Below are 57,671 nucleotides of genomic sequence, written 5' to 3'. Positions count from 1 at the left end.
ACGCACTGGACCTGCGGCGGTTCGACCGTCCCAAGCGCGACGACGCGCGGTTCACCGTGGGCCTGATAGGCATCGGCCAGATCGCCAAGGACCCGCGCTGGGCGCTGGAGGTGCTCAGGCTCCTTCGGGCCCGGGACGAGCGCTACCGCCTGCTGATGGTCGGCGACGGAATCGATCCGGCACCCAGCGCGGCGGCCGCCGCCTATTACGAGGCCCTGAAGAAGGATCTCGCCGAGCTGGAGCCCACGGGTGCCGTGCGCAGACTCGGGCCGACCGACGACGTACCCGGCGTGCTCACCGGAGTGGGCGTGATCCTCAGCAGCTCCGTCCGTGAGGGCTGTCACGTCGGCCTGATGGAGGGAGCGGCGGCCGGTGCCGTGCCGGTCGTCCGGGACTGGCCGTTCGTGGCCGGCCGTCCGCACGGCACGCGGACCCTCTTCCCCGAGGACTGGATCGTCACCACCCCGCAGCAGGCCGCCGAGCGCATCCTCGCCGTCACCGCGTCCGAGGAGATCCAGGCCGAGGCCGGGCGCGAGGCGTCCCGGTACGCCCTCTCGACCTGGGACTGGGAGACCGTGCGGAGCGACTACGACCGCCTGCTGCTGGGCACGGACCGCGACGTAAGCTCGCCGGTCGAGGCCCCACTCCGAAAGGCAGACGCGCAGTGAACTACAGAGTCCAGCCCACCGCCCAGGTCGACGAGACCGCCGAGATCGGGGCAGGCAGCAGTGTCTGGGAACTCGCCCAGATCCGCGAGCAGGCCCGGCTCGGCGAGGGCTGCGTGGTCGGCCGCGGCGCGTACGTCGGTACGGGCGTGCGGATCGGCGACAACGTCAAGATCCAGAATTATGCGCTGGTGTACGAACCGGCCGAACTCGCCGACGGCGTCTTCATCGGCCCGGCTGTGGTACTCACCAACGACCACAACCCGCGTTCGGTCGACCCGGACGGCAAGCAGAAGCGCGGCGGTGACTGGGAGGCCGTCGGCGTGAAGATCGCCGAGGGCGCGTCACTGGGCGCGCGTTCCGTCGCGGTCGCCCCGGTCCGGATCGGCCGCTGGGCCATGGTGGCGGCCGGCGCCGTGGTGACCAAGGACGTGCCCGACTTCGCCCTGGTCGTCGGCGTTCCGGCCCGGCAGGCCGGCTGGGTCGGCCGCGCCGGTGTGAAGCTGGTCGAGCGCGAAGGTTCGGCGGGTATCTGGGAGTGCCCGCAGACGGGGGCGGTATACGAGGAGAAGGCCGGGGTTCTGACCGAGCGCGCCGCGTAGGCCCAGGACCGGTCCAAGGAAAGCGCCGCGGGTATCGGCCCCGTTCAAGGGCAGATACCGCGCGGCGCTTCCGTCCTGTGGCACGGCCCCGGCTTCGCAAGGTCGCCTGTTCACGCGGCTGGGGCCGACACCGGCCGCCTGCTCGAATGGGAACGACTTCCTCGCCCCGCTCCTCAAACACTCCGTGCACGACCCCGATGTGGAGCTGCGCCTGCTCACACCGCGTCCGCCCGGGTGCTCGGCCCACCGGCCAAAGGCATGGGCATGGGCATGAACAGAATGTTCCAGCAGGCGGTCGGCAGATCCCGCGAACACGGGCGTGAAGCCGAGGGGGCGCTCCGTCCGCAAGAAGTGAAGTGAAACGTAACGGATCAACTCCTTACCGTGCGGGAACGGGCGAGATTTCCCCGCCTTGTTCGGCACATGCAACCGGGCGCATAAGATGCCCGGGTTTACCGGCGCCCTACACGTGAGGCCAACATGTCCCAGACCGACGTCCAGGTCCCCGGCCAACTGGACGCACTCGGCGCGAGCGGAACGCAGTCCCCCAAGAAGGGGGCCGTACCTCGGCTCTACGCACTGGATGCCCTGCGTGTCCTGGCGGCGCTGTCCGTCCTGTTCTTCCACTTCACCGGCGTCGACGCGGCGACCAGGGCCAACTGGGGCGTGAACCCCAAGGAGCTGTTCCCCTGGCTCTTCCCGGTCACGTCGTACGGTTCGTACGGCGTCCAGCTCTTCTTCATCATCAGTGGCTTCGTCATCTGCCTCTCGGCCTGGAACCGCACACCCGGGCAGTTCGTACGCGCCCGCTTCCTGCGGCTTTTCCCCGCCTACTGGTTCTCGATCGTCGTCGCTTTCCTGGTCTGGCGCGTGCTGCCGGACGGCCGGCGCACCGCGCCCAGTATCAGTGAGTCGCTGACCAACCTCACGATGTTCCAGGTGCCGCTCTCCGCGCAGCACCTGGTGGGTGCCTACTGGACGCTCTGGGTCGAGCTCACCTTCTACCTGATCTTCCTGGTGGTGCTCTGGAAGGGCGTCGACTACCAGCGCCTCTCGGTCTTCTGCTGGGTGTGGCTGCTGGCGAGCGTCCTCGTCCAGCAGGACAAGGACGTGCCGCTGCTCGGGATCTTCGCCCAGCCACTGAACACCGCGCTGTTCGTGGCCGGCATCGCGATGTATCTGATGTACCGCTTCGGACCCGATCTGAAGCTGTGGGGACTGCTGGGCGCGAGCTGGCTGGTCATGCAGAGCGACCTGGTCGAACACGCCGACAACCTGCGCCACAACAAGGGCATGGACCGGGACCCGTACCTCGCACTGGCCCTGGTCACCGTCTTCTACCTGCTGGTGCTGGCCGTGGCACTGCGCAAGGTGAACTGGATCAACTGGAAGTGGCTGTCCACCGCGGGCGCCCTGGTCTACCCGCTCTACCTCCTCCACGAGGAGCTGGGCTGGGCCATGATCCGCAAGCTGTACGGGCACCTGGGCGCCTGGCCCACGCTGGGAGTCACCACGGCCGCGCTGATCGCGCTGGCCTGGCTGGTGCACCGGTTCGTGGAGCGGCCCTCGCAGAACTGGCTGCGCGCTGCCCTGGCCCGGGAATCCAGCAATCCGCCGGAGCTGACCCATAGTTGATCGCGCGCCCGGCGTCCCTGCGGGCTGGAGTTCTCGCAGACGACGAAGAAGGGGCCCCGCCGTGCGGCGGGGCCCCTTCGCGCTGCGAACAGCGGATGCGTACGGAGATCAGCCGCCGATGACGACGCGGCGGACGCCCTCCCAGCGGGCCGGGTCCGTCGTGCGGCGGCCGTCGACCAGGACGCGCACGTCCGGCAGGTCGGCGGCGGCCAGTTCGCGGTACTCGGCGTGGTCGGCCTGGAGGATCGCGGCGGTGACGCTCTGGCCCTCGTGCGGGACGAGACCGTGCGCGGTCAGCTCCTCGGCCGTGTACATCGGGTCCGATACGAACGGCACCGCACCGCGCGCCTTCAGCGCCTCGACCGTCCCGTAGACGCCGGAGAAGGCCGTCTCCTTGACGCCGCCGCGGTAGGCCGCGCCCAGGACGAGCACCTTCACACCGTCCAGGTCACCGTAGGCCGCTGCGAGGAGATCCACGGCGTACGACGGCATAGCGGCGTTGGCCTCGCGCGCCGAGCGCACGACGGTCGCCTCCGGGTCGTTCCACAGGTACATCCGCGGATAGATCGGAATGCAGTGGCCGCCGACAGCGATGCCGGGCTGGTGGATGTGGCTGTACGGCTGCGAGTTGCAGGCCTCGATGACCTTCTTGACGTCGATTCCGGTCTTGTCGGCGAAGCGGGCGAACTGGTTCGCCAGGCCGATGTTGACATCGCGGTACGTCGTCTCGGCGAGCTTGGCCATCTCGGAGGCCTCCGAAGTGCCCAGGTCCCATACGCCGTTGGGCCGCGGCAAGTCCTCGCGTGCGTCGAAGTCGAGCACCTGCTCGTAGAACTCCACGCCCCGCCGTGTGGACGCCTCGTCGATGCCGCCGACCAGCTTCGGGTAGCGGCGCAGGTCGGCGAAGACGCGGCCGGTGAGTACCCGCTCCGGGGAGAACACCAGGTGGAAGTCCTCGCCGGCCTTGAGGCCGGAGCCCTCTTCGAGCATCGGCGCCCAGCGGGTGCGGGTGGTGCCGACCGGTAGCGTGGTCTCGTAGCTGACCAGGGTGCCGGGCTTCAGTCCGGCGGCGATCGCCTTCGTCGCGGAGTCCATCCAGCCGAAGTCCGGGGTGCCTTCGGCGTCCACGAAGAGCGGCACGACGACCACGACGGCGTCGGACTCCGCGACCGCGGAAGTGGTGTCCGTCGTCGCGGTCAACAGGCCTGCCGCAACGGTCTCCTTGAGCTTGACGTCGAGGTCGTGCTCACCGGGGAACGGCTCGACCGCGGCGTTGACCAGCTCGACGACCTTCTCGTTGACGTCGGCGCCGATCACCCGGTGGCCCTTGGCAGCGAACTGCACGGCCAGGGGAAGGCCGATCTTGCCGAGGGCTACTACACAGATGTTCATGGGGTTACTTCCTCTTGGAGAACTTTGCGCCGGCCAGCCGGGATCGCAGCCGCGAGCCCAGTGATGCCTTGGGCGGGTTGAGCGGGCGGGTGCCGACCACCACGCGCCCCTTGCTGTTGGGACGTACCGCGGCCCGGTACGGCTCATCCCCGCTGCGCCACTGCCGCGCCAGCGGCATCGGACGGCCGTCGGCCCGCACCGGGATCTCGTACGTCGATCCGGCCACGTCTATGTAGACACGCACCCCGCGCTTGGAGCTGCGCGGCTCCAGCGGGATCCGGGCATAGAGCAGCGTGGCGTTGCCGTCGGCCGCGACCTCCCGGAAGAACTCACCGGGCGCCGGGGGCAGTTGCTTGTCATCGGGCAGCCGCTGGGCGCGCGCCTTGTCGGCGCTGCCGGGCATGGCGCCTTCGGCGAGGCGTACGACGGCGGAGCCGGTGTCGCCGACGACGCCGATCCGTATCGTGGCGGTGAAGGACAGTTCGTCGCCCTCCTGCGCCCAGCCGGACTCGATCAGCTCGGTCTTGTTCGCGAGCCGTCCCGGGACGCGTTCGCCCACCAGCTCGAAACAGCGGTCCGGAAGCTCCGTACCTGCGTCGCGGAAGCCCGGGTACCGCGCGAAGGCGCGGCCGTCCTCCAGGTGGAACGGCGGCGCGCCGTGCTCGGTCTCTTCGGTGATGGCACGGCAGAGTGTGTCCGTGGCGCCGCTCTGGGCCAGCCGCAGCCTGGCCCGCAGCTTGACGGGCAGCGAGTCGCTCAGCTCGTCCGTCAGGTAGCTGTCCGCCAGCCGCGCGATGCCCGCGCAGACCTCGCGCCGGGTCTCCTCGTCGAGCGCCGGGAAGTCGCCCTGGATGAGCTTGGACAGCTCCCAGGTGAAGTGGCGTGTGAGGAGGGCGTCCCGATTCGGACCGGCCTCGATCAGCCCGGCCGCGTGGTCCATGATCGCCGCGGTGCAGCGCAGCCGCGCCAGGTGATCGGCGCGGTAGGTGATGTTGCTGGCGTCGCCGCGCTTCACCGCGTAGTAGCAGGTGTAGTCGGCGACCACCGATATCTTGCGGGCGCGGTAGCAGGCCTCGATGGTGAACGGCTGGTCACTGCCGACCGGCAGATCCTCCGGGAAGCGCAGCTGGTACTTCTCCACCAGCTCGCGGCGGAAGAGCTTGGTGTTGGCCAGCGCGAACGGCAGCTCCCGCCCGTAGAGGCTGACGTCCGGGTCGTTGGCCTTGTAGAGCGACTGGCGCACGTACCGGCCGTTGGTACCGACCATCTTGCCGACCACGACGTCCGACTCGTTCCGGTCGGCGCAGGCGACCATCCGCTCCAGCGCTTCCTCGCCGAGGTAGTCGTCGGAGCCGATGAAGTAGACGTACCGGCCGGTGGCCAGCTCCAGCGCGCGGTTGCTCGGCGCTGCCGGGCCACCGGAGTTGGGCTGGTGGACCACCTTGACGACGTTCGGGTAGCGCTCGGCGAACCGGTCGAGTTCGGCGCCGCTGTCGTCCGTCGAACCGTCGTCGACCGCCACGACCTCAAGGCGGTCCGTACCGATGGACTGCCCGATGAGCGAATTGAGGCACTCGGTGAGGTAGGGCATGGTGTTGTAGACGGCGACGACGACGCTGACGTCGGGGGTGATCGTCACGCTGTGGTCCCTGGGGTGAGGTCGGGGTGCAGGTCGGTGTAGAGCTTGTCGAGTACCTCGGCCTGTGCCTCCCAGGTCCAGGTGTCGAGAAGACCCGGCTTGTCGTACGCGGCCTTGTAGCGGTCGGGGTCGGCGAGCACAGCCTTGACCGCGGCGACGAATCCGTCGATGTCCTCGGCCGGGAAGACCTCGCCCTGGCCGGTGGCCCGGGCAGCCTCGGACATCGTCTTCACGTCGCTGACGACCAGCGGCAGCCGGGCGTGCGAGTACTCGAAGAACTTCGTGATCAGTGCGATCTCGTGGTTCGGCCAGTGGTGGATCGGGATGCAGCCGACATCGGCGGCCGACAGGAAGCGGACCACCTGCCAGTGCGGCACGTACGGGACGGCGTGCAGCCGGTCGCCCGCGCCCAATTCCTCGGCGCGCTTCATCAGACCCTGAATGTACGCGGCGGCGGGGTTCGGCACCACGAAGGCGATGTGCACCCCGTCGAGATTCGGCAGCGCCTCCACCATGTCGCCGAGGCCACGCTGCGGTCCGGGCGAACCGCTGTAGACGATCAGCGGAACATCGGGGCCGATGCCGCACAGCTCGCGCAGGTCGGGCACCTCGGCGTCGTCCTCGGCCGTGGTCTCGACCGGCCGGTCGGGGGCGTTGAGGACGACGGTCGGCTGCGCCTTGAGCCCGTGCCGTTCGCGCAGCAGGTCGGCGAGGCCCTCGGAGACCGTGACGACGGCGTCGGCGTACGGGGCGAACTCGCTCTCGTGCGCGGTGTTGCCCGGAATCCAGTGGGCGTTGTCCTCCCAGGGGCGCACCCCGGGCAGGAACTCATGTGCGTCCCAGACCAGTTTGACGTCACGGCCGGCGGCCCTTGCGCGCACCGTGGCGCGAGCGCCAACGCCGAGCATCCGGAAGTCGTTGGCGTGGATCAGATCGGGCTTGAGGGCGTCGATCTCCTTGCCATAGGTCAACTCGTAGTCCCACAGTGCCGGTTCGAGGCGACGCCAGGCGCGCCTGCCCTTCGCCGCCTTCCAGGACGCGGTGAACGCCTGGTCCAGCGGGCCCTTGAGCCTGCGGCCCGCCTTCTGCGCCTCGGTGCTCTGGCGGGACCTGAAGGAGATCCAGCGCTGCATGACCTTGGAGGCGGGGCCCGCCGCGGCGAGCCTGACCTTCTCGGTCTTGCGGAAGAGAGGTGAACCCACGGCATGCGGGGCCACCTTGAGCGCCGCGCGCCGGGTGGCCACATCGGCGCGCCAGGCCTTGGCCCACTGGCGACGGTACGCGGCGAGCGGGCCCGGCGGATAGGCGAGGGGGCGGCGCAGCAGCGAGCGGTGACGCTCGGCGTGCCGCTTGGCCAGCGGCGTCTTCAGGGGCAGGAGCCGCACCTCCGCCTCGCCCAGCTTCCAGCTACGGCCCTGGCCAGACCGGACCAGACCGAGCAGAACCACGTCCCAGCCGGCCTCGGCGGCGGACTCGGCCGCCTTCTGCACCCGGGAGTCGCCCTCGACCTTGTTGTCGACCAACATGACGACGCGCCCCTTGGTGGTGCGGGTGGCATCGGCACTCTGCACTTCCATCAACAGCCTTTCTGGACAGGACAGGTCACTTGAGGCACATGCATCACTTGAGGAAGCCGCTCAGGACCTGGGCGGTCCAGCTTCCGTCGTGGTATGCGTGGGCGAACTTCACGGCCTCTCGGCCGATCTCGGCCGTCTTCTCGCGGTCCTCGACCAGGGACTCCAGCACCTCGCGGAGATCGCGGGGGGTGGCGCTGACGATGGGCAGGGCCCCACCGGTGGCGGCCTTCACCTCGTCACTGATGTAGCCCACGACGGGCTTGCCCGCTGCCATCGACTCGACGGCGAAGGTTCCGTAACTGCCGGTGGTGAACTGGTCCAGGACCAGGTCGCACTCCTTGACCAGCTCCCGCATCTCGGCCCAGGGAATGCCCTCGGCGAGCCGGAAGTCGATGAGGCCCTTGTCGTGCAGCTCGGTGAGGACCGGCATGATCCGGTCGGTGCCCTTGGTCCAGCGCTTGGACGGGGCGTGCATGACGATGGGCCGCTTGCGCTCCATGACGGGGCGGTCGGTGGCCCAGCCCGCGACGTCCACGACCAGCGGCGCCCAGGTGGCGGCCGGCAGATCGTCGAGCAGGTCGGGGGTGGTGACGTACACCGGCAGTCCGGCCTCGTCGGCTATGCGGCGGTTCCGCTCGGCCTTGTCCCGGAGCTTCTCCAGGACACCCTCGGGGGCGTCGTGGAAGAGCGAGAACTCGTGCCGCTCCATGTGTCGGGCCGGTTGCCGGATGTCACTGCCATGCGAAAGCAGCGCCACCTTGATCCTGGCCTGCTTGAGCGCCGGGAGGTCACCCAGGATCGAGTCGCCGTTGAGGTGGCCAAAGACCGGCATGAAGGCGTCGACGAGCACATGCGTGTAGCGGCCGACGACCCGCCGAACCTGCTGGAACTCGACGTCGAGCTCCCTGAGCCGGCTGGCGTCGACGTACACGTCGGCCGGGTAGTCGATGGACTCGGGCCGCCTGTTCATCACCACTTCCACCGACACGTCTTGGTCGAGACGGGTGATGGCCTGGGCGTACGCGGCTCCCTGGCCGGCGTAGTTGGCGGGCCCCACACCGAGCCTGACGCGGGTGCCTCCGAGCTTGCGCCAGTCCGGGTCACCGCCCACCTCACCGTCGGCCGCGGGGCGCACGCGCGCCGTGGCGGGCGTCTCCTGGACCGTCCACGACAGCTCGGGACGCGGCCCGGGCGGGGTCCTCTTGGACAGCTCGCGGTACAGCTTCAGCAGTCCGGCGCTCTGGTACTCCCAGGAGAGCTCCTCGCGCACGGCCTCCGTGATCTGTCCGGCGAGCTTCTCCCTGCCCTCAAGAGCGCGGTTCACGGCCCCCGCAAAAGTGGTCGGGTCGTCCCAGGTGAAGACCTCACCGAGGCCGTGCTGCTCGACGTACGCCTTGATCACCTTGACGTCACTGGTGACCAACGGCAGACCGGCCTGGAGGTACTCCGAGACCTTGGTCGGCAGCGAGACCTCACAGTTGGGGACCTTGCGGAAAGGCGTCAGCCCCAGGTCGGCAGAGGAGAGATAGTCGGCGACCTCGTGCTGCGGCACGTAGGGCACCAGGTGGATCCGGTCCCGTACCCCCAGCGTCTCCGCCTCCGCCAGGATCCCCTCGAGCAGCGGTGTCGTCCGGCCGACCACCAGCGCGAGATGCACACCGGGCAGCTCGGCGAGCCCCTGGACGACCACGTCCACACCGCGCTCGGGGCCGATCCAGCCCGAGTACACCAGCAGCGGGACCTCGGGCCCCACACCGGCCGACTCGCGCACCGATGCGCGAGACCTGCCGGAACCGATCACCTCGCGCACCGGTGAATTGCCCACCACCAGCGGCAGGTCGGCGAGCTTGTGGTCGTCTTTCAGCATCCCGGCCAGCTGCGGGGAGACCGTGACGACCGCGTCGGCGCGGCCGATGAACTCGGCCTCCATCGCGGGCAGCGCGTACGCCTGGCGCGGGTTGGGCCACTCCACGCCCTTGACATACTCATGGGCGTCGTACAGCCAGGCACAACGGTGGCCGGTCGGACGCAGTCGGGCGGCGCTGCGTGCAGCCGTGACGATCATCGTGGAGTCATTGGCGTGGATGACGTCGGGCTTGAGATCCTCGATCACCGGGCCGAAGGCGAGGTCGAGGTCGACCACCTGGGGCCAGTCGCGCTGCCAGTCGCCGACCGCCTGCGGGGGCTCGGACGTGCGACGCTGCTCCCACTTGAAGGCACGGACCCGCAACTTGTGCACAGCACGCCCGGCACGCAGCAGGGCCTTCAGCGAGGCCCGGCGCGGGGCGCCCGACCAGTTGCTCTCAGCGGACTTCTGCCGCACCCAGGCGCGGTAGGAGGCCTGGTACCGGTTCAGGGCGGCCTTGTCCTGGAGGTGGAACTGGGTCAGCGAACCGCGCAACGGGTGCGACCTGCGCGCGTTGACGGATCGCAGGTAATCGGTCTGGACCGGGACCCGGACCACGTCGATCGGACCCATCTTCGAGCGCTGGACCCGCTTGGTGTCACTTCGGCCGATCAGAGTGACGTCCCAGCCGTCCCTGGCCGCAGCGATAGCGGTCTTCTGGACTCGCGAGTCACCGGTGATGCCATTGGCGACGATTACCGCGAGCCGCGGTCGACGGGTGGGGGATTCCATGCGTGCTTCCTCCGGAGGAAGAGACAGAGTTCGGTGCCCGGCCCCACGCATTCGCGACGGGGCCGGGGACAAGCGGGATGTGGTCCTCGCCCAGCCACCGAGTCGGGGTCGAACCACTCGCTGTTACGCGCTGCTGTTGCTGTCGAGACGGACGGTGGTACCTGCGACGGCCGAATCGAGCACCGCGACCGCGACCTCGACCGTCCGCAATCCCTCCCGCAGCGTGCAGATGTCCTGTGAGACGCCGAGCACCGCGTCGCGGAAGAGCTCGTGCTCGACCAGCAGCGGCTCCCGCTTGGGTATGGCGTAGCGGATCATGTCGCCTTCGGACACGCCACGGAACGCCTGAAGCGCCTCCCACTCGGTGGCCACCGCGGCGTTCGAGTGGAAGGTCAGGTCGGCGGTGAGGGTGTCGGCGATGAAGGTACCTCGCTCGCCGGTGACGGAGGTGAAGCGTTCCTTGAGCGGGCTCAGCCAGTTGACGAGGTGGTTGGCCATGCTGCCGTCGCTGAGCAGACCGGCGACGGAGACCATGTCCTCGTGCGGCCGACCGCTCTTGTGGACGGTGTGGGCCGCGACCGAGACATAGCTCTGGCCCGTCACCCAGCCGGTCAGGTCGATGTCGTGCGTGGCGAGGTCCTTGACGACGCCCACGTCGGCTATGCGGTGCGGGAACGGGCCCTGCCGGCGGGTGACCACCTGGAAGAGCTCGCCCAGCTCGCCCGCCTCCAGGCGGGTGCGCAGGGAGCGCAGCGCCGGGTTGCAGCGCTCGATGTGACCGACGCCCGCGACCAGACCACGGGATTCGAAGGCCTCGACCAGACGGCGGGCCCCTTCGACCGTGTCGGCGACCGGCTTCTCGATCAGGGCGCAGACGCCGGCCTCGGCGAGCTGCAGGCCGACTTCCTCGTGGAGTGCGGTGGGGCAGGCCACCACCGCGTAGTCGATGCCGAGCCCGATCAGTTCCTCGACGGTGGACAGCACCGGAGCGCCCTGGGCCCATCCGTTCTTGTCGCCCATCGGGTCGACGACGCCGACCAGCGTCACGTTCTCCAGGCCGGCCAGCACGCGGGCGTGGTGGCGGCCCATCGAGCCGAGACCGATCAGCCCGGCCCTCAGTCCTGCGGTCACTGCATGTCTCCCAGCGAGTTCACAGCCACGACGATACGGTCCAGGTCGTCCGGCGAGAGCGAAGGATGCACGGGCAGCGAGACGACCTCGGCGGCGGCGCGCTCGGTCTCCGGAAGATCCCAGTTGCGGCCGGCCTTCTGGTCGGGCTCCCAGTACGGCTTCAGCCGGTGGATCGGGGTCGGGTAGTACACGGCGTTGCCGATACCCGCCTCGTTCAACCTGGCCATGGCGGCGTCCCGGTCACCTTGCACCCGGACGGTGTACTGGTGGTAAACATGGCGTGCGCCTTCGGCAACGGGCGGGACCGTCACATTGGCCGCGGTGATGTGCCGGTCGAGGTAGGCGGCGTTGGCGCGGCGCTGCTCGGTCCAGCCGAGGACCTTTCCGAGCTGTACGCGGCCGACGGCGGCCGAGACGTCCGTCATACGCATGTTGGCGCCGACGATCTCGTTGGCGTACCTCTGCTCCATGCCCTGATTGCGCAGCAGCCGGAGGGTCCGCGCAACCTCGGCGTCGGCCGTGGTGATCATGCCGCCTTCGAGCGCGTGCATGTTCTTGGTCGGGTAGAAGCTGAACGTGCCGCCGGATCCGAAAGCGCCGACGGGCGTGCCGTTCAGGGCCGCGGCGTGTGCCTGGCAGGCGTCCTCGACGACGGCGAGGCCGTGCTTCGTCGCGATTGCCATCAGCGCGTCCATCGCCGCCGGGTGTCCATAGAGATGAACGGGCATGATCGCGGCGGTGCGGGGGGTGAGGGCGGCCTCGACGGCGGCCGGGTCCAGACCGAAGCTCCCGGGCTCGATGTCGGCGAAGACGACGTCGGCCCCGGTCAGACGAACCGCGTTGGCCGAGGCCGCGAAGGAGAACGACGGGACGATGACCTCGTCGCCGGGGCCGATGCCCAGCGCCAGCAGCAGAAGGTGCAGCGCGGAGGTGCCGGAGTTGACGGCGACACAGTGACGTCCGTCGACCAGCTCCGAGAAGCCCTCCTCGAAGGCGGCCACCTCCGGACCCTGGACCACGCGACCGCTGCGCAGTACGCGCACCACCGCTTCGATCTCTTCCTCACCGATCACCGGCCGGGCAGCGGGGACAGGTCCCCGGGTGTCGCTCGACATGGGCATCCTCCTTGAACAGCGCAAGAGCTTGATCGGCGAGGGCTTTGAGGCGTGTGGATGTCCGGGGGGACCCCTACGCCCGGCACATAACCGATGGTGTACCAGTACATTACGGACAAAATCTGCCATTCCCTACGGAATTGGTTCACGCAGGGAATGAACGGCTGTTTCGCTCCGGCTGAGCCAAGGCACCGCCAGGAGCAGCCCTTTCCCGGGAAGACCTCCCCCGGCACGGCCGCGTCACATTATCAGGCTTTTCACAGCGAGTTTCGTCGAGGTTAAGGTCAAAGAAAAGGGCCACCCCGACGGCTACGACGAGGTGCGGCCCTCCCGTGGGAGGACCGCACCTCGTCGTTCACCCTCCGACCGCCGGTCAGCCTTCGGTGTCCGCCGAGACGGCCGCCGGCGACGACTGCTCCGCGGCGACCGTCTTCTTCGCCGCCTTCTTGGCCGTCGTCTTCTTCGCGGCGGTCTTCTTGGCAGTCGTCTTCTTGGCGACCGCCTTCTTGGTGACCGCCTTCTTGGCCGTCGCCTTCTTGGCGGCCTTGCGCGCCGTCTTCTTCGCCGGGGCCTCGATCTCCGCGGCTTCCGCGGACTCCGTGGCCTCGACCGCAACAACGACCGGCTCGGCGTCGGGCTTCGGCTCGACGGAGCCGGTCACCACGACGACCTCGGCGCCGTCCGCACCCGCGGGCGATCCCGCGGGGGCGGTGACCTTGCGGGTCACCCGGCGCCGGGCACGCGGCGGGGCGGCCTCCGGTGCGGCCGCCGGCTGCGGAACCTCGGCCACCGGGGCCTCTGCCACCACATCCGCGACGGACAGCGGCGCTTCGACCGGAGCAACCTGCTCGACCGGGGCCGGCGATCCCGCCGGAGCAGTCGCCTTACGGGTCGCCCGACGGCGCGTACGGCCCTGCGGTGCCTCGGTCACGGGGACCTCGACGGCCACCGGGACCTCGACAACCGGCTCCGGCTCGACGAGCGGCTGAGCCTCGGCGACCGGCTCCGGCTCCACGACCGGAGCGGGCGCGGGCACGGACTTCGGGGCACCGGCCGGTGCCGATGCCTTACGGGTCGCCCGCCGGCGGCCACGGCCACGCGAGGCAGCCGCCTCGGCCTCGGCCGGGCTGCTGTACAGCTCCTCGTCCGGTACGAACTCCGGCTCGGGGAGCGCAAGCGGGGCAGCGACCTCCGCAGTCACCTCGGCCTCGGTCTCCACCTCCGCCTCGACATGCTCGTGGTCGACGAGGATCTCGTGCTCGAGCTGCTCACCGGCACCGCCGCGGCCGCGCTTCTTGGCCCGCTTGCCGTTGCCGCCGCCACCGATCGAGCTCGGCTGCTCCATGTGCACGATCACGCCGCGCCCGTTGCAGTGGACGCAGGTCTCGGAGAACGACTCCAGCAGCCCCTGGCCCACCCGCTTACGGGTCATCTGGACCAGGCCCAGCGAGGTGACCTCGGCGACCTGGTGCTTCGTACGGTCGCGGCCCAGGCACTCCAGCAGGCGCCGCAGCACCAGGTCCCGATTGGACTCCAGGACCATGTCGATGAAGTCGATGACGACGATGCCACCGAGGTCGCGCAGCCGCAGCTGACGCACGATCTCCTCGGCCGCCTCCAGGTTGTTCCTGGTGACGGTCTCCTCGAGGTTGCCGCCCTGACCGGTGAACTTGCCGGTGTTGACGTCGACGACGACCATCGCCTCGGTCTTGTCGATCACCAGCGAACCGCCGCTGGGCAGCCAGACCTTCCGGTCCAGCGCCTTCATCAGCTGCTCGTCGATCCGGTACGTCGCGAAGATGTCGACCTCGGAGGTCCACTTCGACAGCCGGTCCGTCAGGTCGGGAGCGACATGCCCGACGTAACCGTGGATGGTCTGCCACGCGTCGTCACCACTGACGATGACCTTCGAGAAGTCCTCGTTGAAGATGTCGCGGACGACCCTGACGGTCATGTCCGGCTCACCGTAGAGCAGCGTCGGCGCGTTGGCGCTGCCGTTGCTCTTCGAATTCTTCTGGATGTCCTCCCACTGCTGCTGCAGCCGCTCGACATCACGGCGCAGCTCGTCCTCGCTCGCGCCCTCGGCCGCGGTACGGACGATGACACCCGCGTCCTCGGGGACGATCTTCTTGAGGATGGTCTTCAGCCGGGCACGCTCGGTGTCGGGCAGCTTGCGGCTGATGCCGGTCATGGAGCCCTCGGGCACGTAGACCAGGTAGCGGCCGGGCAGCGAGACCTGACTGGTCAGGCGGGCACCCTTGTGGCCGATCGGGTCCTTCGTCACCTGGACGAGGACGGACTGGCCGGACTTCAGCGCGGTCTCGATCCGGCGCGGCCCGTGGGCCATGCCGAGTGCCTCGAAGTTGACCTCACCGGCGTACAGGACGGCGTTGCGTCCCTTGCCGATGTCGACGAAGGCGGCCTCCATGGACGGCAGTACGTTCTGCACCTTGCCCAGGTAGACGTTGCCGACGTAGCTGGTGGCCTGCTCCTTGTTGACGTAGTGCTCGACGAGCACGTTGTCCTCGAGGACGCCGATCTGGGTGCGGTCGCCGTTCTGGCGGACGACCATCACGCGCTCGACTGCCTCTCGGCGGGCCAGGAACTCCGCCTCGGTGATGATCGGGACACGGCGGCGGCCCTGCTCGCGGCCCTCGCGGCGGCGCTGCTTCTTCGCCTCCATACGGGTCGAGCCCTTGATGGACTGGACCTCGTCGAAGCCGGTACCGGGCTCGCGCTCGGCCGCTTCCTTCCCACGCCGTTCCCGCGGCTCGCGGACCTTCACGACCGTACGCTCCGGGTCGTCCGTGCCGGACTCGGCCTCGGGCGACACGTCACCACTGCGACGGCGACGGCGACGACGGCGACGGCTGCTGCTGGAACCGGAGGCGGCCGCCTCGTGGTCCTCTTCCTCCTCCTCGTCGGCCTCGTGACCGCGCTCGTGCTCGTCCTCGGACGTTTCGGCGTGCTCGTCGGCGTGCTGCTCCGCGGCTTCGTCCGCCTCGCTGGGCTCACCGCGGCGACGGCGACGGCCACCGCGACGGCGACGGCGCGACGGCCGGTCCCCGTACTCGTCCGCCTCCTCGCCCTCGTGCTCGGCTTCGCCCTCGGCCTCCGCCTCGAACTCGTCCTCGGCGTGCTCCTCCACCGGGGCGGCGGGAGCGAGCGCCCGGTCGGCGACCGGCTCGGTCTCGACGGCCTCGCCGCGACGGCGACGACGGCGCCGGGAACCGGCCTGCGGTGCGGCCTCGGCGGCGGGAGCCACCTCTTCGGCCGACGGGGTCTCCTCAGCCGTCTCGATCTCTTCCTCGGCCTCGTCGTAGTGCGAGGCGGGACCGGCTGCCGCCGCGGCGGCAGCGGCGGTCTCCGGGGTCTGGAACATCGGCTCGGCGAAGACCGGCGCCTGGAAGACGGCCACGGCGGGACGCGTCGCCCGACGGCCCTTGCCTGCGGGCTCCTCGACCTTGCCGGTGAACTCCGGCCGACCTGCGGCGGCGGTGGCCCGGCGGCGCTGACGGCCACGCGGCGCGGCGGCCTCGGTCTCCTCCTCCGGCTCGGCGACGGGCTCCTCGGCGGCAGCGGTCTCGACCACGGCCTCCACCGGCGCGACAGGCTCGACGATCTCGGCGACCTGCGGGGCACCCGCGGGCGAGGCGGCCTTGCGGGACGCCCGACGGCGGCCGCGCGGAGCAGCCGGCTCGGCAATCTCTGCCGTTTCCGGGACCTGCACGGCCTCCGCGGCCGCCACGGGCTCGACGATCTCGGCGCTCGTGGTGTCGCCCGACACGGGCTGCGGGGCACCCGCCGGAGCGGACGCACGGCGGCGCGTACGGCCACGCGGGGCGGCGGCCTCGACGGGCTCGGCGACGGGCGCCTCGATGGGAGCGGCGGTCTCGACGACCGGCGCGGCCTCGACGACCTCAGCGGCTTCGGCAGCCTGCGGCGCACCTGCCGGAGCCGTGGCCTTGCGCGTCGCGCGGCGACGCGCACGTGGCGCCGGAGCGGCCTCAGTGAGCTCTGCAGCCTCGGCGGGCACAGCAGCCTCGGGGGCCTCCTCGGTCTTCGGCGCACCCGCGGGAGCGGTCGCCTTGCGCGTCGCCCGACGACGCGCACGCGGCGCCTCGGCGGTCTCGGCGGGAGCAACGGCTTCCGCGGGCTCCTTCACCTCGACGACCGCGACGGCCTCGACGACCTCGGCGGCCTGCGGGGCGCCTGCGGGGGCGGTCGCCTTGCGGACCGCGCGGCGGCGGGTACGCGCCGGCGGCGCGGCCTCCGCCTCGGCGGCAGCGGCAATGTCGGGCGCTTCGGCGTCAACGGCCGGTATGGCCGGCGCGACGTCCTCGGCGGCTTCCGCGCCCTTGGCGCCCGCCGACGGCGGGCCTGCCGGGCGGGACGCCGCACGGCGCCTGCGGCGCGGCGGCAGCTTGTCGCCGGGGGTGTTGTTCTCTTCGGCGTTCCCGGTCGTACCGGGTTCGATCGGTTCGAGCATGCGGGCAGTTCTCCCGTCACGCTCCCGGGCGCCGCGCCTGATTCCGGTCCGGCACGGTCCGCATGAGAAACGCGGTACCGCCGTCCGGGGCGCGGGCGCCGCACAGGAGCTGAATGTCTGGCTCGCCGGTTCCGTACGCGATGTACGTACGGCCTGGCGAAAGTCTTATGGGTCAGCGCGCGGCCCGGCCCAGGTGGCTCCCGAGCCCGAGGGCTGCGCTACAACGACCGCCTTACGCGGAACCTGCACCTTCCGGCGCCGTCGCGACGGCGGTCCCGGTGGCCGTGGGTTGCGCGGCCGGGGCTGCCTCGCGGTCGGGCGCGAGCGGGTCGGTCACCGTGCCGGACTCCTCGTCGAAGAGCCCCTGCGCCAGCCTGGTCACCGCTGCGGGGACCGGCGGCGCCAGGTCGGCCACAACGCGGAGACCGGACAGGACGTCGTCAGGTCGCACGGCAGGTGTCACGTGCCGAACAACCAGCCGCAGTATCGCACAGGGCTTGTCCCCGGGCCTATCAGCGCCGGGATCGACGGCCTCCAGGCCGGCGACGGCAGCGCGGGCGTCGAAGGTCCGCATGCCGTTCTTCGTACGGCGCTGGACCTCGACGGTCTCGGCGCCGAGGAATCCGGCGACGGCCTTCTCGGCGTCCTCGAAGGGGACCCCTTCGAGCCGCATCTCCCACACCGAGGCGGTCAGCCGGTCGGCGAGACCCGAGGTGCGGGCCTCCACCGCGTCGGTGATGTCGAGGCCGTCCGGGAGCGACGCGTCGAGCAGTGCGCGCAACGTGTCGGGGTCCCGCGGCTCGGTGAGGGCGATCTCCAGGAATTCGGCCTCGCTGCCCGTGCCGGTGGGTGCGGCATTGGCGTACGAAACCTTGGGGTGCGGGGTGAAGCCCGCCGAGTAGGCCATGGGCACCTCGGCACGGCGCAGCGCCCGCTCGAACGCGCGCTGGAAGTCGCGGTGGCTGGTGAACCGGAGGCGGCCGCGCTTGGTGTAGCGCAGTCGGATGCGCTGCACTGCCGGTGCGGGCGGCGGGCCTTCGGGCTGTCGCTTGCCCAGTGGTTCTTCTCCTCGGTGCGGAGCGGACGCGGTGGCACGCCGCTCTCGAAATACGGGTGGCCCGGGGGTGTCCGGTCCGGCTCACCCCTGCTTACGCAGGGAGATCTCGGGTTCGGGCGCCGCGCTGGGCACAGTCGTTGTACTACCCAGAGTACGCGCAAGGGGGCGCACCGGTTCCCGGGGCTCGGGGACCGGGCCCCCGCCGACCAGTGCGCGCCATGCGTCGCGGCGGGCCTGCCGCACGGTCTCGCGTGCGGTGCGCAGCACACTGCGGGCCGCACGTCCCGCCTCGACCGCGGCGCGCTTGGCGGGGGCCCAGACCGCGTCGCGCACGACATGGCCGACCGGGGTGCACACCGTGCGGTACACCCAGGCCACCGGGGCGCCGATGAGATGCCACGCCAGCCGGGCAAGGCCGCGGCCGACGGCCCGCGAGATGTGTCCGGCGATACGCCAGGCGACGCCGATCGCGGCGGCGATCTCGCGGCCGACCGGGGCGAGGACCCGCCGGTACAGCCAGGCGACGGGGGCGACGAGCAGCATCCCGACCAGCCGGCCGACGACCGCCCCCAGCCCCCGCGCGGCTGCGACGACACCGCTCGCCACCACGTCGGCCAGCCAGGCGATGCCGCGGCCGAGCGGGGTGAGCAGCGCCCGGTACGTCCAGGCCAGCGGGGCCACGACGAGGTGCTCCACCAGCCAGCTGACGGCGAGCGCGAGCGGCACCAGAACGTACCGCCACACCCCGACCACCGGCCACACGAAGACAGCGGTGAGCACCCAGCCGATGCCGGTGGCGAGGCCCCGTCCGGCGGGGGTGAGCAGCTTGCGGTACACCCACCGCAGCCCGAGCCCGAACGGGGTGAGCACCCACCTGTACAACCAGACCACCGGCGCCACGACCCCGTACCGGACCACGGGCACGACCACATACCGCCACAGCGCCACCCACGGCCACACGAAGACGGCCGCGCCCAGCCACCGCAGCCCCTGCCCGACCACGGCACCCAGCCACCGCAGCCCGTGCCCCAGCGGGGTGAGGACCGACTCGTACAGCCGGACCAGCGGGACGACCACGAGCACCCTGCCCAGCCAGGACAGGGCCCGTCCCAGGGGGCGCAGCAGGACCCGGTCGGCGGCGCGTGCGGTGGCGACGAGTACGTCCCAGACCATCCGTACGGGCAGGACGACGACCAGCACCACGACCCGTACCGGAATCCTGATGAGCGTGGTCAGGCAGCCGTCGCCGTTTTCGTAGTGCGCGGGTGCCTGATGCCTGCCGTACACGTGAGGCTGCTTCTCCTGGTCCATGGGAGACAGGACGCGAAAGGCCCGGCCCAGGGTTTCCCGGGCCGGGCCTTCGTCATCGAGCTGTCACCCGAACGGTGACGCGCCCTGTGTGACGCGATGTCCGGTGTTACTTGACGACCGTCAGCGGGAGCAGCTTCTTGCCCGTGGGGCCGATCTGGATGTCGAGACCGAGCTGCGGGCACACGCCACAGTCGAAGCACGGGGTCCAGCGGCAGTCCTCGACCTCGGTCTCGTCGAGCGCGTCCTGCCAGTCCTCCCAGAGCCAGTCCTTGTCCAGACCGGAGTCCAGGTGGTCCCAGGGCAGGACCTCCTCGTACGTCCGCTCGCGGGTGGTGTACCAGTCGACGTCCACGCCGAACTCGGGGAGCGTCTTCTCGGCGCACGCCATCCAGCGGTCGTACGAGAAGTGCTCGCGCCAGCCGTCGAAGCGGCCGCCGGACTCGTAGACGGCGCGGATGACGGAGCCGACACGGCGGTCGCCGCGCGAGAGCAGGCCCTCGACGATGCCGGGCTTGCCGTCGTGGTAGCGGAAGCCGATCGAGCGGCCGTACTTCTTGTCGCCGCGGATCTTGTCGCGCAGCTTCTCCAGCCGGGCGTCGGTCTCCTCGGCGCTCAGCTGCGGGGCCCACTGGAACGGGGTGTGCGGCTTGGGCACGAAGCCGCCGATGGAGACGGTGCAGCGGATGTCGTTCTGACCGGAGACCTCGCGGCCCTTGGCGATGACGTTGACCGCCATGTCGCCGATCTGGAGGACGTCCTCGTCGGTCTCGGTGGGCAGGCCGCACATGAAGTACAGCTTCACCTGGCGCCAGCCGTTGCCGTACGCGGTGGCGACCGTCCGGATGAGGTCCTCTTCCGAGACCATCTTGTTGATGACCTTGCGCATGCGCTCGGAGCCGCCCTCGGGGGCGAAGGTGAGACCGGAACGGCGTCCGTTGCGGGTCAGCTCGTTGGCCAGGTCGACGTTGAACGCGTCGACGCGGGTGGAGGGCAGCGAGAGACCGATCTTGTCCTCGGTGTACCGGTCCGCGAGCCCCTTGGCGATGTCGCCGATCTCACTGTGGTCCGCGGAGGAGAGCGAGAGCAGGCCGACCTCTTCGAAGCCGGTCGCCTTGAGACCCTTCTCGACCATGTCGCCGATGCCGGTGATGCTCCGCTCCCGCACGGGGCGCGTGATCATGCCGGCCTGGCAGAAACGGCAACCGCGGGTGCAGCCGCGGAAGATCTCGACGGACATCCGCTCGTGGACGGTCTCGGCGAGGGGGACAAGGGGCTGCTTCGGGTACGGCCACTCGTCGAGGTCCATGACGGTGTGCTTGGACACGCGCCACGGCACGCCCGACTTGTTCGGGACGACGCGACCGATGCGGCCGTCCGGGAGGTATTCGACGTCGTAGAACCGCGGTACGTAGACGCCACCGGTCCTCGCGAGGCGGAACAGCACCTCCTCGCGCCCGCCGGGCCGGCCCTCGGCCTTCCAGGCGCGGACGATCTCGGTGATCTCCAGGACCGCCTGCTCGCCGTCGCCGATGACCGCGCAGTCGACGAACTCCGCGATCGGCTCCGGATTGAACGCGGCGTGGCCGCCGGCCAGGACGATCGGGTCGTCGAGACCGCGGTCCTTGGCGTCCAGCGGGATGCCGGCGAGGTCGAGCGCGGTGAGCATGTTGGTGTAGCCGAGCTCGGTGGAGAAGCTCAGCCCGAAGACGTCGAACGCCTTCACCGGGCGGTGGCTGTCCACGGTGAACTGGGGCACCTTGTGCTCGCGCATCAGCTCTTCGAGGTCCGGCCACACGCTGTACGTGCGCTCGGCCATGACGCCCTGGCGCTCGTTGAGCACCTCGTACAGGATCATGACGCCCTGGTTGGGCAGCCCGACCTCGTACGCGTCCGGGTACATGAGCGCCCAGCGGACGTCGCATTCGTCCCACGGCTTGACGGTGGAGTTGAGCTCACCGCCGACGTACTGGATGGGCTTCTGCACATGCGGGAGCAGAGCTTCGAGCTGTGGGAAGACCGAATCGACAGACATCGCGAACTTTCGAGAGCCGACAGAGGGGACCATCCAGCGTACCCCGGCACTCAGCCTGTCAGCGCCGACCGCAATTTCGGCCGGGAGGCCCGCTCCCACACTCCGGGCAGTTCCCGTTCGCGGGCGGCCGCGGCCGCCTCCTCATGCCCGTACAGCAGACCCCAGGTGAAGGCGGACTCCCCTGCCGCGTGCGCCTGGGCGGCCAGGGCGCGCAGGGCTTCACGGGCGACGACGCTGTCCTGGTGGTCGCCGAGCACGGTCTGCACGGCCTTCATCCGCTTGGCGAACTTCTTGGCGGGCTTGCCCAGCGCGGGGGTGGCCGCCTCCCCCGCGTACCTGGCCCGCTTGGCGGCCTTGCGGGCCCCGTGCATCGCCACGTCCCGGCCCTGGCCCGCGGGAAGGTCCAGGGCGTGGTCGATCCGGGTGGCCAGACGCGCGTAGTCCTTCAGGACGGCGGGCGGCAGAGCGTCCTGCGGGCTGCGGTCCGCGGCGGGCAGGAGCGGCGGGTCGGCAAGCAACGCGTCGAGGGTGTCGAGGAGCGTCAGATACCGCTTCCCGTCGAGTACGCCGACGGTCCGGGGCCGGGTATCCGAACGGCGGGCGCCGGACCAGATGCGCAGGCGGCTGCTGACGGGCCCGAGGACGAGGGTGCGGGACAGTTCCGCGATCCGGGTGCCCAGCCGTTCGTCGAGGACCTCCTGGTCCCGGTCGATGCCGAGCTCGGCGGCCAGCCACTTCAGCTCGTCACCGACCGGATCGGTGACCGTCCGGTCCAGGATCTTCCCGTACGTCCTGAAGACGCTGCGCAGCCTGCGCGTGGCGACCCGCATCTGGTGCACGGAGTCCGGCAGGTCGCGGCGTACGGCGGGGTCGAGGGCGACGATCGCCGTGATCTGGTCTCGTGCATACGCCATGATGTGGTCGCCCGCGGTCCGGGGCCGCGACGTGCCGTTCCCCTTCGGGTGCTGCTCCCTCTTCGGGGCAGTCTCGTCGAGAGCCCTGGCCAGTTTGGACGGCGATGCGGACGGGCGTACGCCGCCCTTGCGCAGTCGGCGTTCGACAGCGTCGAGGAAGGCGGGGTCGCCGTCGTCTGCGAGTTCGACCTCGATCTCGGTCCAGGCGGCGGTGCCGCTACCGCCCGTGAGCCGCTCGGCCCGGACCTCGTCGACGCTGAGTTCGGCGAGCAGCGCGCCGTCGGCGTCGAGCAGGTGGTGGACGTCCCGGGCGGAGAGCAGCCGCACGACGGGGACGAGCTCCGTCTCGCGGACCCGGGAGCGCAGCAGCCCTGCGAGGCTGTTCGGGAGGGTGTCGGAGAGCGGGGCCCGGATCTCGTCGCGGATCCCGGAGGCGACCGGGAATTTGAGGTGCCAGCCGGCGTCGGCGCCGCCGGTGCGGCGGCGCAGGGTGAGTGCGTCGGCCGCGAGCCGGTGGTCCTCGGTGTCGTAGTAGACGGCGTCCAGCTCCGTGAGGCCGCGGTGGTCCACGGCCGCGACCCCGGTCACCCGGGTCAGATCGGGGAGCCTGGTGTCGACGGTGGCTTCGTACTTCCGCTCGATCTCACGCTTCGAGTCCGCCATGACCCGACCCTAGACGCGTTTGCGCCCGTCCGGCAGGGGGCCGGGCGGATCCTCGCCTGCTCAGGCCGACATCGGCCGCTGCACACGGATCGACTGAAGCAGTCCGATGGCCACCCAGACGGCGAACATCGACGACCCTCCGTACGACACGAACGGCAGCGGGAGTCCGGCGACCGGCATGATGCCGAGCGTCATCCCGATGTTCTCGAACGCCTGGAAGGCGAACCAGGCGATGATTCCGGCGGCCACGATCGTGCCGTAGAGCTCGGTGGTCTCGCGGGCGATCCGGCAGGCGCGCCACAGGACGACGCCGAGGAGGACGAGGATGAGTCCGGCGCCGAGGAAGCCGAGTTCCTCGCCCGCGACGGTGAAGACGAAGTCGGTCTGCTGCTCGGGAACGAACTGGCCGGTGGTCTGGGTGCCGTGGAAGAGGCCGGTACCGGTGAGTCCGCCGGAGCCGATGGCGATGCGGGCCTGGTTGGTGTTGTAGCCGACACCCGCCGGGTCGAGCGCCGGGTTGGCGAAGGCGGCGAAGCGAGCGATCTGGTAGTCGTCGAGCAGGCCGAGCTGCCAGACAGCGACGGCTCCGGCGACGCCCGCGCCGAGGAGGCCGAAGATCCAGCGGTTCGACGCCCCGGAGGCCAGGAGCACGCCGAGCACGATGACAGCCATGACCATCACGGAGCCGAGGTCCGGCATCCCCATGACGATCACCATCGGGAGGAGCGCGAGACCGAGTGCCTTGGCGACGGTCCGATGGTCGGGGTGCAGCTGGTCGCCCGCGTCGACACGGGCGGCGAGGATCATCGCCATGCCCAGAATGATGGTGATCTTGGTGAACTCGGAGGGCTGGAGCGAGAAGCCGCCGCCGATGATGATCCAGGCGTGGGCGCCGTTGACAGTGGCACCGAGCGGGGTGAGGACCGTGAGGACCAGGAGCACCGAGAGGCCGTAGAGGATCGGGACGGCGCCCCGCAGGGTGCGGTGGCCGAGCCAGATCGTGCCGACCATCAGGGCGAAGCCGATGCCGGTGTTGAGGGCGTGCCGCAGGAGGAAGTAGTACGGGTCGCCGTGGTTGAGCAGGACCCGGCCGCGGGTCGCCGAGTAGACGAGGACGGAGCCGATGAGGGAGAGCACGATCGCGGAGCCGAGCATCGGCCAGTCGAGCCGTCGTACGAGGGAGTCGCGGGCGGTGAGTCTGCCCCAGACGCCGCGGTCGGGGGCGTACCGGGAGATGGAGAAGCCGGCCATCAGTCGCGCCTCCCGAGCACCGCGGCGAGTGTCTGCTCCTCCGGGACCTTCTGCGAGTTCGGGTCGTACGGCTTGACCGTCGGGGCGTCGATCGTGCCGTCGTGCTGGATCCTGGGCAGGGACTTCTGCGGGGTGGGCAGCAGCGCCTTCTTGAGGTCCTGCTTGCCGGAGTCGTCGAGTCCGTAGAGCGCGTCGTAGATGTTGCGGACGGCGGGCCCGGAGGCGCCGGAGCCCGTACCACCCTGGGAGATCGTCATGACGATCGAGTAGTCCTTGGTGTACGTGGCGAACCAGGAGGTCGTCTGCTTGCCGTAGACCTCGGCCGTGCCCGTCTTGGCGTGCATCGGGATCTTGTCCTGCGGCCAGCCGCCGAATCGCCAGGCGGCGGTACCGCGGGTCGCGACGCCCGCCAGCGCCCCCTCCATCTGCTTCAGGGTCTTGGCGCTGGCCGGCAGCTTGCCGTGCGCACGGGGCTCGACCATGCGGACGTGCTTGCCGTCGGGGCTGACGATCGCCTTGCCGACGGTCGGGTCGTAGAGCGTGCCGCCGTTGCTGATCGCGGCGTAGATGGTTGCCATCTGGATCGGGGTGACGAGGGTGTCGCCCTGGCCGATCGAGTAGTTGATCGCGTCATAGGCGTGCAGCTTCATGCCCTCGAGGCAGTTCTCGTGGGCGAGCACGGTGACGAAGTCCTTCTTCTTGGGCCATTTCTTGGCCTGTTCGCACCAGACGCCCTTGTTGGCCTTCCAGAAGTCCTTCTTCCACTGGCGGTCGGGGACGCGGCCGGTGACCTCGTTGGGGAGGTCGATGCCGGTCTCCTTGCCGAGGCCGAACTGGTGGGCGGTCTTGAAAAACCAGTCCTTGGCGTTCTTCTTGGGCTTCAGCCCGCCGTCCTTCTGCCACTGCTGGTGGCCGAGGGCGTAGAAGACGGTGTCGCAGGAAACCTCGAGCGCCTGGCCCAGGGTGATCGCGCCGTGGCTCGCCGATTCGAAGTTCTTGTAGACATTGCCGTCGGCGGTGTACGAGCTGCCGCAGGTGTAGTGACCGTCGAACGGGTAGCCCGCATTGACGGAGGCGGCGGTCGAGACGACCTTGAAGATCGAGCCCGGTGCGGCCTGGCCCTGGATGGCCCGGTTGAGCAGCGGATAGTCGGACTTCTTGCTGGTCATCCGGGCGTAGTCCTTGCCCGAGATGCCGCCGACCCAGGCGTTGGGGTCGTAGTCGGGGTTGGACGCCATCGCGACGACTCGGCCGGTCTTGGCCTCCATGACGACGACGGCGCCGGAGTCGGCCTTGTAGTTCTGGTTGGTGTTCTTGTCGAAGGACTTGCGGGCCGTCTTCATGGCCTCGTTCAGCTCGTACTCCGCGACCGCCTGGACCCGGGCGTCGATGGAGGTGACGACGCTCGATCCGGGCTCGGCCTTGTCGTCCTTCGCCTGGCCGATGACCCGGCCGAGGTTGTCGACCTCGTAGCGGGTGACGCCGGCCTTGCCGCGCAGTTCCTTGTCGTACGTACGCTCCAGGCCGGAGCGGCCGACCTGGTCGGAGCGGAGGTACGGCGAGTCGGTGTCCTTGGCCTTGGTGATCTCTTCGTCGGTGACGGGCGAGAGGTAGCCGAGGACCTGGGCGGTGTTGGCCTTGCCGGGTGCGGCGTAGCGGCGTACGGCGGTGGGTTCGGCGGTGATGCCGGGGAAGTCCTCGGCGCGTTCGCGGATCTGCAGCGCCTGCTGGGTGGTGGCCTCGTCGGTGACCGGGATCGGCTGGTACGGCGAGCCGTTCCAGCAGGGCTGCGGCGTCTTCGCGTCGCAGAGCCGGATCTTGTCGAAGACGTCCTTCGGCTTCATGCCGAGCACATCGGCGAGCCGGGTCAGAACGCCCTTGCCGTCGTCGTCCATCTTCAGCAGCTCGGTGCGGCTGGCGGAGACGACGAGGCGGGTCTCGTTGTCGGCGAGGGGCACGCCGCGGGCGTCGAGGATGGAGCCGCGGACGGCGGGCTGGACGACCTGCTGGACGTGGTTGCTCTTCGCCTCGTCGGTGTATTCCTGGCCGTTGCGGATCTGGAGGTACCAGAGGCGGCCACCGAGTGTCAGCAGCAGGGAGAAGACGAGGACTTGGATGACGATGAGCCTGATCTGGACCCGCTGGGTCCGGCCCGTCTCCGGAATGTTGCTCACAGGGCGCCCCCGGTGGTCGGGCCGGGTGTCCGGGGGGTGCCCCCCGGGAGATACAGCCTCACAGTCGCTTGACTCCCTTGATCCGTCCGGCCCGTGCCGCCCGGTTGCGGGCGACCTTCACACGCAGTCCGCCGCGCTGGCTGCCGATCCTGAGTCCGGTGCCGGAGGAGAGCCAGCCCGAGGCCACGTCGCCGCCGGAGGATTCGGAGAGCGGGTCGTTCTCGGTGCGTCTGGCGAGCGCCATGATCAGTGGAACGGTGAACGGCGCGAGCAGCAGATCGTAGACGGTGGCGGTGAACAGCAGGCTGCCCAGGCCGACATGACGGGCTGCGGTGTCCCCGACGAGGGCGCCGACGCCCGCGTACAGCAGCGTGGATCCGATCGCGGCGGCCACGACCACGGCCATCGGGACGAACGCGGACGTGAGCCGGCCGTTCTCCGGCCGGGCGAGTCCGGCGAGGTAGCCGATGATGCACAGGACCATGGCATAGCGCCCGGCGGCGTGGTCGGCGGGCGGCGCCAGGTCGGTGAGGAGCCCCGCGCCGAAGCCGATCAGGGCGCCGGCCACATGCCCGTACACCAGGGAGAGGCCGACGACGACGAGGAGCAGCAAGTCGGGGACGGCGCCGGGGAGTTGGAGGCGCGCGAGTACGGAGATCTGGACGACCAGGGCGATCACGACCAGAGCGGTGGAGAGCAGAGTCCGGTTGAAGCGCATGGGGATCAGCTCTACCTCTGCTCGTTGACCGCGTTGCCGGTGGGGCCGGGACTCCCACTGGGGCTGCCGCTCGGGGTCCCGTTGACGTTCCCCACGACCTTGCCGTTGGTGTCGACGATGTCACCGTTGGGCGAGATGGTGACGGTGACCGTCGGGGTCGGGGTGGGTTTCGGTTTGGCGGGCTGTTTCGGCAGGACCATGTCGCGCGGGTCCTCGCGCGGTGCCTGGACGACTACGCCGACGATGTCGAGGCGGGTGAAGCCGACGTACGGGCGGACATAGACGGTACGGGTGAGGTCGCCGCCGGACGGGTCGACGCGGACCACCTCGCCGACCGGGACTCCGGGCACGAACGGCTTGTTCCTGCTGGAGCCGAAGGTGACCAGCCGGTCGCCCTTCTTCACCTTGGCCCTGCCGTTGAGGAACTGGACGGAGAGCGGGCGGTCGCCCTGGCCGGTGGCGAAGCCGAGTTCGTCGGTCTTCTCCATCCGGGTGCCGACGGTGAAGTCGGGATCGTTGGCGAGGAGCACCGTCGCGGTGTCCGGGCCGACGGTGGTGACGCGGCCGACGAGTCCGTCGCCGTTGATGACGGTCATGTCGCGCCCCAGGCCGTCGTTGGAGCCCGCGTCGATGGTGACGGTCCAGGAGAAGCCCTGGGCCGCTCCTATGGCGATGACCTCGGCGGCCTTGATGCCGTACTGCCCAACGGCGGACTTCTTCAGCAACTTGTCGAGTTCGCGGACCCGGCTGCGGTTGCGGTCGTCGCTGCCCAGCCTCGTCTTCAGCGCGGCGTTCTGCTGTTCCAGGGCGGCGATCCGGTTGTGCCGTTCACCGGAGTCGCGGATCGCCCCTATGGCGTTGCCCACCGGGTCGACGGCTGCCGCAACGCCGCTCTCGACCGGCCCGAAGGCCGTTGCGGCGGCCCGCCGGGCGCCGTCCACCGGTGACTCCTCGCCGCCGCGGATGTCCACCGTGATCAGTGCGAATGCGATGGCGATCAGCAGCACCAGGAGCAGCCGGCTCTCTCGTGTGTCCCTCACGTGCGGCGGCCGTGCCTTCCTCGTCGGAATGTTCGTGCCTGTATATCAACGATCCGCCGTACGGGGCGGCAGCGCCCGTACGGCGGACCGCTGTGTTGTCGTTCCCTGTGCTATCGGCGGGGCTGGGCGTCCAGCACCTGCTGGAGCGCCTCGAACTCCTCGACACACTTGCCGGATCCGAGCGCCACCGAGTCCAGCGGATCCTCGGCGATGTGGATCGGCATGCCGGTCTCGCGACGCAGCCGCTCGTCCAGTCCGCGCAGGAGCGCGCCGCCGCCGGTGAGGACGATGCCGCGGTCCATGACGTCACCGGAGAGTTCCGGCGGGCACTTGTCGAGCGTGGTCTTCACCGCGTCGACGATCGCGTTGACCGGTTCCTCGATGGCCTTGCGGACCTCCGCGGCGGAGACGACGACCGTCTTGGGCAGTCCGGAGACCAGGTCGCGACCGCGGATCTCGGTGTGCTCGTCCTTGTCCATGTCGTACGCCGAGCCGATCGTGATCTTGATCTGTTCAGCGGTGCGCTCACCGAGGAGGAGGGAGTACTCCTTCTTGATGTGCTGAATGATCGCGTTGTCCAGCTCGTCACCGGCGACCCGGATCGACTGGGCAGTGACGATTCCGCCGAGCGAGATCACGGCGACCTCGGTGGTGCCGCCGCCGATGTCGACGACCATGTTGCCGGTGGCCTCGTGGACCGGAAGCCCGGAGCCGATGGCCGCGGCCATGGGCTCCTCGATGATGTGCACCTGACGCGCGCCGGCCTGCGTCGACGCCTCGATGACGGCGCGTCGCTCCACCCCGGTGATGCCCGACGGCACGCAGACGACGACTCGCGGGCGGGCCAGGTAGCGGCGCTTGTGAATCTTCAGGATGAAGTAGCGGAGCATCCGCTCCGTGATCTCGAAGTCGGCGATCACGCCGTCCTTCAGGGGGCGTACGGCAACGATGTTGCCCGGTGTACGCCCGATCATCTTCTTGGCCTCGGAACCGACTGCCAGGATGCCCCCGGTATTGGTGTTGATGGCCACGACGGACGGCTCGTTCAGAACGATGCCGCGCCCCCTGACGTACACCAGCGTGTTGGCAGTCCCGAGGTCGATAGCCATGTCACGGCCGATGAACGACATTGAGTTCCCCTTGTTCCCCATGAGGATGCGTCGGGCCTTCCCAAGAAGCAGATATGGCTTGTTCTGGTAGGCGAGGTGAGCGCTGCGGGCGTGGAAGATTCCATCGTAGTGCCGTATGCACGGACACCGCGCGAGGGTCCTTCGCCATTGTGGGCGGAACGGGTGGCCGTTCCACTCATGGTGACGTTACGTCGGAGGGATGCGTTCCCGCGATCGGGGACCGTATGCCGAAGGGCGACCGAATTACTTCGGTCGCCCCGGCTCATGAGCGCTGTTTGGCTGATCCGAGGTCAGGAAAGTCCCGGAAAGAACAGCTTCAGCTCTCGCTCAGCGGACTCCTCGGAGTCCGAGGCGTGGATGAGGTTCTCACGGGTGATCGTGCCGAAGTCGCCACGGATCGAGCCGGGCGCGGCGGCGATCGGGTCGGTCGGGCCGGCCAGGGAGCGGACGCCCTCGATGACCCGCTCGCCCTCGGCGACCAGGACGACGACGGGGCCGGACTGCATGAACTCGACGAGCGGCTCGTAGAACGGGCGGCCGACGTGCTCGGCGTAGTGCTGCTCCAGGGTCGCACGGTCGAGCGTGCGCAGCTCCAGCGCGGTGACCTGCCAGCCGGCCTTGCGCTCGATCCGGCCGACGATCTCGCCGATCAGCCCACGCCTGACGGCGTCGGGCTTGAGAAGGACGAGGGTGCGCTGAGTCATGTGCGGCTCCTTGAGGCATACGGGTGCGGTGAGGCGAGGTTACAGGGGTACGGAGACGGGCCGACGGCCGGGTTTGCCCGCCGTGCCCGGCCTCGGGCTTCAGCCACCGGACGGGGCTTCGGTCGCCGCCTGAGCCGCCCAGCGGGCCTTCGCCTCGTCAATCTTGCGACCGTAGTGCACCGAGGCCCACCACAGTCCGCCGAAGACCAGCCCCAGGATGAACATCATCGGGACGACGAACCCGCTGGCGACCAGTGCGACCTGCAGCGCCCAGCCGAGCGCCGTGCCGCCGGGGCGGGTGATCATGCCGCAGAGCAGGACGGAGAGCAGCATGCCGATGCCGCAGACCGTCCAGACAGTGGTGTTCGACAGGTCGTCGGACTTCATCGCGACGAGTCCGGCGAAACCGATGACGAAGAGTTCGCCGATCAGCGTCGACGCGCAGAGCGTACGCACAGGGTCAGTGCCTTCCCAGAAGCAGCCGGGCCTCGCCGACCGTGATCACGGAGCCGGTCACCAGGACGCCGGCGCCCGCGTACTCGTCCTCCTCCTCGGCGAGGGTGATCGCCGCCTCCAGTGCGTCGTCGAGGCGCGGCTCGACCTGGACGCGGTCGCCGCCGAAGACCTCGACCGCGACGGCGGCCAGCTCGTCGGCGTCCATCGCGCGCCCGCTGGAGTTCTGGGTGACGACGACCTCGGCGAAGATCGGCTCGAAGGCTTCGAGGAGCCCCCGGACATCCTTGTCGTCGCTGGCGCCGACCACGCCGATCAGCCGCGAGAAGCCAAACGCCTCGGACAGCCCGTCGGCAGTGGCGAGGGCGCCCGCCGGGTTGTGGGCCGCGTCCAGGACGACGGTCGGGCTGCTCCGGACGACTTCGAGGCGGCCCGGCGAGCGGACCGAGGCGAAGGCCCGGCGGATCGTGTCGATGTCGAGCGAGCCGGGCCGCTCGGCACCGATACCGAAGAACGCCTCGACCGCGGCGAGCGCCACCGCCGCGTTGTGCGCCTGGTGGGCGCCGTACAGCGGGAGGAAGACCTCTGTGTACTCGGTGGCCGCACCCCCGAGGCCGCGCAGCGTCAGAAGCTGGCCGCCGACCGCGATCTCACGGGAGACGACGCCGAACTCCATGCCCTCGCGGGCGACCGTGGCGTCGACCTCGACGGCCTTCTTCAGCATGACCTGCGCAGCCTCGATCGGCTGCTGGGCCAGGATGACGGTGGCGTCCTGCTTGATGACCCCGGACTTCTCACCGGCGATCTCGGCGGGTGTGGAGCCGAGCCGGTCGGTGTGGTCCAGCGAGATGGGGGTGACGACGGCGACCGAGGAGTCGATCACGTTCGTCGCGTCCCAGCTGCCGCCCATGCCGACCTCGACGACCGCGACATCGACCGGAGCGTCGGCGAAGGCCGCGTACGCCATGCCGGTCAGCACCTCGAAGAAGGAGAGCCGGTAGGGCTGCCGGGCGTCGACCATCTCGACGTACGGCTTGATGTCGTTGTACGTCTCGATGAACCGCTCCGGGTCCATCGGCGAACCGTCCAGGCTGATCCGCTCCGTGATCGACTGGACGTGCGGCGAGGTGTAGCGGCCGGTGCGCAGGTCGAAGGCGCCGAGCAGGGCCTCGATCATGCGGGCGGTGCTGGTCTTGCCATTGGTGCCGGTGATGTGGATCGACGGGTACGCGCGCTGCGGCTCGCCGAGCACGTCCATCAGCGCGGCGATCCGCGACACGGACGGTTCGAGCTTCGTCTCGCCCCAGCGGCCGGCGAGCTCCTGCTCCACCGCGCGCAGCGCCTTGTCCACCTCCGGGTCGGCGGGTCGGGCGGGGACCTCGTCACCCGGGACCGGTCCCGAGGCCGTGCGCAGGGTGCGGCTGCCGGCCTCGATCACCGCCAGGTCGGGGTCGCGTTGGGTCGCTTCGTCGACGATCTCCGCGAAGGTGTCGTCGGACTCGGACGCGTCGTGCCGGTCTGAAGGGCGGGGCTCACTCACGGGTCCCAGTCTACGGATCGGGACGGACATCCGGCGCGGGGCCCGGCGACGGTCACGAATCGCCCGCCCGGGCGGCTGTCGGCACAACGCGCCCATGGGGCGCATGGTGGTCCAGGTGCCCCACGGTCCCGATCGAACGGTGCGCGCGCCGGGTGCCGGGGCGGACCGACTGCCTGACACCGACACCTGGCACGCCGTACAAGCTGTACGAGCCGCTGCCGCGGACCCGGCGGCGACGCGGGTGCCGGAACGGGTACGGCGAAGCCCCCGTGTCCCTGGTCGGTCAGGGGCACGGGGGCTTCGCGCTCAGATCATCAGCTCTGCGGCAGATTCGCCAGCTGAGCGGTGATCCGCGCGATGTCCGCGTCGGCCTTGGCGAGCCGGGTACGGATCTTGTCGACCACGTTGTCCGGCGCCTTGGCCAGGAAAGCCTCGTTGCCGAGCTTGGCGCCCGCCTGGGCCTTCTCCTTCTCGGCGGCGCCCAGGTCCTTCGTCAGGCGCTTGCGCTCGGCCTCCACGTCGATGGTGCCGGACAGGTCGAGGGCGACGGTGGCGCCCGCGACCGGCAGCGACGCGGTGGCGTGGAAGCCGTCACCGGCGGGCTGCAGGCGCAGCAGCTGGCGGATGGCCGCCTCGTGCGGGGCGAGCGCCGTGCCGGTCAGGGTGAGCTCGGCCGGGACCTTCTGGCCGGGCTGGAGACCCTGGTCGGAGCGGAACCGGCGAACCTCGGTGACGACCTGCTGGACGAGCTCGATCTCCTGCTCGGCGGCCGCGTCGCGGAAGCCGGAGTCCTTCGGCCATTCGGCGATGACGACGGACTCGCGGCCGGTCAGCGTGGTCCAGAGCGTCTCGGTGACGAACGGAACGACCGGGTGCAGGAGCCGCAGCATGACGTCGAGGACCTCGCCGAGGACCCGGCCGGAGACCTTCGCCTGCTCGCCGCCCGCGAAGAAGGTGGTCTTCGACAGCTCGACGTACCAGTCGAAGACCTCGTCCCACGCGAAGTGGAAGAGCGCCTCACTGAGCTTGGAGAACTGGAAGTCGTCGTAGAACGCGTCCACTTCGGCGACGGTCTTGTTGAGCTTCGACAGGATCCAGCGGTCCGTCGCGGACATCTGCGACGGGTCGGGCAGCTCGCCCTCGATCGTGGCGCCGTTCATCAGCGCGAAGCGCGTGGCGTTCCAGATCTTGTTGGCGAAGTTGCGGGAGCCCTGGACCCAGTCCTCGCCGATCGGGACGTCGGTGCCCGGGTTGGCACCGCGCGCCAGGGTGAACCGCAGGGCGTCCGAGCCGTACTTGTCCATCCAGTCGAGCGGGTTGACGACGTTGCCGAACGACTTCGACATCTTCTTGCCGTTCTCGTCGCGGACCATGCCGTGCAGGACGATGGTCTCGAACGGCGGGGTGCCGTCGTTGACGTACAGACCGAACATCATCATCCGGGCGACCCAGAAGAAGAGAATGTCGTAGCCGGTGACGAGGACGGAGTTCGGATAGAACTTCGCAAGGCTGTCGGTCTGCTCCGGCCAGCCGAGCGTGGAGAACGGCCAGAGGCCGGAGGAGAACCAGGTGTCCAGGACGTCGTTGTCCTGCGTCCAGCCCTCGCCCGTGGGGGCCTCGTCGTCCGGTCCGACGCAGACGACCTCGCCATTCGGGCCGTACCAGACGGGGATGCGGTGACCCCACCAGAGCTGGCGCGAGATCGTCCAGTCGTGGAGGTTGTCGACCCAGTCGAAGTACCGCTTCTCCATCTCCTGCGGGTGGATCTTGACCTTGCCGTCGCGGACGGCGTCACCGGCCGCCTTGGCGAGCGGGGCGACCTTGACCCACCACTGGAGCGAAAGCCGGGGCTCGATGGTGGTCTTGCAGCGCGAGCAGTGGCCGACGGAGTGGAGGTACGGACGCTTCTCGGTGACGATCCGGCCCTCGGCGCGCAGCGCGGCGACGATGGCGGAGCGGGCCTCGAGGCGGTCGAGTCCCTCGAAGGGGCCGGGGACCGTGATGACGGCGCGCTCGTCCATGACCGTGAGGAACGGCAGGTCGTGGCGCTTGCCGATCTCGAAGTCGTTCGGGTCGTGCGCGGGCGTCACCTTGACGGCGCCCGTGCCGAACTCCGGGTCGACATGGTGGTCGGCGACGACGGGGATCGTACGTTCGGTGAGCGGCAGCCTGATGTGCGTGCCGACGAGGTGCTTGTAGCGCTCGTCGTCGGGGTGGACGGCGACGGCGGTGTCACCGAGCATCGTCTCGGCGCGGGTGGTGGCGACGACGATGGTCGCGTCACCGTCGCCGTACTTCATGGAGACGAGCTCGCCGTCGTCGTCCTGGTACTCGACCTCGATGTCGGAGATCGCGGTCAGACACCGGGGGCACCAGTTGATGATGCGTTCGGCGCGATAGATCAGCCCGTCGTCGTACATCTTCTTGAAGACGGTCTGGACGGCGGTGGAGAGACCCTCGTCCATGGTGAAGCGCTCACGGGACCAGGCGACGCCCTCGCCGAGGCGGCGCATCTGTCCGGAGATCTGGCCGCCGGACTCGTTCTTCCACTGCCAGACGCGCTCGACGAAGGCCTCACGGCCCAGGTCGTGGCGGGACTTGCCCTCCTTGCCGAGCTCGCGCTCGACGACGTTCTGGGTGGCGATGCCGGCGTGGTCCATGCCCGGCTGGTACAGCGCCTCGTAACCCTGCATGCGCTTGCGGCGGACGAGGGCGTCGATCAGCGTGTGCTCGAAGGCGTGCCCGAGGTGCAGGGACCCGGTGACGTTCGGCGGCGGGATGACGATGCTGTACGGGGGCTTGTCGCTGTGCTCGTCCGCTTCGAAGTACCCGCGTTCTACCCAGCGCTCATACAGCTTCCCCTCTACTTCGGCCGGCGCGTACTGGGTCGGCAGTTCGGGGTTGCTGGCTGTCTGCTGCTGAGGGTTCTCGGTCACGGGGGACAGTTTAGGGCCGTCACAGTCCTGCACTGAAACCGGTTTGTTCAGTAACACTGTGGCTCTCGGTACCCCATGTCAGCGGGGCTTCCGCCAGGATGTTCGGAACGCATAAGCATTCTGGAGGGGACAGCGCAGATGAGCTACAACCAGCCGGGCCCGTACGGTGGCCAGCCGCCGCAGGGCCAGCCCGGACCCTACGGCCAGCAGCCGGGCCCGTACGGCGCCCAGCCGCCGCAGGGCGGTCAGCCGGGTCACGGATATCCGCAGCAGGCCCCCCAGGGTGTTCCGCAGCAGCCCCAGCCGGGCTACGGCTACCCGCAGGCCCAGCAGCCGGGCCCGTACGGCCAGCAGCCCCAGGCCCCTTACGGTCAGGCGCCGTACGGCCAGGCTCCCTACGGCGGCCAGGTGCCGATGCCTCCGGCCCCTCCGAAGAAGAAGACCGGGCTGATCATCGGCGGCGCCGTCGTGGCGCTGGCGGTCATCGCGGGCGGGGCGTACTTCCTGACGTCGGGCGGGGCCAGCAACAGCGACGTCGCAGACAGCACGAAGGGCTACAAGCTGACGCCGGCCGCCACGCTGGACGGCTACAAGAAGAAGGACACCGGTGCTTCCCAGTCACCGGGTCCGTTGACCGGCACCGAGAAGGCCAAGGCCGAGGGCCTGGGGATCAAGAATCCCCAGCAGGCGGGCGCGGTGTACCAGACCGGCTCCGAGGACAATCCGCTCGCCGTCAAGTCCGTGACCCTTTCGGGTATCTGGGGCGATGTCACCGACCCGGCGAAGGTCATCGACAACTCCTTCAACAACGCGGAGTCGGACTTCAAGAAGGGCGACGAGGGCATGGGCGCCGAGCTCGTCGGCAGCCCCAACGCCGTCACACCTGCCGGGTTCGATGGCGCGCTGATGAAGTGCCAGAACATGAAGGTGATCAACAAGAACGGCGACGGCACGCCCGCGAAGGGCCCCAAGGAGTTCGAGTTCCCCATCTGCGTCTGGGCCGACTACAGCACGGTCGGCGTCGTCCAGGGCGTCGACGTGGCGCTCTCCATGGCGGGCAAGGGCATGTCCCAGGAAGACGTGGCCGCCCTGGCCGCCAAGCTCTACAACACGTCCCGCACCAAGATCTGAGCACTCGGTACAGCGGAAGGGGCGCCCGGCCAGTTACTGGCCGGGCGCCCCTTCGTGTACGTCGTGCTACCGCGACCGCTACGCGGACTTCTCGTGGCGGCCACCGTCGTTCTTGCCGATCGTGCGCGGCTCGCGCGGGACCAGCGTCGGGTTGACGTTGTTGCGGACCACGTCCGCCGTGATGACGACGCGGGCGACGTCCTTGCGGGACGGCACCTCGTACATCACGGACTGGAGGACCTCTTCCATGATGGCGCGCAGACCGCGCGCGCCGGTGCCGCGCAGGATCGCCTGGTCGGCGATGGCCTCCAGCGCCGGGCGGTCGAAGTCCAGTTCCACACCGTCGAGTTCGAAGAGACGCTGGTACTGCTTCACCAGTGCGTTGCGCGGTTCGACGAGGATCTGCAGCAGCGCCTCGCGGTCCAGGTTGTGGACCGAGGTCAGTACGGGGAGGCGGCCGATGAACTCGGGGATCATCCCGAACTTCACCAGGTCCTCCGGCATGACCTCCTGGAACTGGTCGCTCGCCTCGATCTCGCGCTTGGAACGGATCGTCGCACCGAAGCCGATGCCCTTGGCACCCGCCCGGGACTCGATGATCCGCTCCAGACCGGCGAACGCACCGCCCACGATGAACAGCACGTTCGTCGTGTCGATCTGGATGAACTCCTGGTGCGGGTGCTTCCGGCCGCCCTGCGGCGGTACGGAGGCGGTGGTGCCCTCCAGGATCTTCAGCAGCGCCTGCTGGACGCCCTCGCCTGAGACATCGCGGGTGATCGACGGGTTCTCGCTCTTGCGGGCGACCTTGTCGATCTCGTCGATGTAGATGATCCCGGTCTCGGCCTTCTTGACGTCGTAGTCCGCGGCCTGGATCAGCTTCAGCAGGATGTTCTCGACGTCCTCGCCGACATAGCCGGCCTCCGTCAGCGCCGTCGCGTCGGCGATGGCGAACGGGACGTTGAGCATGCGGGCCAGCGTCTGCGCGAGCAGCGTCTTGCCGGAACCCGTGGGGCCCAGCAGCAGGATGTTGGACTTCGCCAGCTCGATGGCGTCGTCCCGGCCCTGCGCGCCGCCGTTCTCGCCCGCCTGGACCCGCTTGTAGTGGTTGTACACAGCGACCGAGAGGGCCTTCTTCGCGGGCTCCTGACCGACGACGTACCCCTCGAGGAACTCGTAGATCTCGCGCGGCTTGGGGAGTTCCTCCCACCGCACCTCGGAGGTCTCCGCGAGCTCCTCCTCGATGATCTCGTTGCAGAGATCGATGCACTCGTCGCAGATGTACACACCGGGTCCCGCGATGAGCTTCTTCACCTGCTTCTGGCTCTTTCCGCAGAACGAGCACTTGAGCAGGTCGCCGCCATCACCGATGCGTGCCACGAGGTGCTTCCCCTTCGCCTGGGAGCAGCTTGGTTCAGCGGCTCCTGGTGCCTCTATCCGACGGTACCTTGCCCGGCCCCCCGTTCGGGCCCCCCTTGGCACGGTTCACACGGTCGCGACCGTCTGAAACCACCGCACCAAGGGGCAAAGGGCGACGTCAGGCCATCGCTCCGGCCGCACTCTTGCGGGTGGAGACGATCTGGTCGACGAGACCGTAGGCGAGGGCGTCCTCGGCGGTCAGGATCTTGTCGCGCTCGATGTCGTCGCGGATCTTCTCCAGCGGCGTGGTGGAGTGCTTGGCCAGCATCTCCTCCAGCTGGGTGCGCATCCGCAGGATCTCCTTGGCGGCGATCTCCAGGTCGGAGAGCTGCTCGCGGCCGGTCTGCGAGGACGGCTGGTGGATCAGCACACGGGCGTTGGGGAGCGCCATGCGCTTGCCGGGCGTGCCGGCGGCGAGCAGGACCGCGGCGGCGGAGGCCGCCTGGCCCATGCAGACCGTCTGGATGTCCGGCTTCACGAACTGCATGGTGTCGTAGATCGCGGTGAGTGCGGTGAACGAGCCACCGGGGCTGTTGATGTAGATCGAGATGTCACGGTCCGGGTCCATCGACTCAAGGCACAGCAGCTGCGCCATGACGTCGTTGGCGGACGCGTCGTCGATCTGCACGCCGAGGAAGATCACGCGCTCCTCGAAGAGCTTCGCGTACGGGTCGTACTCGCGCACACCCTGCGAGGTGCGCTCCACGAAGCGCGGAACGATGTAGCGGTTGTCCACCTGCGGGCCGGTGTAGAGGCCGCTGGCGGAGGCGCCGGGGAGGCCGGGGTAGTTGCTCATGTCGGTGTTCACCATCCTGGTGGCGTTCTGAGGGCTGTGGGCTGTGGGCTGGGCGGGCAGAGGGGCTCAGGCCCCGGTGCCGCCGCCGCCCGGAACGCCCGATGCGGCGGAGATGATCTCGTCGATCAGCCCGTACTCCACGGCCTCCTCCGCCGTGTACCAGCGGTCGCGGTCGCCGTCGCGGATGATCGTCTCCACGGTCTGGCCGGAGTGACGGGCGGTGATCTCCGCCATCCGCTGCTTCGTACGGAGCAGGTACTGCGCCTGGATCTTGATGTCCGAGGCGGTACCGCCGATGCCGGCCGAACCCTGGTGCATGAGGATGTCGGTGTTCGGGAGCGCGAAGCGCTTGCCCGCAGTGCCACCGGTCAGCAGGAACTGGCCCATCGAGGCCGCCATGCCCATACCGATGGTGACCACGTCGTTCGGGATGTACTGCATGGTGTCGTAGACCGCCATGCCTGCGGTCACCGAGCCGCCGGGGCTGTTGATGTAGAGGTAGATGTCCTTGTCGGGTTCGGCGGCAAGGAGAAGCAGCTGCGCCGTGATCTTGTTGGCGATGTCATCGTCGACCTGCTGACCGAGGAAGATGATGCGCTCGCCGAGCAGTCGGCTGTAGACCTGGTCGCCGAGGCCACCACCGAGGGACGGCTCTCCGGCGGCGTAAGGCATCAGATTCGTCACGTATCCACCTGCTCGTCTCTGACGGCTCCGGCCGTCTCAGCGTCTTCGTACCGGGCGGGCGGGGACTCCCCACCCTTCCTATTCATGGACCCTAACGCGCAGGTAGGACAACGCCATCCCGCTTCCGCAACTGTTCGCTGGGAGCGCAAGCTGGGCAGTGCGCACAAGGGTTCCGCGGCGCCGGGCGGGGAGCTCGGGGCCGGCTGCGCGGGACTCCGCGGCGAGACGACGACGGGCTCCGGACGCTGAGCGTCCGGAGCCCGTCGCACGGGTTCAGCGCGAGGCTCAGGCCTCGGTCTTCTCCTCGTCAGCGGCCTCGGTGGTGCCCTCGGCGGCCTCGACCGTCTCGATGGCCTCCTCGAGCTCCTCCTCGTCCTCCAGCTCGACGACCTCACCGTTGGTGTCGACGACCTTGGCGGCCTCGACGACCACGGCCAGCGCCTTGCCGCGGGCGACCTCGCCGACGAGCATCGGCACCTGGCCGCCCTCGACGACGGCCTGGGCGAACTGGTCGGGGCTCATGCCGGAGGAAGCAGCGCGCCGCATGAGGTGCTCGGTGAGCTCCTCCTGGTTGACGTTCAGCTTCTCCTTGTTGACGAGCTCGTCCAGGATGAACTGGGTCTTGATGCCCTTGATGGCCTGCTCGGAGGTCTCGGCGTCGAACTCCTCGACCGTCTTGCCCTGGATCTCCAGGTACTTCTCCAGGGTCAGACCCATCTGACCGAGCTGGTGGTGCTCCAGGTTGTGCTTGCGGGTCTGGACCTCGTCCGCGAGCAGCTTCTCGGGGATCGGGACCTCGGCGAGCTTCAGCAGCTCCTCGAGGACGCGCTCCTGGGCCTGGGTGGCCTGGTCGTACTGCTTGGTGTTCTCCAGGCGCGTACGGCTGTCCGCCCTGAGCTCGTCAAGCGTGTCGAACTCGCTCGCCATCTGGGCGAACTCGTCGTCCAGCTCCGGGAGTTCACGGGCGGCGACCGCGGTGACCTTGACGGTGACCTCGGCCTCCTTGCCCTCGGCCGAGCCACCCTTCAGCTCGGAGGTGAAGGTGACCTCGCCACCCGCCTCCAGGCCGGTGACAGCGGCGTCGATGCCGTCGAGGAGCTCACCGGAACCGATGGTGTACGAGACACCCTCGGCCACGCCGTCCTCCAGGACCTCGCCGTCGACCTTGGCCTGCAGGTCGATCGTGACGACGTCGCCCTCGGCGGCGGCGCGCTCGACCGGGTTGGTGGAGGCGAAGCGCTCGCGGAGCTGCTCCACGGCCTTCTCGACCTCTTCGTCGGTGACCTCGAGGGCGTCCACGGTGACCTCGATGCCGGAGTAGTCCGGGATCTCGATCGCCGGGCGCACGTCGACCTCGGCGGTGAAGGCCAGCAGCTCGCCGTCCTTCAGCTCGGTGATGTCGACCTCGGGCTGGCCCAGGACGTTGAGCTCACCCTCGTTGACAGCCTCGGTGTAGAACTTCGGGAGGGCGTCGTTGACGGCCTCCTCCAGCACAGCACCACGGCCGAACCGCTGGTCGATGACCCGGTTGGGGATCTTGCCCTTACGGAAGCCCTTCACCGTGACCTGCTGGTTGATCTTCTTGTACGCCGCGTCGAGGCTGTCCTTGAGCTCCTCGAAGGGCACCTCGATGCTGAGCCGAACCCGAGTCGGGTTCAGGGTCTCCACGGCGCTCTTCACGGTTCGGTCTCCTTGGTGGCTGACTTCTTGGGGTTCTGCTCGGCCACCGGACAGCGGCTCCGCGGATCGAGCCCGGTAGATCAGACACACGGGCACGCATTTTGCATAGTAACGGCAAGGGGGATGACTCCCACAATGCGATCTTGCTGGTGGTCGGGGTGGCCGGATTCGAACCGACGACCTTCCGCTCCCAAAGCGGACGCGCTACCAAGCTGCGCCACACCCCGTCGGTGCGACACGTAGGGTACATGCAGACAGGCGGTGCACAGGCCGCTTTTCAGGGGCGGCGCGGAACGCGGCACCCCGTGCCGCGATCAGGTGTGCGCAGACCGTCCGCGACCCGCTACGATGCTCTTCGTGCCGCGGTCCTCGTGACCTGCGGTGCGACGCTTGCGGGCGTAGCTCAATGGTAGAGCCCTAGTCTTCCAAACTAGCTACGCGGGTTCGATTCCCGTCGCCCGCTCCATGCCACTCAGGGCCAGGTCGGAGGTTCATCCTCCGACCTGGCCCTGACGCGTTCGGCGGCCCGTCTCCACGGGGTCGGCCGACGGTGCGTCAGAAGGAGATGTTGCTGATCGTCTCCGCTATCGAGTTCATGAACCTGTTGATCGACGGCGCCATGCCGGTCGATGCCAGGAAGAAACCGAAGAGCACCGCGACGACCGCGGGTCCGGCCTTGATGGAGCCGCCGCGGATCAGGACCACCAGGATGATCGCCAACATCAGCACCACAGACAGTGAAATGGCCACGACTGATCACACCCTTGGTCGGTCCGCCTTGCCGGCCCGGAGGCACGCATCCCCGGCGCTCCTCCGTCACGTCCATCGTGCCACCAACTCCCGTGTGGTTGCTGCGAGGTGACGCATCGCACTGTCGGGATCACGCCATCCTCGCGCCCGGCGTGCGCGAGGGGCGTGCAGCGCTTCCGGCACGCCTGCCGGCGCTCCACAGCAACCCTCCGGGGGCAGCACAGGGGCCGTTCGGGGCCCGGACCAAATGGCGTGCGGCTGTGATGGTTTCCATATCCACACACATTGTTCACATGAATTTCGTCGACCTTGATGCGATGAAATTCACTCCCTCCAACCGCGCGCCGATATGCACCGTTCAAGGCGGATCAATCAGGTCATAGCGGGCGGTTTTCGGTGGTTTCACTTTCGAATGGCCGGGAAGACGCGATATCCGATGGCCGTTTTACGAATTGCATTCAAGACGTCTAAGGTGCTTGAGATGTTCCACGCTCCGAACGTATTTCAGAGGGACCCGATCTCCCCGGCGACCCGGGAATCGGAGCCCAGACCGGACGGAGGCAGGACCACCACCGCGACAGTCCCCGCACCGGTGGAGAACAAGCCTCCTGCGGCCGAGCCCGCCAAGCGGCGTGACGCCTACTTCGACAACGTCAAATATCTGGCGATCGTGCTGGTTGCCATGGCGCACTCATGGGAACCCGTGATGGACGGGAGCCGGACCACCCGTGCGCTGTACATGGTTGCGTACACCTTTCACATGCCGGCCTTCATCATCGTCTCCGGCTATTTCTCCCGCTCGTTCGACATGAGCGCCAAGAAGGTAAAACGCCTGGTCACCGGAGTCGCCGTGCCCTACGTGGTGTTCGAGACGGCGTACTCGCTCTTCAAGCGGTACGCGGACAACACGCCGGACCATCCGATCAGCCTGCTCGACCCCTGGTATCTGACCTGGTTCCTGTGCGCGTTGTTCATCTGGCGGATCACCACGCCCCTGTGGCAGGCGCTGCGCCATCCGCTGCCCGTCGCGCTCGTCATCGCCGTACTCGCCTCGTTCTCCCCCACGATCGGCGACGATCTCGATCTCCAGCGTGTCCTGCAGTTCCTGCCGTTCTTCGTGCTCGGTCTCCAACTGAAACCCGAACACTTCCAGTTGGTTCGCCGACGTGAGGTGCGGCTACTGGCTCTGCCGCTGTTCGCAGGGGCCGTCGTGTTCGCGTACTGGGCGGCGCCGCGGATGCGGCTGGGCTGGTTCTACCGCAGCAACAGCGCGCCCGAAATGGGCGCTCCGTGGTGGTCGGGTGCGGTGCTGACGCTGGCGATGTTCGGCTGTGCGCTGCTGCTCACCGCCGGGTTCCTGGCCTGGGTGCCGCGCCGCCCCATGTGGTTCACGGTGCTGGGCTCCGGAACGATCTGCGGCTATCTGCTGCACGGGTTCCTGATCAAGGGTGTTGGCTACGCCGGGGTGTTCGACCGGTACACGTGGCTCGCCGAGCCGGGCGGCCTGGTCCTCGTCTCACTGCTCGCGGCCGCCGCGGTGACGCTGATGTGTACGCCACCCGTACGGCGGGTGCTGCGTTTCGCGACCGAACCGGACATGCGCTGGGCATTTCGGCGGGACGCCGCCAGGCTCTGAGTGGATCAGCCGCCCGTGGTGTTGGCCGGATCCGGCCGGTCGGCGGGCGGTTCGCCGGGAGCGAGCCCGAGCAGCGCGCGTACCTGCGCATATTTCGCGGTCAGCCGGGTACGCGTCGCCGGGTCCAGGACCGCGAGGCGGTCCGGATCGGCGTTGTGCGCGAGGTCGGACTCCTTGATCAGCAGGGCGCCCGGGGTGGCGAGGATGCGCCGGGTGTACGAGGCGAGGCCCTCGCCGTCCCGTTTGGTGACGGCGAGGACCATGTCCTTGACCGGTTGCGGCAGGGCCGCGCGGGCCAGCCACTCCTCGGAGAGCGCCTCGTCCTCGACGGCGTCGTGCAGCCAGGCCGCCGCGATCTGTTCGTCGCTGCCGCCCCTGGCCCGTACGCCTTCCGCGACGGCGGCGAGGTGTTCGGCGTACGGGCGTCCGGCCTTGTCCTTCTGGTCCGCGTGGGCCGTACGGGCGATCGCCTCGACTTCGGCCGCGGTCAGATCGCTGCGGGGTGTGGGCATGGGGGCGACTCTACGGGCGTGCGGCCGTCCGGCGCAGGACGGCGCGGGCCGGGACCGTGGCGGCGGCGAGGCCGAGGCCGACGGTCGCGGCGACGAACGCCCCGTACAGCGCCGGTGGGATGTACGGGGCTTCGCCCGTCAGGCCCTTCATCATCGGGTGGAGCGTGGCCGGCGCGATGCCCGTACCGAGCGCCACTCCGGCCACCGTGACGAGAAGCGCCTCCCCAGGCGTCGAGCGCGCGGTCCTGGCTCCGGGGCAGGCGAAGGGCCGCGCGGGCGAGACCGTTCGGGATGCGCGGAGTGACCATCAGGCCGCTGCTCCCGCGTGGGCGGGCGCCGTCAGTGCGGTCATCCGGGCGGCGATCCGCTCGGCGCGGGAACGCGGCAGGCTGTCCGCGATCGCGTCGGCGAGGAACAGCCCTGGTCTCGCCGTCCTCGCACCGCCGGCCGCCGGGCGGTCGCACTGGCCGGCCCGGATCCTGCCGGGGTCCGGAGCGGGAGCGGCGCTCTCCGGGTGCGGGCCACCGCGTCCCGCACCCGGAGAGCGACCGTGCCCCACGTTCCGGTGACGGACCGACGCCCGTTGACGGAGGCCCGGTTCGGGGCGGTTACGTATGGTTCAGGGTTGGCGGGACAGGAGCAGCAGTGCCCGGTCGTCGTTGACGTCCTTCGCGCACGCCTCGATCAGATGCCAGGCCGCGCCCTCGAAGCCGGTGACGACATAGCGGTCCGCCTCTCCGGTCAGCCGGTCGATACCGTCCGCGATGTCCCGGTCGGACGCCTCCACCAGGCCGTCCGTGAACAGCATCAGGACGTCACCAGGGGCCAGCGAGCCCTTCACCGCGTCGAACTGCGCCCCGTCGTACACCCCGAGCAGCGGGCCCTCCGCGACCTTCTCCTCCCAGTGGCCGCTTCCCGCGTGCAGCTGGAGGGCGGGCGGGTGGCCCGCGGAGAGGAGCTCGTAGTCACCCGATTCGAGGTCCAGCACCAGGTGGATCGAGGTGGCGAAGCCTTCGTCCCAGTCCTGGCGGAGCAGATAGCCGTTGGCCGCGGGCAGGAAACCGTGCGGCGGCAGTGAGCCGAGGAGACCGCCGAAGGCACCGGACAGCAGCAGGGCGCGGGACCCCGCGTCCATGCCCTTGCCCGACACATCGGTGAGGACGACCTCCAGGGTGCGGCCGCCGTTGGTGCGGGCCGCGACGACGAAGTCGCCGGAGAACGACTGGCCGCCCGCCGGGCGCAGCGCCATCTCCCGGTGCCAGCCCTGCGGCAGGCGCGGCAGGGCGCTCTGCACCCGGATGCGTTCGCGCAGGTCGAAGAGCATGGTGCCGCCGCGCCGCCACGGCACGCCGACCCTGGCCCGGAACTGGGCGAGGATCAGGCCGAAGAAGCCGCAGGCCGCGACCACCAGGACGGTGCCCGGGGTCACCCGGGCCGGCCCCTGTCCGTACGGGCCGAGCGCGATCGACTCCACGATCAGCGCCGCGGCAGCGGTCGCGTACAACCCCAGCAGACTGGCCGGCCGCAGCAGCAGACCGCCCGCGACGATCGGCAGCACGAGCGCGGCCGGGGCACACCACACCGCGTTCAGCAGCGTGCCGTAGGTGATCGCCGGGATGGTGATCAGCAGGCCGACCAGAGCGATCCAGTCGGAGCCGTCGCCGCGGAAGTAGTCGACCCCGGATTTGCGCAGCGCGATGCGTGCCCGGTGCGCCGATTTCCGCAATCGGGCCGGGTACGAGTCTGCTCCTGCGCGACGGGCCATTGCGGGGACCTTATCCACCCGGGCGCCTCCGGTGCAGGGGGACCCCTGTGACAATGCGTTCGAAATCGGGTCGACCATCTGCCGTACCCCTGGTAGGCATGGCATATGACTACAGAGTTGCGGGTGTTGCGTCCGTCCGAATGGAACCAATGGTTCGGGAGTCTGGAACTCGCCTTCGGCGGAGTCGCCGAGTCCCCGGAGGAACGCGAACTCTGGGACGCGCTGACCGAGCACGAGCGGTCGATCGGCATCTGGGACGGCTCGGACGTGGTCGGTACGGCGGGTGCGTTCAGCTTCCGGCTGGCCGTGCCGGGCGGAGCGCTGGTGCCTGCGGCAGGGGTGACGATGGTGAGCGTCGCGGCCACGCACCGCAGGCGCGGACTGTTGACCTCGATGATGCGGCGCCAGCTCGACGACGTGCGGGCACTGGGTGAACCGCTCGCGGTGCTGACGGCTTCGGAGCCCGCGATCTACGGCCGGTTCGGGTACGGGGCGGCCACGAAGCAGATGTCCCTGGAGATCGACACGGACCGGGTACGACTGACGGTGCCGGACGGCACGGACGGGATCCGCCTGCGGTACGCGAAGCCCGACGAGGCGCTCACCACGATCGAGGGCGTGTACGAGCAGCTGGTGGCCGGGCGGCCGGGTGCCCCGGCGCACGGTCCCGGCTGGGAGCGGAAGGCGGTGCTCGACCCGGAGAGCGCACGGCAGGGGGCGTCGCCACTGCAGTGCGTGCTGGCGGAACGGGACGGTGGGGTGGTCGGCTACGCGACCTTCCGCAACAAGCCGGACTGGGACGCGGCGGGCCCCAAGGGCCGGATCGTGGCGGACGATGTGTCGGCCCTCGACCCGTCGGCGTACGCGGCGCTCTGGCGGTTCCTCTTCGAGATCGACCTGACATCGACGGTCGAGGCGCGGAACCGGCCGGTCGACGATGCCGTACTGCATCTCGTCTCGGACGTGCGGCGGTGCAACATCAAGGTGCGCGACTCGCTGTACGTACGGCTGGTGGACCTGGGCGCGGCGCTGGAGGCGCGGGCGTACCGGGCGCCGGTGGATGTGGTGTTCGACGTGACGGACGCGTTCTGCCCCTGGAACGAGGGGCGTTGGCGGCTGACGGCCGACGCGAAGGGCGGTGCGTCGTGCAAGCGGACGGACGACCCCGCGGATCTGGCGCTCTCGGTGCGAGAGTTGGGGGCGGCCTACCTGGGCGGCACATCGGTGGTCTCGCTGGCACGGGCGGGCCGGGTACAGGAGTTGCGGGCGGGGGCGGTCGACGAGGCCTCGCTGGCGTTCTCGTCGGCGGTGGAACCCTGGCTGCCGCGGGGGTTCTAGCCGGAAGTGTCGCCGGGCACGCCCCGCGACCGCTTCGTCCTCGAACGCCGGACGGGCTCGAAGGAGACGCGCGGCCCCGAAGGGCGCGTGCGATCGGGACAATGAGCACGTCCGGCGACGGAGGGCACAAGGGTGCGCTAGCGGGGCTGGCAGGTGGGACACCAGAAGAGGTTGCGGGCCGCCAGGTCCGCCGTGCGGACCTCCGTGCCGCAGATGTGGCACGGCTGGTGCGTCCGGCGGTACACGTACACCTCGCCCCCGTGGTCGTCCACCCGCGGTGGGCGGCCCATCGCCTCGGGAAGGTGCTCGGGGCGGACCGTGTCGATGCGGTTGTTCCGCACTCCCTCGCGCATCAGCATCACCAGGTCGGCCCACATCGCGTCCCACTGGGCACGGGTGAGGTCCTTGCCCGGCCGGTACGGGTCGATGCCGTGCCGGAAGAGGACCTCGGCGCGGTAGACGTTGCCGACGCCCGCGATGACCTTCTGGTCCATCAGCAGGGCGGCCACGGTCATGCGGCTGCGCGAGATCCGCTGCCAGGCGCGTTCGCCGTCCTCGTCGGTCCGTAGCGGGTCCGGGCCCAGCCGGTCGTGTATCGCGCGCTTCTCGGGTTCCGTGATCAGGGCGCAGGTGGTCGGGCCGCGCAGATCCGCGTGGTGGTCGTCGTTGGCCAGGCGCAGGCGGACCGTGTCGGTGGGCGGAGGCACCGGTGCCGTGCCGAAGTGGAGCTTGCCGAACAGGCCCAGGTGGATGTGGACCCAGCCGGCGTCCTCGAAGCCGAGGAACAGGTGCTTGCCGTGCGCGTCAACACCGGTGAACCCACGGCCGTCGAGGAGCGCCGCGCTCTGCGAGAACCTGCCCTGCGGGCTGGTCACCCGCACCGGCCCGCCCGCGAACCGGTCGCGATGGTCCGCGGCCAGACGGTGGATCGTGTGTCCCTCGGGCACGGCGGTGGCTCTCCTCGGTCGGATGGGGACATGGCTGTGCCGCCGGGCGGGCCGGCGGCACGGGGGATGTGGGGCGGTCAGCCCTGCTGCGGGTGGTGGGCGGGGATCGGGGGAAGCTCGCCCGTCGTCTCGTACGCCGTCAGCATCTCAATGCGACGGGTGTGACGCTCCTCACCGGAGTACGGCGTGGCGAGGAAGATCTCGACGAACTTCGTCGACTCCTCCACCGTGTGCATCCGGCCACCGATGGCCACCACGTTGGCGTTGTTGTGCTCGCGGCCGAGCGCGGCGGTCTGCTCGCTCCAGGCGAGTGCGGCGCGTACGCCCTTCACCTTGTTGGCGGCGATCTGCTCGCCGTTGCCGGAGCCGCCGATCACGATGCCGAGGCTGTCCGCGTCCGCGGCCGTCTTCTCGGCGGCGCGGAGGCAGAACGGCGGGTAGTCGTCCTGGGCGTCGTAGATGTGGGGCCCACAGTCGACGGCTTCGTGGCCTTGGGCCGTGAGCCACTCGACGAGGTGGTTCTTGAGTTCGAAGCCGGCATGGTCTGAGCCGAGGTACACGCGCATGTTCCGAGTGTGGCACGCGCGGCGCGGGGTAGCCGTCATCGGGGTCGGGACCCTCCGGTCCGGCCGGAGCCGCGGAGCCCTTGTGCGGGGCGTGTGGGAAATCCCACTCAACGATCCGGTCAACGATCCGGAAGAGGGGGTTCCGCTTCCGGTGTTCCGCAGGCTTCAATGCTGAGACTCCGCCGCCACACCACCGTGCAGCGGCACAGCCGCGGAACTGAGTGATCCAGAACGTAAGGATTCGATCCATGACGCAGACGACTCTGGCAGGGCCGGGCCACCAGCCCGGCGAGCCGGACCGGGCGGACAAGCCGGGCTCCTCCGACGGGCTCCAGGCCGGTCTCAAGAATCGTCACCTCTCGATGATCGCCATCGGCGGGGTGATCGGCGCCGGCCTCTTCGTGGGCTCCGGCGCCGGTATCGCCGCCGCGGGACCCGCCATCCTGCTGTCGTACGCCCTGGTCGGCCTCATGGTCGTCTTCGTGATGCGGATGCTCGGCGAGATGGCCGCGGCCCGTCCGAGCTCGGGCTCCTTCTCCGCATACGCCGACCGGGCCCTCGGCCGCTGGGCCGGATTCTCGATCGGCTGGCTGTACTGGTTCTTCTGGGTCGTGGTGCTCGCCGTCGAAGCCACGGCGGGTGCCAAGATCCTGGAGGGCTGGGTGCCGGGCGTCCCGCAGTGGGCGTGGGCGCTGATCGTGATGGTCGTGCTCACCGCGACGAACCTGGTCTCGGTCGGTTCGTACGGAGAGTTCGAGTTCTGGTTCGCCGGGATCAAGGTCGTGGCGATCGCCGCGTTCGTCGTCGTCGGGCTGCTCGCCGTCTTCGGGCTGCTGCCCGGCTCGGACAACCCCGGCGCGGGGCTCGCGCATCTCACGGACAGCGGCGGCTTCTTCCCCAAGGGGCCGGGCGCCATCCTCACCGGTGTGCTGATGGTCGTCTTCTCGTTCATGGGCAGCGAGATCGTGACGCTGGCGGCCGGCGAGTCGGAGAACCCGCAGCGCGCCGTCCAGAAGGCCACCAACAGCGTGATCTGGCGGATCGCCGTCTTCTACCTGGGCTCGATCTTCATCGTGCTGACGCTGCTGCCGTGGAACGACGCGTCGATCCTCAAGGACGGCAGCTATGTCGCCGCACTGAACTCGATCGGCATCCCGCACGCCGGCCAGGTGATGGACGTCATCGTGCTGACGGCCGTGCTGTCCTGCCTCAACTCCGGCCTCTACACGGCCTCGCGGATGGCGTTCTCGCTCGGCGGCCGCGGTGACGCGCCGAAGGCGTTCGCCCGGACGAACAAGCGCGGCGTGCCGCAGGCGGCCATCCTGTCCTCCGTCGTCTTCGGCTTCGTCGCCGTGTTCTTCAACTACCAGTGGCCGGACACCGTCTTCCAGTTCCTGCTGAACTCGTCCGGTGCGGTCGCCCTGTTCGTCTGGCTGGTCATCTGCTTCACCCAGCTGCGCATGCGGGGCATCATCCTGCGCGAGTCGCCGGAGAAGCTGGTTGTACGGATGTGGCTCTTCCCGTATCTGACCTGGGCGACCATCGCGATGATCTCGTTCGTGCTGGTCTACATGCTGACCGACGACAGCGGCCGTGAGCAGGTGCTGCTCTCGCTGCTCGTCGCGGCGGTCGTGGTGGCGATCTCGCTGGTACGTGAGGTCCGGCAGCGCAAGCGCGGAGCGGTCACGGCGGACGCGTCCGCCGACGCCTGACCGAGCCCGTCCATACCTGACGGCCGATGTCAGGTATACCGGGGAGGCTCTCTCCTGCCGCAGTTTTCACCGGGCGAACGGAGAGCCTCTCCATGAACGACCAGTTGCCTGCCCAGTTCACCTTCAGCCCCGGCGACCCCGGATACGCGGAGGAACTGGCCGGCTTCCAGACCGGTTTCACGCTCCGGCCCGGACTGATCGTCGGTGCCACCGATGCCGACGAGGTCCGGGCCGCCGTCGTGTTCGCCGGCGCCCGCGGGCTGCCTGTCTCCGTCCAGGCCACCGGGCACGGTCTGGCCGGCGCCGCCGAAGGCGGGGTGCGCCGGGGCCAGGTCGTCGAGGCCGCCGGGGGGGATTCCACGACGAGCGGACGCGGAAGAGGCTCGCCGGTGTGGGTGTCGCAGTACGACCCGGCGAGCCTCTTCGGAGGGGTTTACGAGGGTGAGTAGCCCCCGGTGTCAGCCCCGGCGGCCGACGAACTTCCAGGCGGTGGGCAGCGCACCCATCGCCAGCGCCGCCTTCAGCGCGTCACCGAGCAGGAACGGCACCAGGCCCGCCGCGATCGCGGCGCTCGCCGACATACCCGTGGAAAGCGCCAGGTACGGGACGCCGACCGCGTAGATGATCGCGGAGCCGAGCACCATCGTTCCCGCGGTGCGCAGCACCGAACGGTCGCCGCCGCGACGGGCGAGGCCACCGACCACGGTGGCGGCGAGCAGCATGCCGAGGACGTAACCGAACGAGGCACCACCCGCGCCGGAGCTGCCGCCCGCGAACCACGGCACGCCCGCCATGCCGACGAGCGCGTACACAGCCAGGGAGAGGAAGCCGCGGCGGGCGCCGAGGGCGGTGCCGACGAGGAGCGCGGCGAAGGTCTGTCCGGTGACGGGGACCGGGGAGCCGGGAACCGGGACGGCGATCTGGGCGGCGATGCCGGTGAGCGCGGCGCCGCCGACGACCAGGGCCGTGTCGACGGCGTAGCGGTGCCGGGCTGCGGGCAGCAGGTCGGCGAGAACCGCTCCGGTACGGACGGGGACAGCGGCAGCAGTGCTCATCGGGACTCCGCGATGGTGAGGGCAGGTGGGGACAGACTGAGGCTGACGTTAGCCCACGGGTTAACGCTCGATCACCATCAGCCGCCCACAAAGCGGTGCTCGGCGGCTTGGTGGGGTTCACACAAAGGCCGGTGAGCAATCACGGGACGGCGTGATGCTCGTCACTGAGGTGGGGCCGTGGAGGGGGCTGTCCGCCGGGCGGGGTCTTGCAACGTGAGACTGTAGGTTCCCCATAAGAGGGTCCGTGACGCCCCCCAGTCACCGGACCCGCTGATTGATCCGGGAGTGATCCGCACCCCATGCACGACACCCCTCCCCCCACGGAGCCCGGGCAGCCGGAACCGCTGGCGCACGGGCTGAAACAGCGCCATCTGACGATGCTCGGACTGGGCGGGGTGATCGGCGCCGGTCTCTTCGTGGGTTCGGGCGCCGGGATCGCCGTCGCGGGCCCGGCGATCGTCGTGTCGTATCTGATCGCGGGCACGCTCGCGATGCTGGTGATGCGGATGCTCGGCGAGATGTCGGCAGCGATACCCGCCTCCGGTTCGTTCTCCGTCCATGCGGAGCGGGCGCTCGGCCGGTGGGCCGGATTCAGTGTGGGCTGGCTCTACTGGTTCCTGCTGGTGGTGGTCCTCGCCGTGGAGGCGACCGCCGCCGCGACGATCGCCCATGGCTGGGTGCCGGCGGTGGACCAGTGGGCCTGGGTGCTGGTGTTCATGGTGGTGTTCACCGTCGCCAATCTCACCGCGGTCAAGAACTTCGGCGAGTTCGAGTTCTGGTTCGCCGCGCTCAAGGTCGCCGCGATCGTGGTCTTCCTCGTGCTCGGGCTGCTGGCCATTTTCGGTCTGCTCCCGGACACCGAGCCGGTAGGACTGACCAACCTGACCGGTCAGGGCGGTTTCCTGCCGAACGGCTGGGCCGGGGTCGTGTCCGGTGTGCTGACCGTCGTCTTCGCCTTCGGCGGACTGGAGGTCGTGACCATCGCCGCGGCCGAGACCGACAATCCGGCGCGCGCGGTGGGACGCGCCGTGCGCAGCGCGGTCGTGCGCATCCTCTTCTTCTACGTCGGGTCGATGCTGGTGATCGTGACGGTACTGCCGTGGACCGCGCAGCAGGCCGGGCTGAGCCCGTACGTCAAGGTCCTGGACGCGATCGGTGTGCCGTCGGCCGGACAGATCATGAACATCGTGGTGTTCGTGGCGCTGCTCTCCGCGCTGAACGCCAATCTCTACGGCTCGTCCCGGATGATCTTCTCCCTGGCCGAGCGCGGCGAGGCGCCGCGCGGGCTGCTCAAGGTGTCGGGCGGCGGTGAGGGCGGGGTGCCGCGGCGCGCGGTGCTCGCCTCGGTCGCCTTCGGCTTCGTCTCCGTGCTCCTCAATCTGAAGTGGCCCGACTCCGTCTTCCTCTATCTGCTCAACTCGGTCGGCGCGGTGCTGCTGTTCGTGTGGGGGCTGATCGCAGCGTCCCAACTGCGGCTGCGTCGCCGCATCGAACGTGAGGCGCCCGAGGCCCTGAACCTGCGGATGTGGTTCTTCCCCTGGCTGACCTGGCTGACCCTGTTCGCCCTGGGGGCCGTGCTCGTGCTGATGCTGACCGATGACGTGGCGCGGCCGCAGGTGCTGTGGTCGACGGGGGCGACCGGTCTGGTGCTGCTCGTGGCGCTGGCGCGGGAGGCGCGGGAGCGGCGCCGGGGCTGACGGGGCGGAGCCGTCGCTGGTGCGTACGCGCATGTGCACCATGTGTGAGCCCGGTGCCCGTATAGCGGACGGCTGTTCCCTGTGAGCGGAGGCGTGGAGAGACTGTGGCCTCGTCCACTGTCTCACCTACCGAACAGAGCACGTCCATGTCTCGGACCTCCGCGTCTCCCCCCACCGCCGGCTCGGAAGTCTCCGCAGCCCCGGTCGACTCCGCCCTCACCCATGGACTCAAGCAGCGCCACCTGTCGATGATCGCCCTCGGTGGCGTCATCGGTGCCGGGCTGTTCGTCGGTTCCGGCGCCGGTATCGCCTCCGCCGGGCCCTCGATCGTCCTCGCCTACGCCATCTCCGGACTGCTGGTCATGTTCGTGATGCGCATGCTCGGCGAGATGTCCGCCGCCAATCCGGCATCCGGCTCGTTCTCCTGCTGCTCTGTGTCGCCGTCGGCCTCGAAGGGATCGGCGCCGCGAAGATCGTCACGGGCTGGCTGCCCGGCACCCCGGAGTGGGCCTGGGTCGCGCTGTTCATGGCGGTCTTCCTCGGCACGAACCTGGCCGCCGTGAAGAACTTCGGCGAGTTCGAGTTCTGGTTCGCCGCCCTCAAGGTCGCCGCGATCACGCTCTTCCTGGTGCTGGGTGTGCTGGCGATCCTCGGGGTGCTGCCCGGTACGGATGCCCCCGGCGGCGCCAACCTCACCGGTGACGGCGGGTTCCTGCCGAACGGCTCCAACGGCTTCATCATCGGGCTGCTGGCCTCGGTCTTCGCGTACGGCGGTCTGGAGACGGTCACCATCGCGGCGGCCGAGTCCGAGAACCCGGTGCGGGGTGTGGCGAAAGCGGTGCGGACGGCGATGTGGCGGATCGCGTTGTTCTACGTCGGTTCGATGGCGGTCGTCGTCACGCTCGTTCCGTGGGACGACCCGAAGGTCGCCACGGTCGGCCCGTTCTACGCGACCCTCGACCACCTCGGCATCAGCGGCGCCGCGGAGATCATGAACGTGGTCATCCTGGTCGCGCTGCTCTCCGCGATGAACGCGAACATCTACGGCGCCTCGCGCATGGCCTGCTCGCTGGTCGCCCGCGGCCAGGGCCCGAGGCGGCTCGGCAGGGTCACGTCCGGGGTGCCCCGCAACGCGGTTCTCGTCTCGTCCGTCTTCGGTTTCCTCTGCGTGCTGCTCAGCTACTGGCGGCCGGACGACGTCTTCCCCTGGCTGCTCAACATGATCGGCGCGGTGATCCTGGTCGTCTGGATCTTCATCGCGGCCTCGCAGCTGGTGCTGCGCACCCGGCTGGAGCGCGAGACGCCCGAGAAGCTGGTGGTGCGGATGTGGCTGTTCCCGGTGGGGACGGTGCTGGCGCTGCTGGCCATGGCCGGCATCTTCCTGCTGATGCTGCGCCAGCCCGAAACGCGTGACCAACTGCTGGCGACCGGTCTGCTGACCGCCCTACTCGTCGTGATCGGTGTCGTACGACAGCGACGGGCCGGGTCCGTCACGGACTGACGTCCGGTGTGCACGGCACATTGAAGGAGAGCAGCGCACCGCCCTCCTCCCCCAGCCGCACCTCGCTCACCGCCGCGGGCCGCAGTTGCGGGAAGACGCGGCGGTAGGCGCCGAGCGGGATCGACAGCAGTTCGCACAGCACCAGCCGCAGCAGCGTGCTGTGCGCGACGACGAGGACCCGCTGCCCCGGAAGGCCGTCCGCGATCCGGCGCAGCGCCATCGCCCCCCGGGCCGCCGCCACGCGCGGGTCCTCGGCCCCGGGGAAGGCGTTGATCACCGGGTCGGCCCGGAACGCCTCCGCCCGTTCCGGGTCCTCGGCGGCGAACTCGGCGAGGGTGCGCCCCTCCACCGTCCCGAAGTCGCACTCCCGCAGATCGGGTTCGCGTCCGGGTACGAGGTCAAGCGCCCAGCAGGCGGGTTGGGCGGTCTCGACGGCACGGGTGACGGTCGACGTCCAGATCGCGTCGACGCGGTGTCGCAACGCCCACTGCGCCAACTGTTCGGCCTGGCGGCGCCCCTCGTCGGTGAGGGCTACGTCACTGACCCCGGCGTAGCGGTTCTCGGCCTGCCACGCGGTCTGTCCGTGCCGGGCGAGGAACAAGGTGGTCGGGCTCGTGGTCATCGGCTCTCCGTTCGGGACCGGGCGTGGGTGGCGAGCGCTCCGGACAGCCGGCCCCGCCGTTCCAGTTCGTCCACCACCTTGAGGTACGGCTCCGTGTGGCGGGCGGTGCGCGCCGGGTCGGGGCGCAGGACCTGCCGGATTCCGACCATGTGGCCCGCGGATCAGCCGGGCAGCGGGCCCCCGATGGACGGCATGGGGACGACCTTGCCGGGATCCGGAACGGTCACCCGCACCGGCTTCCCGTGTTCCGCCAGATTCATCGTCGCCTTGACGCCCACCGCTCCCAGGGGCCAGTCGAGCCGGGTACGCACGACCCGGCCGCTCCGGTCGACCCAGGCATCCGCGAACACGGTGAGCCCACCGATCCCCTCCCGCATGGTGTCGACCTTGGCCCGCATGTCCTTCGCCATCCGCAGCGTGACCGTCTCCTGGGTGAGCAGGCCGCGGTAATGGACCGCGGGCGTGCCGTTCACCGTCTCCTCGCCGACCTTCGAGGTCCGGCGCATCTGCGCCACCTGGCGCAAGACGTGCTCGGGGTCGTTCATCGGTGCCCGTAGCGCGTAATGAGCCTCGGCCCTGTCCCGGCGGATCGATCCCCAGGAACCTGCCATCTCGGCGAATCCGCCGAAGTAGACGGTGTCACCGTCGAAGATCTCCTCCATGCGGGGAGACGTCTTCCGAGGAGCCGCCGCGTTGTGGAGCGCGACCCCGAGGCGCCCCTTGGCGCCCGCCCAGTCGAAGTCGCCCTTGATCGAGATGACGTAGGAAGCGGTGCCGTCCCCGATCTCGATCTTCTGATCGATCCGGGCGCTGGTCTTTTTCGTTGCCGTCACCGCCGCCCGCACCGCCGCCCCGTGGTCCGTCTCCGAGCCGGAACCGGAGGCTTTCGCAGCCTTCGCCGCGTCTTGCGCCGTCCCCGGGTCTCCGGAGCATCCCGCGCACAACAGCGCGGCGGCGACAGCAAGAGGGATGAGGGGACGTCGCATGGTCTCTCCACGAGGTGATTGCCGAGTCACCGACATGCCACCGACGCCGGACGGGTGATCGTATCAACGCGGCCCCGGCGTCTGCCCGGTGACGAGCGCCAGCATCAGCCCGTCGTACCCCTTGCTGCCGACGGTCTGCAGAGCGGTCGCACTCAACGTCGGGTCGGCCGCCACGAGTTCGGTGAAGCGGCGTACGCCCTGCACCTTCGGGTCGCCGCTGGCGCCGGCGACCACTTCGCCGTCGCGCACGACGTTGTCGGCGACGATCAGGCTGCCGGGCCGGGTCGGCTTTCCTCATGTGAGGTGAATGCGATGATGGGCGCCATGAGCCCCCTCCCCGCCGACCCCACCGTTCTCCACCCGATGCCGGGCCAGCCCCGGGTCGTGCAGCTGAAGCCCCTGGTGAAGTCCGAACTGATCGTGGTCGGGGACTACTCGTACTACGACGACCCCGACGACGCGACCGCTTTCGAGACTCGCAACGTGCTGTACCACTACGGCCCGGAGAAGCTCGTCATCGGGAAGTTCTGCGCGCTGGGGACCGGAGTGCGGTTCATCATGAACGGCGCCAACCACCGGATGGACGGCCCGTCCACGTTCCCCTTCCCCACCATGGGCGGCTCCTGGGCCGAGCACTTCGACCTGCTGACCGGGCTGCCGGGCCGGGGTGACACGGTCGTCGGCAACGACGTCTGGTTCGGCTACAACTCCATGGTGATGCCGGGGGTACGGATCGGGCACGGCGCGATCATCGGCGCCGGCGCGGTCGTCATCGGTGACGTGCCCGACTACGGCATCGTCGGAGGCAATCCGGCCAAGCTGATCCGTACCCGGTACGACGGCGAGACCATTGCCCGGCTTCTCGCCGTCGCCTGGTGGGACTGGCCCGCCGAGCACCTCACCCGACACATCCGCACCATCATGTCCGGCAGCGTCGACGACCTCGAAGCGGCTGCCCCGAAGGGGACATCGTGACGATCACCGTTCGAGAACTCACCTACTACCCGGTCAAGGGCTGCGCCGGGATCACGGTCGATTCGGCACAGGTCGGCGCGACCGGTCTTGCGCACGACCGGACGTTCATGGTGGTGGACGCGGCGGACGGCGCGTTCCGCAGCCAGCGTACGCAGCCTTCGATGGCCGCGATCAGGGTCGAAGTCCTTGACGACGGAGCGGTGTTGGCCCTGTCCGCCGAAGGCGTCGAGCCGCTGCGTCTGGATGTCGACCGGGACGGCCCGCACCGCGAGGTCAGCATGTTCGACCGTCCACTCGGCACGGCGGCCGACCAGGGGGACGAGGTCGCGGAATGGTTCTCCGACGCGCTCGGAGCGAAGTCCCGCCTGGTACGGGTGGCCCCCGGCTTCGACCGGGACGGCTGGGGCGAGACCCCTGGCAAGGTCAACTTCGCGGACGCCCACGCGGTGCTGGTCGCCTCGACGGCCTCCCTGGACGGCCTCAACACCCGCATCGCCGCCCGGGGCGACGCCGAACCGGTGCCGATGAACCGCTTCCGCGCCAACATCGTGTTGACCGGCAACGACGAGCCGCACTTCGAGGACCGGGTACGCCGGATGACCATCGGCACGGTGGAACTCGCCTACTCGGTACGGGCGATGCGGTGCAACGTCCCGCTCATCGACCAGACAACGGGCCGCCGCGCGGGCCCGGAACCGGTCCGGACTCTCGCGACGTACCGGCGCGAGCCGGAGTACAAGAACAAGGTGAGCTTCGGCGCGAAGAACGCGGTGGTCCGCGAGGGTGTGGTGAGCGTGGGCGACATGGTCGAGGTCACGGACCGGCTCAGCCGCTGAAGACCCCGGCCTTCACCCCGTCGATGAACGCGGCCCATACGGCGGGGGCGTAGAACTGGAGCCCGCCGTCACGGTTCTCGCTGTCCCGGACGACCCGTCCACCGTCGGCGGTGTGGGCGACCTCGACGCATTCGCCGCCTTGTCCTCCGGTGGGGGGGACGACTTTTTGACGCTCTCCCTCCTGAAGGAGGGAGATTCTTACGGCTCGCGCCGTGAGACTTCCTGTTTCATCGCCGACTGCCCGCCCGGAGTTCTCCGTT

General features: G+C 69.6%; 46 protein-coding genes, 2 tRNA genes and 2 pseudogenes (1 of these 50 running past the window's edge). 13 read left to right on the top strand and 37 right to left on the bottom strand.

All coding sequences use genetic code 11. From position 1 onward, the window contains the following. The 3 genes from AB0I23_RS22105 to AB0I23_RS22095 all read left to right on the top strand — a co-directional run. Positions 1–668, top strand: partial view of a glycosyltransferase gene (locus AB0I23_RS22105; protein WP_359111557.1) — the end only. Its footprint begins 934 nt before the window's first position; the window shows 668 of its 1,602 coding nt (coding positions 935–1,602); its start codon lies off the left edge, out of view; its stop codon occupies positions 666–668. After that, entirely contained in the window at positions 665–1,267 is a 603-nt protein-coding gene (locus AB0I23_RS22100) for an acyltransferase (RefSeq protein ID WP_359111555.1), read from the top strand. The genes AB0I23_RS22105 and AB0I23_RS22100 overlap by 4 nt, the downstream gene beginning before the upstream one ends. Positions 1,268–1,747: 480 nt before the next feature. Then, positions 1,748–2,902: an acyltransferase family protein gene (locus AB0I23_RS22095; protein ID WP_359111554.1), complete on the top strand. Its 1,155-nt coding sequence runs from the start codon at positions 1,748–1,750 to the stop codon at positions 2,900–2,902. 108 nt (positions 2,903–3,010) lie between these two features. On the opposite strand, the gene AB0I23_RS22090 is transcribed toward AB0I23_RS22095, so the two are convergent. From AB0I23_RS22090 to AB0I23_RS21995, 20 genes are all read right to left on the bottom strand, one after another. Then, entirely contained in the window at positions 3,011–4,294 is a 1,284-nt protein-coding gene (locus AB0I23_RS22090) for a nucleotide sugar dehydrogenase (RefSeq protein ID WP_359111552.1), read from the bottom strand. Between the two features lie 4 nt (positions 4,295–4,298). Further along, positions 4,299–5,885 (bottom strand): glycosyltransferase family 2 protein, encoded by a 1,587-nt coding sequence (locus AB0I23_RS22085; RefSeq protein ID WP_436846981.1) that lies wholly within the window; start codon positions 5,883–5,885, stop codon positions 4,299–4,301. A 44-nt stretch (positions 5,886–5,929) separates the two neighbouring features. Continuing rightward, entirely contained in the window at positions 5,930–7,510 is a 1,581-nt protein-coding gene (locus AB0I23_RS22080) for a glycosyltransferase family 4 protein (protein WP_359111548.1), read from the bottom strand. A 43-nt stretch (positions 7,511–7,553) separates the two neighbouring features. Then, positions 7,554–10,148, bottom strand: coding sequence for a glycosyltransferase family 4 protein (locus AB0I23_RS22075; RefSeq protein ID WP_359111547.1), 2,595 nt, complete (start codon positions 10,146–10,148; stop codon positions 7,554–7,556). Between the two features lie 123 nt (positions 10,149–10,271). After that, positions 10,272–11,279, bottom strand: coding sequence for a Gfo/Idh/MocA family protein (locus AB0I23_RS22070; protein ID WP_359111545.1), 1,008 nt, complete (start codon positions 11,277–11,279; stop codon positions 10,272–10,274). Beyond that, positions 11,276–12,394 carry a DegT/DnrJ/EryC1/StrS family aminotransferase gene (locus AB0I23_RS22065; protein WP_359111544.1) on the bottom strand — a complete coding sequence of 373 codons (1,119 nt, stop codon included), beginning with the start codon at positions 12,392–12,394 and terminating at the stop codon, positions 11,276–11,278. Before AB0I23_RS22065 ends, AB0I23_RS22070 begins: the two co-directional genes overlap by 4 nt. A 373-nt stretch (positions 12,395–12,767) precedes the next feature. After that, the gene (locus AB0I23_RS22060; RefSeq protein ID WP_359111542.1) at positions 12,768–16,883 is read right to left on the bottom strand and encodes an Rne/Rng family ribonuclease; all 4,116 of its coding nucleotides are present in this window, start codon (positions 16,881–16,883) and stop codon (positions 12,768–12,770) included. A 232-nt stretch (positions 16,884–17,115) separates the two neighbouring features. Continuing rightward, positions 17,116–17,898, bottom strand: coding sequence for a TIGR03936 family radical SAM-associated protein (locus AB0I23_RS22055; protein WP_359111540.1), 783 nt, complete (start codon positions 17,896–17,898; stop codon positions 17,116–17,118). Between the two features lie 123 nt (positions 17,899–18,021). Continuing rightward, on the bottom strand, positions 18,022–19,251 hold the full coding sequence (locus AB0I23_RS22050; RefSeq protein WP_359111538.1) for a hypothetical protein: 1,230 nt from the start codon (positions 19,249–19,251) through the stop codon (positions 18,022–18,024). A 106-nt stretch (positions 19,252–19,357) separates the two neighbouring features. Then, positions 19,358–21,283, bottom strand: a complete 1,926-nt coding sequence (locus AB0I23_RS22045) for a TIGR03960 family B12-binding radical SAM protein (protein ID WP_359111536.1) — start codon at positions 21,281–21,283, stop codon at positions 19,358–19,360. Between the two features lie 50 nt (positions 21,284–21,333). Beyond that, a complete protein-coding gene (locus tag AB0I23_RS22040) occupies positions 21,334–22,860 on the bottom strand; it encodes a CYTH and CHAD domain-containing protein (RefSeq protein WP_359111534.1) in 1,527 nt (508 codons plus the stop codon). Between the two features lie 60 nt (positions 22,861–22,920). Further along, positions 22,921–24,111 carry a rod shape-determining protein RodA gene (gene rodA, locus AB0I23_RS22035; RefSeq protein WP_359111532.1) on the bottom strand — a complete coding sequence of 397 codons (1,191 nt, stop codon included), beginning with the start codon at positions 24,109–24,111 and terminating at the stop codon, positions 22,921–22,923. Then, the gene (gene mrdA, locus AB0I23_RS22030; RefSeq protein ID WP_359111530.1) at positions 24,111–26,285 is read right to left on the bottom strand and encodes a penicillin-binding protein 2; all 2,175 of its coding nucleotides are present in this window, start codon (positions 26,283–26,285) and stop codon (positions 24,111–24,113) included. The genes rodA and mrdA overlap by 1 nt, the downstream gene beginning before the upstream one ends. A 58-nt stretch (positions 26,286–26,343) precedes the next feature. Beyond that, a complete protein-coding gene (mreD, locus tag AB0I23_RS22025; protein WP_359111528.1) occupies positions 26,344–27,003 on the bottom strand; it encodes a rod shape-determining protein MreD in 660 nt (219 codons plus the stop codon). Positions 27,004–27,014: 11 nt separating this feature from the next. Continuing rightward, positions 27,015–28,043 carry a rod shape-determining protein MreC gene (mreC, locus tag AB0I23_RS22020; protein ID WP_359111526.1) on the bottom strand — a complete coding sequence of 343 codons (1,029 nt, stop codon included), beginning with the start codon at positions 28,041–28,043 and terminating at the stop codon, positions 27,015–27,017. Between the two features lie 110 nt (positions 28,044–28,153). After that, positions 28,154–29,173, bottom strand: a complete 1,020-nt coding sequence (locus AB0I23_RS22015; protein ID WP_037698738.1) for a rod shape-determining protein — start codon at positions 29,171–29,173, stop codon at positions 28,154–28,156. Positions 29,174–29,463: 290 nt separating this feature from the next. Further along, positions 29,464–29,877: a nucleoside-diphosphate kinase gene (ndk, locus tag AB0I23_RS22010; protein WP_359111525.1), complete on the bottom strand. Its 414-nt coding sequence runs from the start codon at positions 29,875–29,877 to the stop codon at positions 29,464–29,466. Between the two features lie 99 nt (positions 29,878–29,976). After that, positions 29,977–30,333 carry a DUF4233 domain-containing protein gene (locus AB0I23_RS22005; protein ID WP_359111523.1) on the bottom strand — a complete coding sequence of 119 codons (357 nt, stop codon included), beginning with the start codon at positions 30,331–30,333 and terminating at the stop codon, positions 29,977–29,979. 4 nt (positions 30,334–30,337) lie between these two features. Continuing rightward, positions 30,338–31,870 (bottom strand): bifunctional tetrahydrofolate synthase/dihydrofolate synthase, encoded by a 1,533-nt coding sequence (gene folC / locus AB0I23_RS22000; RefSeq protein WP_359111521.1) that lies wholly within the window; start codon positions 31,868–31,870, stop codon positions 30,338–30,340. A gap of 314 nt (positions 31,871–32,184) precedes the next feature. After that, entirely contained in the window at positions 32,185–34,806 is a 2,622-nt protein-coding gene (locus tag AB0I23_RS21995; RefSeq protein ID WP_359111519.1) for a valine--tRNA ligase, read from the bottom strand. Positions 34,807–34,944: 138 nt separating this feature from the next. Between AB0I23_RS21995 and AB0I23_RS21990 the strand changes: the two genes are divergently transcribed. Beyond that, on the top strand, positions 34,945–35,937 hold the full coding sequence (locus AB0I23_RS21990) for a hypothetical protein (protein ID WP_359111517.1): 993 nt from the start codon (positions 34,945–34,947) through the stop codon (positions 35,935–35,937). Positions 35,938–36,015: 78 nt separating this feature from the next. Here AB0I23_RS21990 and clpX read toward each other — a convergent pair whose 3' ends face one another. The 5 genes from clpX to AB0I23_RS21965 all read right to left on the bottom strand — a co-directional run bounded on the left by clpX (position 36,016) and on the right by AB0I23_RS21965 (position 40,740). Next, on the bottom strand, positions 36,016–37,314 hold the full coding sequence (clpX, locus tag AB0I23_RS21985; protein WP_030921263.1) for an ATP-dependent Clp protease ATP-binding subunit ClpX: 1,299 nt from the start codon (positions 37,312–37,314) through the stop codon (positions 36,016–36,018). A 157-nt stretch (positions 37,315–37,471) separates the two neighbouring features. Further along, complete coding sequence (locus AB0I23_RS21980; RefSeq protein WP_359111515.1) at positions 37,472–38,164, bottom strand: ATP-dependent Clp protease proteolytic subunit; 693 nt, start codon at positions 38,162–38,164, stop codon at positions 37,472–37,474. A gap of 51 nt (positions 38,165–38,215) precedes the next feature. Continuing rightward, on the bottom strand, positions 38,216–38,821 hold the full coding sequence (locus tag AB0I23_RS21975) for an ATP-dependent Clp protease proteolytic subunit (RefSeq protein ID WP_359111624.1): 606 nt from the start codon (positions 38,819–38,821) through the stop codon (positions 38,216–38,218). Positions 38,822–39,118: 297 nt separating this feature from the next. Then, a complete protein-coding gene (gene tig / locus AB0I23_RS21970) occupies positions 39,119–40,513 on the bottom strand; it encodes a trigger factor (protein WP_359111513.1) in 1,395 nt (464 codons plus the stop codon). A 150-nt stretch (positions 40,514–40,663) separates the two neighbouring features. Then, positions 40,664–40,740, bottom strand: a tRNA-Pro gene (locus AB0I23_RS21965). 165 nt (positions 40,741–40,905) lie between these two features. Here AB0I23_RS21965 and AB0I23_RS21960 point away from each other — a divergent pair. Next, positions 40,906–40,979: transfer RNA gene (locus AB0I23_RS21960), tRNA-Gly, on the top strand. A gap of 89 nt (positions 40,980–41,068) precedes the next feature. Here AB0I23_RS21960 and AB0I23_RS21955 read toward each other — a convergent pair. Then, positions 41,069–41,263: a hypothetical protein gene (locus tag AB0I23_RS21955; protein WP_359111511.1), complete on the bottom strand. Its 195-nt coding sequence runs from the start codon at positions 41,261–41,263 to the stop codon at positions 41,069–41,071. Positions 41,264–41,744: 481 nt separating this feature from the next. Between AB0I23_RS21955 and AB0I23_RS21950 the strand changes: the two genes are divergently transcribed. Continuing rightward, positions 41,745–42,899 carry an acyltransferase family protein gene (locus AB0I23_RS21950; RefSeq protein WP_359111509.1) on the top strand — a complete coding sequence of 385 codons (1,155 nt, stop codon included), beginning with the start codon at positions 41,745–41,747 and terminating at the stop codon, positions 42,897–42,899. 5 nt (positions 42,900–42,904) lie between these two features. On the opposite strand, the gene AB0I23_RS21945 is transcribed toward AB0I23_RS21950, so the two are convergent. From AB0I23_RS21945 to AB0I23_RS21935, 3 genes are all read right to left on the bottom strand, one after another. Continuing rightward, positions 42,905–43,411, bottom strand: coding sequence for an HD domain-containing protein (locus tag AB0I23_RS21945; RefSeq protein ID WP_359111507.1), 507 nt, complete (start codon positions 43,409–43,411; stop codon positions 42,905–42,907). Between the two features lie 10 nt (positions 43,412–43,421). Further along, positions 43,422–43,607 carry a hypothetical protein gene (locus AB0I23_RS21940; protein ID WP_359111505.1) on the bottom strand — a complete coding sequence of 62 codons (186 nt, stop codon included), beginning with the start codon at positions 43,605–43,607 and terminating at the stop codon, positions 43,422–43,424. A gap of 423 nt (positions 43,608–44,030) precedes the next feature. Further along, positions 44,031–45,176: a PP2C family protein-serine/threonine phosphatase gene (locus AB0I23_RS21935; RefSeq protein WP_359111503.1), complete on the bottom strand. Its 1,146-nt coding sequence runs from the start codon at positions 45,174–45,176 to the stop codon at positions 44,031–44,033. A 105-nt stretch (positions 45,177–45,281) separates the two neighbouring features. Here AB0I23_RS21935 and AB0I23_RS21930 point away from each other — a divergent pair, with 105 nt between their 5' ends. Then, entirely contained in the window at positions 45,282–46,514 is a 1,233-nt protein-coding gene (locus AB0I23_RS21930; protein WP_359111501.1) for a GNAT family N-acetyltransferase, read from the top strand. 137 nt (positions 46,515–46,651) lie between these two features. On the opposite strand, the gene AB0I23_RS21925 is transcribed toward AB0I23_RS21930, so the two are convergent. Continuing rightward, positions 46,652–47,461, bottom strand: coding sequence for an Fpg/Nei family DNA glycosylase (locus tag AB0I23_RS21925; protein ID WP_359111499.1), 810 nt, complete (start codon positions 47,459–47,461; stop codon positions 46,652–46,654). 77 nt (positions 47,462–47,538) lie between these two features. Next, positions 47,539–48,027, bottom strand: a complete 489-nt coding sequence (locus tag AB0I23_RS21920) for a ribose-5-phosphate isomerase (RefSeq protein WP_359111497.1) — start codon at positions 48,025–48,027, stop codon at positions 47,539–47,541. A gap of 248 nt (positions 48,028–48,275) precedes the next feature. Between AB0I23_RS21920 and AB0I23_RS21915 the strand changes: the two genes are divergently transcribed. Further along, positions 48,276–49,739: an amino acid permease gene (locus AB0I23_RS21915; protein ID WP_359111494.1), complete on the top strand. Its 1,464-nt coding sequence runs from the start codon at positions 48,276–48,278 to the stop codon at positions 49,737–49,739. Between the two features lie 92 nt (positions 49,740–49,831). Next, positions 49,832–50,188 carry a hypothetical protein gene (locus tag AB0I23_RS21910; protein WP_359111492.1) on the top strand — a complete coding sequence of 119 codons (357 nt, stop codon included), beginning with the start codon at positions 49,832–49,834 and terminating at the stop codon, positions 50,186–50,188. Between the two features lie 9 nt (positions 50,189–50,197). On the opposite strand, the gene AB0I23_RS21905 is transcribed toward AB0I23_RS21910, so the two are convergent. Next, entirely contained in the window at positions 50,198–50,794 is a 597-nt protein-coding gene (locus AB0I23_RS21905) for a biotin transporter BioY (RefSeq protein WP_359111490.1), read from the bottom strand. Between the two features lie 299 nt (positions 50,795–51,093). Between AB0I23_RS21905 and AB0I23_RS21900 the strand changes: the two genes are divergently transcribed. Beyond that, entirely contained in the window at positions 51,094–52,491 is a 1,398-nt protein-coding gene (locus tag AB0I23_RS21900; RefSeq protein ID WP_359111488.1) for an amino acid permease, read from the top strand. A 146-nt stretch (positions 52,492–52,637) separates the two neighbouring features. Next, positions 52,638–53,992, top strand: a pseudogene (locus AB0I23_RS21895) (amino acid permease). Here AB0I23_RS21895 and AB0I23_RS21890 read toward each other — a convergent pair. The 4 genes and pseudogenes from AB0I23_RS21890 to AB0I23_RS21875 form a co-directional block, all read right to left on the bottom strand. Then, positions 53,982–54,614 (bottom strand): histidine phosphatase family protein, encoded by a 633-nt coding sequence (locus AB0I23_RS21890; RefSeq protein WP_359111487.1) that lies wholly within the window; start codon positions 54,612–54,614, stop codon positions 53,982–53,984. The pseudogene AB0I23_RS21895 and the gene AB0I23_RS21890 overlap by 11 nt on opposite strands. After that, positions 54,611–54,763 (bottom strand): hypothetical protein, encoded by a 153-nt coding sequence (locus tag AB0I23_RS21885; protein WP_359111485.1) that lies wholly within the window; start codon positions 54,761–54,763, stop codon positions 54,611–54,613. The genes AB0I23_RS21890 and AB0I23_RS21885 overlap by 4 nt, the downstream gene beginning before the upstream one ends. Positions 54,764–54,775: 12 nt before the next feature. Then, positions 54,776–55,600, bottom strand: a complete 825-nt coding sequence (locus tag AB0I23_RS21880) for a hypothetical protein (RefSeq protein ID WP_359111483.1) — start codon at positions 55,598–55,600, stop codon at positions 54,776–54,778. A 63-nt stretch (positions 55,601–55,663) separates the two neighbouring features. Further along, positions 55,664–55,885 (bottom strand): annotated as a pseudogene (locus AB0I23_RS21875) (methyltransferase); the annotation flags it as partial. A gap of 39 nt (positions 55,886–55,924) precedes the next feature. Between AB0I23_RS21875 and AB0I23_RS21870 the strand changes: the two are divergent. After that, the gene (locus AB0I23_RS21870; protein ID WP_436846976.1) at positions 55,925–56,575 is read left to right on the top strand and encodes a CatB-related O-acetyltransferase; all 651 of its coding nucleotides are present in this window, start codon (positions 55,925–55,927) and stop codon (positions 56,573–56,575) included. Then, complete coding sequence (locus AB0I23_RS21865) at positions 56,572–57,411, top strand: MOSC domain-containing protein (protein ID WP_359111480.1); 840 nt, start codon at positions 56,572–56,574, stop codon at positions 57,409–57,411. The genes AB0I23_RS21870 and AB0I23_RS21865 overlap by 4 nt, the downstream gene beginning before the upstream one ends. Here AB0I23_RS21865 and AB0I23_RS21860 read toward each other — a convergent pair. Further along, positions 57,401–57,671: DUF397 domain-containing protein (locus AB0I23_RS21860; protein ID WP_359111478.1), on the bottom strand; the 271-nt coding region annotated here is incomplete at its 5' end. The genes AB0I23_RS21865 and AB0I23_RS21860 overlap by 11 nt on opposite strands.

The organism is Streptomyces atratus (assembly GCF_040655115.1).
Taxonomy (GTDB): Bacteria; Actinomycetota; Actinomycetes; order Streptomycetales; family Streptomycetaceae; genus Streptomyces; species Streptomyces atratus_D.
Note: the sequence above shows the minus strand (reverse complement) of the source record. Positions and strands in the feature narration are given on the sequence as shown.

Coding starts and splice junctions, on each gene's coding strand:
- AB0I23_RS22085 (WP_436846981.1), bottom strand. CDS start 5,885: ATGCCCTACCTCACCGAGTGCCTCAATTCGCTCATCGGGCAGTCCATC.
- AB0I23_RS21905 (WP_359111490.1), bottom strand. CDS start 50,794: ATGAGCACTGCTGCCGCTGTCCCCGTCCGTACCGGAGCGGTTCTCGCC.
- AB0I23_RS22095 (WP_359111554.1), top strand. CDS start 1,748: ATGTCCCAGACCGACGTCCAGGTCCCCGGCCAACTGGACGCACTCGGC.
- AB0I23_RS21880 (WP_359111483.1), bottom strand. CDS start 55,600: ATGCGACGTCCCCTCATCCCTCTTGCTGTCGCCGCCGCGCTGTTGTGC.
- ndk (WP_359111525.1), bottom strand. CDS start 29,877: ATGACTCAGCGCACCCTCGTCCTTCTCAAGCCCGACGCCGTCAGGCGT.
- AB0I23_RS21915 (WP_359111494.1), top strand. CDS start 48,276: ATGACGCAGACGACTCTGGCAGGGCCGGGCCACCAGCCCGGCGAGCCG.
- AB0I23_RS21870 (WP_436846976.1), top strand. CDS start 55,925: ATGAGCCCCCTCCCCGCCGACCCCACCGTTCTCCACCCGATGCCGGGC.
- AB0I23_RS21885 (WP_359111485.1), bottom strand. CDS start 54,763: ATGGTCGGAATCCGGCAGGTCCTGCGCCCCGACCCGGCGCGCACCGCC.
- mreD (WP_359111528.1), bottom strand. CDS start 27,003: ATGCGCTTCAACCGGACTCTGCTCTCCACCGCTCTGGTCGTGATCGCC.
- AB0I23_RS22040 (WP_359111534.1), bottom strand. CDS start 22,860: ATGGCGGACTCGAAGCGTGAGATCGAGCGGAAGTACGAAGCCACCGTC.
- AB0I23_RS22080 (WP_359111548.1), bottom strand. CDS start 7,510: ATGGAAGTGCAGAGTGCCGATGCCACCCGCACCACCAAGGGGCGCGTC.
- AB0I23_RS22015 (WP_037698738.1), bottom strand. CDS start 29,173: ATGTCGTTCATCGGCCGTGACATGGCTATCGACCTCGGGACTGCCAAC.
- AB0I23_RS21930 (WP_359111501.1), top strand. CDS start 45,282: ATGACTACAGAGTTGCGGGTGTTGCGTCCGTCCGAATGGAACCAATGG.
- AB0I23_RS21975 (WP_359111624.1), bottom strand. CDS start 38,821: ATGCCTTACGCCGCCGGAGAGCCGTCCCTCGGTGGTGGCCTCGGCGAC.
- AB0I23_RS21935 (WP_359111503.1), bottom strand. CDS start 45,176: ATGGCCCGTCGCGCAGGAGCAGACTCGTACCCGGCCCGATTGCGGAAA.
- AB0I23_RS21890 (WP_359111487.1), bottom strand. CDS start 54,614: ATGACCACGAGCCCGACCACCTTGTTCCTCGCCCGGCACGGACAGACC.
- AB0I23_RS22060 (WP_359111542.1), bottom strand. CDS start 16,883: ATGCTCGAACCGATCGAACCCGGTACGACCGGGAACGCCGAAGAGAAC.
- AB0I23_RS21945 (WP_359111507.1), bottom strand. CDS start 43,411: ATGCCCACACCCCGCAGCGATCTGACCGCGGCCGAAGTCGAGGCGATC.
- rodA (WP_359111532.1), bottom strand. CDS start 24,111: ATGGCCGGCTTCTCCATCTCCCGGTACGCCCCCGACCGCGGCGTCTGG.
- AB0I23_RS22090 (WP_359111552.1), bottom strand. CDS start 4,294: ATGAACATCTGTGTAGTAGCCCTCGGCAAGATCGGCCTTCCCCTGGCC.
- AB0I23_RS22075 (WP_359111547.1), bottom strand. CDS start 10,148: ATGGAATCCCCCACCCGTCGACCGCGGCTCGCGGTAATCGTCGCCAAT.
- AB0I23_RS21900 (WP_359111488.1), top strand. CDS start 51,094: ATGCACGACACCCCTCCCCCCACGGAGCCCGGGCAGCCGGAACCGCTG.
- AB0I23_RS21980 (WP_359111515.1), bottom strand. CDS start 38,164: ATGGTGAACACCGACATGAGCAACTACCCCGGCCTCCCCGGCGCCTCC.
- AB0I23_RS22045 (WP_359111536.1), bottom strand. CDS start 21,283: ATGTCTGTCGATTCGGTCTTCCCACAGCTCGAAGCTCTGCTCCCGCAT.
- AB0I23_RS21950 (WP_359111509.1), top strand. CDS start 41,745: ATGTTCCACGCTCCGAACGTATTTCAGAGGGACCCGATCTCCCCGGCG.
- AB0I23_RS21990 (WP_359111517.1), top strand. CDS start 34,945: ATGAGCTACAACCAGCCGGGCCCGTACGGTGGCCAGCCGCCGCAGGGC.
- AB0I23_RS21910 (WP_359111492.1), top strand. CDS start 49,832: ATGAACGACCAGTTGCCTGCCCAGTTCACCTTCAGCCCCGGCGACCCC.
- AB0I23_RS22050 (WP_359111538.1), bottom strand. CDS start 19,251: ATGGACCAGGAGAAGCAGCCTCACGTGTACGGCAGGCATCAGGCACCC.
- AB0I23_RS21920 (WP_359111497.1), bottom strand. CDS start 48,027: ATGCGCGTGTACCTCGGCTCAGACCATGCCGGCTTCGAACTCAAGAAC.
- AB0I23_RS22065 (WP_359111544.1), bottom strand. CDS start 12,394: ATGTCGAGCGACACCCGGGGACCTGTCCCCGCTGCCCGGCCGGTGATC.